Genomic DNA, 57,671 nt, shown 5'->3' with positions numbered 1-57,671 from the left:
TTGCGGGTATCTAACCATTTGCTATCATTGTAATTAAAGTGATAGCCACCTGATTTTGTCGCTAACCAAATTTCATGCAAAGGCTCTTGCTTATTGATGACGATTTGCGAACCATCTTCAAAAGACAGCTGTAAAACATTGCCACTAGCATTGATATCGACATCAGCATCTTGCTCGTCAATCGCTTTTTCTACCGCGTTCTCTATCTCGCCAAACATTTCATCGGCTAATCGATGAAACTCAGTATCTGTAATAGTCATGTATTTCTATCCTTTGCTTTCTGCGTTATGAATGCGATTATAAGACCATTATTCATTAGATGCACAGATGTTGAGAAAAATGAGACTGCTTTTATTTATTATGCTTGCTAGCCTAGTCGTAACCGCATGTGGTCAAAAAGGGGTTTTATATAAATCCCCAGAGCCTGTGGTCAATAAAGTCGCCCCCCAACCTGCCAGCACTGATGTGCCGAAGCAAACTGAGGCGTTCGACTCTCAACCGTCAATTTCACAACAAGAATAGCATTTATAAGGGACCGCATTTTGGATTACTTTTCATATCAAAATGATTCACTATTCGCAGAAGACTGCGATGTAGCAAAACTGGCCAACACTCACGGTACACCGCTGTACATTTATTCTCGTGCCACATTAGAGCGCCACTGGCATGCATTTAATAATGCAGTGGCCGAGCATCCGCATCTTATTTGTTATGCAGTGAAGGCGAATTCAAACCTTGCGGTATTAAATGTGTTAGCCCGTTTAGGCAGTGGTTTTGATATTGTCTCTGGCGGTGAACTTTCACGAGTACTAAAAGCTGGCGGCGATCCTAAAAAAGTGGTTTTTTCTGGTGTGGGCAAAACCGTTGCCGAAATGGAGCAGGCTCTAAATATTGGTATTTACTGTTTTAATGTTGAGTCGAGTGCTGAACTTGAGCAGCTTAATGATGTTGCAGGCCGTTTAGGTAAAGTTGCACCTGTTTCATTGCGGATTAATCCCGATGTTGATGCGGGTACTCATCCTTATATTTCGACAGGTCTTAAAGAAAATAAATTTGGTATTGCCATGGACGAGGCCGAAGTGGTTTTTGCTCGTGCAGCCGAATTAGCCCATTTACATATTAAAGGTGTGGATTGCCATATTGGTTCTCAGCTTACCGAAATAAAGCCATTCTTAGATGCGATGGACCGTATGCTTGCATTAATAGACCGTTTAGGCGAGCAAGGTATTGAGATTGAACATTTTGATGTGGGTGGTGGATTAGGTGTGACATACAACAATGAAACCCCGCCACATCCAGACGCATATGCCGCAGCATTACTCGATCGCTTAAATGGGCGTAAGTTGAAGTTAATTTTTGAACCGGGTCGAGCCATTGCTGCTAATGCAGGTATTTTTGTCACTCAAGTGCTTTACCTAAAAGAAAACAGTGATAAACGCTTTGCGATTGTTGATGGTGCAATGAATGATCTTATTCGTCCGTCGCTTTATAGCGCATGGCAAAATATTATTCCTGTACAACAAAATGATGCACCAACCTTTGCTTATGATATTGTAGGACCTGTATGTGAAACTGGTGACTTTTTGGGTAAAGACAGACAGTTAGCTGTAAAAACAGGCGACTTATTAGCGGTTCGTTCAAGTGGCGCTTATGGTTTTGCTATGTCATCTAATTATAATTCACGACCTCGTGTGGCTGAAGTGATGGTTGATGGAAATAAAGACTTGGTTGTGCGTCAGCGTGAAACGCTAGAACAACTTTGGCAAGGCGAACAGTTATTGCCATAGGCAATAAGCTATCGGCATAATGTTTTATAAGGAAACTTTTGTGATCCATTTCACTAAGATGCACGGACTGGGTAATGATTTTATGGTCGTTGATGGCGTAACACAAAATGTGTTTTTTTCGTCTGAGCAAATCCGCCGTCTTGCCGATCGTAATTTTGGCATTGGTTTTGATCAACTACTGTTGGTTGAGCCACCTTACGATCCAGATTTAGATTTCCATTATCGTATTTTTAACGCCGATGGCAGTGAAGTTGAACAGTGTGGTAATGGCGCCCGCTGTTTTGCACGTTTTGTTCGTAATAAAGGCTTAACTCAAAAGAATAAAATTCGCGTGAGTACAAACTCAGGCAAAATTACCTTACGGATTGAGCGTGATGGCAACGTGACCGTCAATATGGGCGTACCCATTATCGAACCAAGCCAAATTCCGTTTAAAGCTAAAAAAAGTGAAAAAACATATTTACTACAAACCCCAATGCAAACTTATTTGTGTGGTGCCATTTCTATGGGCAATCCACACTGTGTTATTGAGGTTGAAGATGTGCAAAACGTGGCCGTTGATGAAATAGGCAGTATATTAACTCGTCACGAACGCTTCCCTAAAGGCGTGAATGTCGGCTTTATGCAAGTGTTAACACCTGGGCATATTAAATTGCGGGTGTATGAACGTGGTGCAGCAGAAACCTTAGCTTGTGGCACTGGAGCGTGTGCTGCTGCTGCGGTCGGACAATTACAAGATAAGCTTAATAAACAGGTAAGAGTTGACTTACCTGGTGGCAGCCTATTGATTAATTGGGAAGGTGAGGGCAAACCTCTGTGGATGACTGGACCGGCAGAACACGTATACGACGGGCAAATACAATTATGAGTGAGATGACCTCAGGAGTCGGTTTGACAAACAAAGTAGCAGATGAAACAGCTGACGATACGGTGAGTAGCGCACAAGCAAAAGACATTAATTCAATAGGCCAAGATCTGGCAGTCGACATGATGGCCAATTTGCAGCAAGCGCCATTTGATGAAATGTTGATTCGTGAATACTTATTGGATAATCCCGACTTTTTTAATCGTTATCCCGAGCTATTAGTGGCTATGCGTATACCGCATGCAGAACGTGGCGCTGTATCATTAGTAGAACGCCGACAAGAACTGTTGCGTCAACGTGTTAGCCAGCTCGAAGAAGAAATCACCTCGCTAATGAATATTGCGACTCATAATGAGAGAATATTCAAATTTAATACTGAGTTATCGTTTAAAATGCTTGCTAGCCAAGATTTGGGTGAGCTGCGTTTAGTGTTGTCTGAGGGATTAAAAACTGAGTTTGGCTTTAGTCATGTTAGGTTGATTACAGTGCACGATATCGACAGCGAATTAGCTAATATTTGGCGTCATCGAGTCCAGAGTGGTTATTACTTTGGCCGATTGACCCAATCAGAATCCAAACGTTTGTTTGGTAGTGAAGTAGGGTCGGTGGCATTAACTAAATTATCTGATGAAAATGGCCAAGTCATATTTGCCATTGCCAGTAAAGATCCCACCCATTTTCATCCTGATATGGATTCGTTATTATTTAGCCAATTACGTCGTTTGTTAGACCATATGTTGCCGCAATTGTAATCGTTAAAGCTAAATATGTATTATCTAAGAAAACATGGCTTAGTTTAATCATTTGTAACCACTGTGCAGCCATTCTAATTTGAGATCTTGGTATCAAAATGTAATGCAAATGCTCGGGGAGGCTTTTTTGCTTAGCCCGAAGCGAAACATCGTAGTGTCGTGTTTTATACCAGTATTTTTCACCGATTAAATAGGCTTAAATGGCGACGGCCTGATTAATTACAATCCGGGAGTACCTTGATGAAGCCTAAAGACTGGCAAACGATCTTTAGCCAACATTTGACCTCAGAAAGACAACTCTCAGCTTATACTGTGCGTAACTACATGTTTGAGTTGCGTCGAGTTGAAGCTATTTTAACTGAATCAACCAATCTCATTGATGTTAGCCGAGATCAACTGCAGTCTGTACTGGCCACCTTACATCGTAAAGGGTTGAGTCCCCGATCATTATCTTTGTGTTTGTCTGCTCTAAAACAGTTTTTTGATTTTTTACTGCGCGAAGGTGCCGTAACGGTCAATCCTGCACATACGTTAAGTGCGCCAAAACAAAATAAACCATTACCGAAAAATATGGATGTGGATGCGATTAGCCATTTATTGTCTATAGAGGGGGATGATCCTTTGAGTTTGCGCGATAAAGCCATTATGGAGTTATTTTATTCAAGTGGCTTACGTTTAGCTGAATTAGCTAGTTTAGATTGCGTTGACATCAAGTTTGATCAAAGCGAAGTTAAGGTGATGGGTAAGGGCAGTAAACAGCGGGTTGTGCCAATTGGTAAGCTCGCGTTAAATGCGTTAGCAAGCTGGTTAAATTGCCGTAATCAATTATCGTGTACTCAAGCGGGTGATGCATTATTTGTCAGCAGCCAAGGCAAACGATTGTCCCATCGTAGTATTCAAGCGCGTATGGCTAAGTGGGGGCAAGAACAAGCCATGGCGGTAAAAGTTCATCCGCATAAGTTGCGTCATTCGTTTGCAACTCATATGCTTGAATCAAGCCAAGATTTACGTGCCGTACAAGAATTACTCGGTCATGCGAATTTATCGACCACACAAATATACACCAGTTTAGACTTTCAACACCTTGCCAAAGTGTACGATAACGCGCATCCAAGAGCGAAAAAAAACAGGGGGAAATAATGACATTGCCTAAAGCTTCGATGATCCAGTATCAACGCTTACAACCGTTTAGTGCGATTAGTTTTGATTTAGATGACACTCTTTACAATAACTTTCCTTATGTAATGCATGCCAGTGAGCAACTTTTTAGGTTAATCAATCAAACTTACCCCGCTACGGCTTTATGGGATGCAACACAATGGCAGCAATTCAAACATGCATTATTTGCGCAACACCCAGAGTTAGCGCATGACACCACTGCGGCACGTTATGCTATGTTGTATCAAGCTCTTTTACAATTTGGCTATAGTGAGATTGAAGCCAGCAAAGGGGCGCAAGAGGGGATGAAGTGTTTTCAGCATCATCGTAGTAATTTCACTGTGGATGAAAATATCATGGCGCTGCTGCGACGTTTAGGGCAAAAGTATCCGCTTATTGGCATCACAAATGGCAATGTCGACACTCAGCGTATTGGCTTAGATGACGTGATGCAATTTGTGTTACATCCTGGTCATGGGGTTAAAATGAAACCCTCAACCGATATGTTTACTCTTGCTTGTCGACAATTAGATATTCGGCCGTCGGCCTTATTACATGTGGGCGATCATCCATTGTCTGATATTGCTGGCGCGAAAATGGCGGGGTGTCAAAGTGTGTGGTTAAACCCATGTATGCAGCAACGGCATAAAAAGGCGCAATCGGTATTACCGCATATCGAGATTAACCAATTGGATTTACTGCTTCAGTTGCTTTAGCTTGAGATCGATACCGGCTTTTAAGCTCATTTGCTCTACTTGCTCACGGCTAGCATGCATATCGGCATCACCTACTCGAAAGTAGGTGCCGCTATAAGGATCTGAACCGACATAGATGGGTCTGAGCTTTACATCCACGCAAGGTACATGAATACGGATCAGTTTTTTACTCATTATTTCAATAATTTGTACGTCCGTTGGCGCTAAAATGTTGTGACTGATTTTTTGTGGATTTTGTAAAATCTGCCAAATTTCACTGAGCATCGGCATGGGATTTACAATCCCTTCAATGGTAAAATCCCCTTGTTGCTCTTTTATTCCTAGAATTATTTCGCCACCTAAGGTGTTAGCAAATGCGCTATAACTTTCCCACATGCCTTCGGGTAAGGTTCCATTACCGTCTCGTCCACCTGCTAATTTAAATTCTACTTGGGCAGATTCATGCAAATTAGCTATGTCGTCTAGGGCAAATGTTGGGTAGTAATCAGCTGACATTTAAGCTCCATATTGTCTTATAGGTATCAGTGTTACTGTATGAAATTTTGCTAAAAAAAGGAAGCAAATCCGTTGAGAGTCAATCGAAGATGCTTCTAAAATGGGGGCAAATAGGGAGGGTTATAGTGCTAAAGCTTTTGGGAACAATAAAGTATTTTCAACATCTATATGAGTTTGTAAGTCGGCATCAAATTCAGCTAACGTACGATAGCAAGCTTGCCATGTGTGGCAAACGCCTGCCGGAATAGTGTAGTCATTAGTTAAGCTACGAATGGTGTTAAGCATAAGGTCGGCATTATCATGCTCATGCAGCATCATGTTAATAGGGTTGCCAATATGACCAAAACAGCCGTTTACCGGCTGACCTAAGCTGAGTGATTTAATCGCAGGAAAGAGGATCTGTTCTTCTTTCATTAAATGCGGTATTAACTCATCAATTAACTCGCGTACACATAACGCCAGTGGTTTGATTTCGTCATGTTCATCACCATGAGCACGAACCATTTTTTCAGTGTATTCAATCAATAATGGCGCCGTTTCACGGATATACGCATGGTGGGTTGCTTCAATATGATCGATTAATTCAACCAGTGACATTTGTGATAACTGTTCAGTTGCTTGGGGGATTTGCATGGTTATTCCAAAGATGCACATAATTTACATGTATATTATGTGCATCTTTATTTCAGCTCAATTTACTCGTAGAGGTTATGTTAGCTGGCTCACAAATTATCCGTGAATTTATATCTTATTGGGTACATGACTGGTCTGCATTGAGTGGGGTTGTGAGCACTTGTTGGCTAACGTGTTGATGCTCAAGCATGCCGCCAACACGTAGTAAATGGTTTTGCCAACAAACTGCGCTACGGTGATCCATACTCGGTTGCGATAGTTCAAATGGTGTTAACCATTGCTTAGTGGCTAAATCAAAACGAAAACCATATGAATTAGGCTCGCTAGGGCGACCGTTATAACCCATGCCAGAATAGTTATAGGGATTATCGCTACCGCCTAAAAATATAATTTGCCCGCCAGTTGTTGTTTTAACCCCAATTGCTGCCATGCGGTAATGTGCCGTGGCAGTTGTTAACGTGTTTGATCCGGCTGTGTTTGTGCTTGATTGGTTGTCGATTGACTCAGTTGTTTGAAATTGGCTTGTTTTGGTGTCATTGGCGACAGAATAATGCGGTAGCAATTGCCAATCAATACGTAAATGATTATCTGGATTGATCTCACCATACAAACAAACCGGCGATGCTTGGTAACTGCGGCGAGCATTAATGTTTGCTTGCACTTTTACGCCGTCACACAGAACTAATTGATTGCCTACCATACCCACAGATTGGCCAAATACAGCTGGTGCTGGTATTGGGCTTGCTTGGGCCCAAGTATTGGTTTGGATGTCATACACTTGGACTAAATTAACATTGCCGTCATTATGCCAGCCACCAAACAGATAAATATAACGATGTTGATATGCCGCTGCGCTAGTGTCATCAACCGCGACAGGCATGTCGGCTATACGCTGATATTGGTTAGTTTTAACAGTATATTGATAATTGTCTACCGTGCTTATTTCATCATGATTTTCGGCGACAGTGTAGCCTCCGAAAATGTAGGCTTTATCATTAATACCAATCGCAATGGATGCCAGTCGACCAGCCAAAGGAGCGACATGAGGAACCGCTGCAATCGATTCCCATTGGGGTCTTTCTGAGCTAAGTAATAACGCCCAGGCACGGTTATGAACGTCTTTGTTGGTTTTACCTTGGCCAATACCCATAAAACTGAGTAAATAGCTTTGGTCATCGCTGTGTACCAATGCAACAGCATTATTACTGACAGCTTGAGGTAAAGAAGCAATAGTCTCTGGATTAACTGAATTGGTAAGGGTAGCGTTAGTGATAACAGGGACAGTAGTTACAGCGTTAACATTAATTGGATTGGCCATTGCAGAACTGCTTAATACTGCACCCACGAATAATAAAGGTCCTAAACATAATCGATTCAGTAATGAGTTGGCTGACTGACATTGAGTTTGACCCAATGTTGACGCCATGAAATCGAATGATAGTGGACGAAGCATGCATATTTCCTTGGTTTAATGTCGAGGGTGAATATTGTAAATAACGGCTAAATGAGCGAATGATGCTTTATTGCATAAAAGTAAAATGAATATAGGTTACTTTATTTTTTTAATTAGGTTAATTCGTTTTTAGTGTTACAGATGCAAGCATTAAAAGCCAAGATGATGACAAACAATACTTAGGTTTGTGTGTGAAAGATATGTAGAGGGGTGATATTTTCTAATGTAAGTAAAATGCTTACCGTAGGATCTTGAGTGGATTATTGAGTCGGATCATCACTGGGTTTGAAAGTAAAACGGGCTTACCGTTGCTGGTAAGCCCGTTTTATAACAATCACTTAGACGCTAGGTCTAGTTCATGCCATATTTTTTCAATTTTTTACGTAAAGTACCACGGTTGATACCTAACATATTAGCAGCGCGCGTTTGGTTGCCACGAGTGTGTTGCATGATGATGTCTAGTAAAGGCGCTTCAACTTCGCTCAATACCATTTCATATACTTCAGAAGCTTCCTGACCGTCTAACTGAGAGAAGAAGTTAGTTACTGCACGTTTTACTGCGTCTCGTAATAACTGCGGCTTGATAGTGCCGTTTGCTGTTTCAATTTTGCCTACGGTAAGCTGGTGAACTTCTGTGTTAGTTGTCTGATCAAACATTCTATTCTGCTCTTTATTAAATTCTAAACTAATTCATCAAAATAACATTCTACGAGGGAATGTTGCTGGGCAGCGGTTTCAAGCCGATTGAAGTCAGCACGAAATTGGCGCTGTTCCTCAAGGTTTAGGTACCACCCGACATGCTTTCTAGCAAATCGGACACCTTTGTACTCGCCATATAAGTTGTAAAGTTTCTTAAGGTGTTCAAGCATCACTGTGCATTGCTCTTCTGCCTTAATTGGCGCTAACTTTTTACCTGTTTCCAGATAATGTAGGATTTCTTTAAAAATCCATGGCCTTCCTTGTGCACCTCTTCCTATCATCAGGGCATCTGCGCCGGTGTAGTCAAGTACAAACTTGGCCTTCTCCGGTGTGTCGATGTCCCCGTTGGCGACAACAGGAATTGAGACAGTCTGTTTAATCGCTTTAATGGTGTCGTACTCGGCAAAGCCTTTGTACATGCATTGTCTGGTTCGGCCATGAACGGCGAGTGAGGCAATGCCACAATCTTCAGCAATTTGGGCTATTTCAACACCATTACGATGTTCAGGCTCCCAACCTGTACGGATCTTTAACGTTACTGGCACATCGACTGCGGTTACCACTGCTTGTAAAATCTCTTTTACTAAGTCGGGGCTTTGCATTAACGCTGAACCAGCAAACTTTTTGTTCACTTTCTTTGCTGGGCAACCCATATTGATATCAATGATGTGTGCGCCTTGTTCAACGTTGAACTTGGCAGCGTTAGCCATTAAATCAGGATCAGCACCTGCTATTTGTACAGAGCGTATACCTTCCTCACCAGAATGCGTCATGCGCTGGCGGCTTTTGTCGCTATCCCAAACATCGGGATTCGATGAAAGCATTTCTGATACGGCTAAAGCTGCGCCATAGCGTAAACAGAGATTCCGGAAGGCCTGATCGGTGACACCTGCCATTGGTGCGACAATCAGCTGATTAGACAGTTGATACGGGCCAATTTGCATTGCGAACTTCACCTTGCTCTTCAAAGGGGCGCTATAGTAGCCCTTTTTTGCCGCTGTGAAAAGGTCAATAAATGACCTAAATGCAACTTTTTTGCTTGACTTTTATTAGCCGTCACATCTTTGACTAATAAATAACATTTTTTTGACTATTTTTGAGTACTGGTGCGAGTTGTAGGGAGGCTTTTTTATATATACCTGTTCTAACACCCTATGTTAATGGCTTGTAAATGCGAAATTACGCACTCAATTGGAGGTTGAATTGAGTGCGTTTGAGGGCGAGCAGGCTATTTACGTATTCCTGTTAAGCGACTCCAATCTTCTTTGTTACATACGGGATCCATAATGAACCACTGGCTGTAAAAATCGGATACTTCTTGAGCTTGTTCACGTAATAAACCCGATAGTGCTAGTTTGCCGCCTATTTTCACTTTTTCTGCAATCAATGGTGCCAACTCTTTTAATGGACCGGCAAGAATATTGGCGACTAAGACATCTGCTTGTAGATTAGCGGGTTGATCTTCTGGTAAATACAATGACAGTTTATCGACCACATCATTACGTTCTGCATTGGCTTTTGAAGCATCAATGGCTTGATAGTCAATATCAACACCAGTGACTTTCTTAGCACCTAGCTTGATAGCTGCGACGGCCAAGATGCCTGAACCACAACCAAAATCGATAACTTCTTGGTTTGATAGTTCAAGGCTGTCTAACCATTCTAAACATAAGGCAGTGGTAGGATGGGTGCCAGTACCAAACGCTAATCCTGGATCGAGGATAACGTTAACTGCGGTCGGATCTGGAATCTCGCGCCAGCTAGGGCATATCCATAAACGTTGCCCAAACTTGATTGGATGGAAGCTGTCCATCCATTCGCGTATCCAGTCTTTATCTTCGACTTGCTCGATTTTATGGCTAAAATCTTTACCTAAGAATGGCATAGATTCTAAAAATTCGATTGTTGGTGCTAAGTCTGTACCAGCATCGAATAATGCGATCATTACGGTGTCTTGCCACAGAGGGGTTTCACCTAGCTTTGGTTCGAAAATCGGTTCATCTTGGCCATCTTCGTAAGTGATGGAAAGAGAACCTTGATCCATTAATAAGTCGCCAAGCATATCTGCATTATCGCGATGAGTGTGAATTCGTAATTGGATCCAAGCCATGGAATTTTCCTAACTGTGGTAAAAGTAATATCAAATTGACGCTTATTATACCCAAGTTATTTTAAGATGCTCGTCTCGGTGAGTGTTTATTGGTTTTAATATGGTCTTTATCCTCAAATTGAATTATCTACCGATTTGCCATCGTTGTATTTCCTTAAGTACTAATCTTGTTTGAATTTTTATGTTGTTCTTTGTGTGATCAGCTTCTAACAACAGCTTAATAGTGGGTGAGGACTATCACGGTTTGATTATTGTTCAATGCCGCTGTTTAAAAACTCTTGTTATGGTTACACCTTACTATTGTGCCTACAGGATATGATTATTTATGGCTACGAATTCAATGCAAGAAAAAGCCGACAGCATTGTCAATACAGATAAAGGGTTTTCTAATCCTATTTGGGCTTCTCGAGCGGATAAGTTACAAAGTCTGTCGGGTGTAATACTGGGTCTCTTTTTGCTGATGCATTTGCATTTTGAGTCGAGTATTTTAATTGGTAAAGAGGCCTTTTATCAGGTGGGTCAGATTCTTGAAGGTGGAATATTTAGTGAGACGGGACATGGTTATCCGCTAATAACACAAATTTTTTCCAGCATAATATTATTAGTCGTGATTATTCACGCGGTATTTGCATTACGTCGTTTCCCTACTCAAATAGGCCAATGGCGCGCATTACGCAAGCAAATGCGTTTTTTACCTCATGAAGACACCAAAATTTGGTTTTGGCAAATGATCACTGGTTTTTTGTTGTTCTTTTTGGTGCCACCGCATTTATTCACCATGATAACTAATCCTGAAATTGGTCCACATCTTTCCGCTGAGCGGGTATATCACTTTAATGCATGGATTTTATATGTGTTGCTATTACCTGTAGTTGCGTTACATGCCGTATTTGGTTTATATCGGGTCGTGGTGAAATGGGGCTTAGTGGAACAACGTTTTGCCTTACTCAAATTTGCTAAAGTGTTGTTGGCATATTTAATGGTATTGGGGGTGGGGAGCTTACTGACTTATATTGCTATTGGCCATTCTTTATCATTACCTGTAGTGCCATACGTGTCGACGTTATAAGGAATTGAAATGAAAATTATTTATACAGATACCTTGGTTGTCGGCGCTGGATTAGCAGGATTACGTGTCGCGATAGCGTCAAAAGAGCGTGGCCTTGATACCTTGGTATTATCGCTTATCCCTGCGAAACGATCTCATTCAGTAGCAGCCCAAGGCGGAATGCAAGCCAGTTTAGCCAATACCATAAAAGGTGCTGGTGATGATGAAGATATCCATTTTCAAGATACGGTAAAAGGTTCCGATTGGGGCTGCGATCAAGATGTTGCTCGAATGTTTGCTCACTGTGCACCCAAAGCGGTAAGAGAGTTAGCTCAATGGGGCGTTCCTTGGACAAGAGTAACCAAAGGCGATCGACAAGTTATTGTTAATGCAGAAAAAGTAACTATCACTGAAGCTGAAGCTGCTCATGGACTCATCAATGCGCGTGATTTTGGTGGTACCAAAAAGTGGCGTACTTGCTATACAGCAGACGGTGCCGGTCATTCATTATTGTATGCAGTCGATAATAAAGCTATTTCGTTAGGTATTCCGGTACATGAACGTATGGAAGCATTATCACTTATTCATGATGGTGAGCGTTGCCATGGTGTCATAGCTCGCTGCCTAATCACGGGTGAATTGCGCGCTTACATCGCCAAATCTACCACTATTGCAACAGGCGGATACGGACGTATCTATTCTGTTTCAACCAATGCCGTTATTTGTGAGGGTATTGGTCAAGCGTTGGCATTAGATACCGGCGTCGCGACACTGGGTAATATGGAAGCGGTACAGTTTCACCCTACGGCTATTGTTCCGGTTGGTATTTTAACGACCGAAGGTTGCCGTGGTGATGGGGGTGTGCTGCGTGATAAAGACGGTTACCGCTTTATGCCCGACTATGAACCAGAGAAAAAAGAACTGGCTTCGCGAGATGTTGTATCACGTAGAATGACCGAACATATGCGTAAAGGAAAAGGCGTAAATAGCCCTTATGGGCCACATTTATGGCTGGATATTACCTTATTAGGTCAAAAGCATATTGATACCAATTTGCGTGAAGTTAAAGAGATTTGTGAGAACTTTCTTGGTATTGATCCGGTTAAAAATTGGATTCCTGTTCGACCTACACAACATTATTCTATGGGCGGTATTCGTACTAAAGCCAATGGCGAAAGCCCGCAATTATCAGGGCTGTTTAGTGTTGGAGAGGCTGCTTGTTGGGATATGCACGGCTTTAATCGACTCGGTGGCAACTCCCTAGCAGAGACGGTTGTTGGCGGAATGATTATCGGTAAGTATGTTGCTGACTTTGGTGAGCAAAATAATTTGGTCGTTGATACCGATTTAATCGCCCAGTTTGGTAAGCAGTTACAAACAGAAGTTGATCAGCTTATTGAGGGTGAAGGAACAGAAGATCCATTTAAACTTAAAGCTGCAATGCAAAAAATTATGATGGATTACGTTGGAATTTTCCGTAATGGTCCTGAACTTGAACTGGCTGTTAACCAATTAACTGAACTGCTTGAACGTTCGAAAAACCTCGGATTAAAGTGTAAAAAACGCCATGCAAATCCTGAATTAGTTGAAGCGTTACGCGTCAAACGGATGTTGAAAGTAGCTGTGACCGTTGCATGCGGGGCGCTTGCTCGTACCGAAAGTAGGGGCGCGCATTCTCGTGAAGATTTTCCACAGCGTAATGACCAAGACTGGTTGAACCGTACATTAACCAGTTGGCCAGATGCTAATAGTTTACGACCTGAAATGAGCTATGAAGCCCTTGATGTGATGCGAATGGAATTGCCGCCTGGTTATAGAGGCTATGGTGTTGATAATGCGATTGCTCATCCTGATACCCAAAAACGTCAGCAACAGGTTGAAGCTATTTTAGCTGAATTAGGTGACGATGCTGATAGGTATGCCAAGCAAGCAGCATTAATGCCTTTTGAGCTACCTGAAGAATATCAACCACGTAATCAACGATTCACTGATACTTTAGCTAAAACCGACGCTGAGTCTGGAGAAAAGTAATATGAGCCAAGCACGCACGTTAACTTTTTCAATTTTTCGTTATGATCCGCAAGAGCCTGGCGACAAACCTAAAATGGTGAGTTACAGCTTAACAGAAGCACCCGGTATGACGGTGTTTATCGCGTTGAATCAACTACGTGAAACACAAGACCCATCGCTACAATTTGATTTTGTTTGTCGTGCGGGTATTTGCGGCAGTTGTGCGATGGTGATCAATGGTTTTCCTACGTTAGCTTGTCGAACCTTAACCGCTAATTATCCAGATGGACACATTAAATTGATGCCATTACCTGGCTTTGAGTTAATTGGCGATCTTTCAGTGAATACCGGTAAATTTATGCGGGAATTATCTGAGCGTTTAGCGCTGTGGTTACATCCTAATAGTGCCGACAATGACATTCATAGCATTGAAACACCTATGTCACCAGAAGAAGCAACCAAGCTTTATGAGTTAGAACGATGCGTAGAGTGTGGTGTATGTGTTTCTGCTTGTGCAACTAAGCAAATGCGTGACACGTTTGTCGGTGCAGTTGGCTTGATGAAAATTGCCCGCTTTGAACTAGACAGTCGTGATACTCGCACCGCTGATGATTTTTACCATGTGATAGGTAATCAAGATGGTGTGTTTGGTTGTATGACGTTACTTGGTTGCCAAGATACTTGTCCGAAAGATTTACCGCATATGAAACAGATAGCGTATCTACGCCGGAAAATGGCTGCAGTATAGCGGAAAAGCTCGAGACTACGAGATGCTAGAGCGCTTCGCTGCTAGATGCCATACAAGCTAAAGCTTTTATAGCAGCGAAGCGTACTATCAGGACGAAGTCCGCTTTAGATTCTAGGCATGGCTTTGGTTAGTAACCGTGATATACATATAAAAACGCCGCTAAATTAGCGGCATTTTTGTAATGTTTTTGCGGTTAAGTTAAAAATTACTTAGCGCGTTTCATAGCCGTGAAGAATTCTTCGTTAGTTTTGGTCATTGCCAATTTATCGATTAAGAATTCCATTGCAGAAACCTCATCCATTGGATGTAGGATTTTGCGTAAAATCCACATTTTCTGAAGCTCATCTGTTGTCGTTAGTTTTTCTTCACGACGAGTACCAGAGCGGTTGAAATCAATCGCAGGGAATACACGTTTTTCTGCCGCTTTACGAGAAAGGTGTAACTCTTGGTTACCAGTACCTTTAAATTCTTCGTAAATAACTTCGTCCATTTTTGAGCCGGTATCTACCAAGGCTGTAGCAATAATAGTTAAGCTACCACCATGTTCAATATTACGTGCAGCACCAAAGAAACGCTTAGGACGATGTAATGCGTTCGCATCAACACCACCGGTTAACACTTTACCCGATGAAGGGATTACGGTGTTGTAGGCACGGGCTAAACGAGTAATTGAATCGAGTAAAATGACAACATCTTTTTTGTGCTCAACTAAACGTTTTGCTTTTTCGATAACCATTTCGGCCACTTGAACATGACGGCTGGCTGGTTCATCGAATGTAGACGCAATCACTTCACCTTTTACAAGGCGTTGCATTTCAGTTACTTCTTCAGGACGTTCATCGATAAGCAATACCATTAACACCACATCTGGGTTGTTATGGGAAATACTTTGAGCAATGTTTTGCAGTAATAGTGTTTTACCCGCTTTTGGCGGCGCTACAATCAAACCACGCTGACCTTTACCGATAGGTGAGCATAAATCAAGAATACGAGCGGTAATGTCTTCTGTTGAACCGTTACCACGTTCCATACGAAGACGTTCTTCAGCGTGTAGTGGAGTTAAGTTTTCAAACAGGATTTTGTTGCGAGAGCTTTCTGGTTTATCAAAGTTAACTTCACTGACTTTCAGTAGTGCAAAGTATCTTTCACCTTCTTTTGGCGGCCTGATTTTACCAAAAATGCTGTCACCCGTTCGCATATTAAAGCGGCGGATTTGACTTGGTGAAACATATATATCGTCAGGACCCGCAAGATATGAGCCATCTGAACTTCTTAAAAATCCAAAACCGTCTTGGAGGATTTCTAATACACCGCCACCGAAGATGTCTTCTCCGCTTTTAGCGTGAGCTTTCAAAATAGAGAAGATGATATCTTGTTTACGGGCACGAGCCATATTTTCCAGGTTCATACTTTCAGCAAGCGAAACTAGATCCGAAATTGGCGTGTCTTTTAATTCTGTTAAATTCATGTGTATGGGAGTCTTGTATTGCGCGACGAAGCTTACCGCAATCAATCAGCGAGGTAGAAAGAAATTTTATGATTGATAAGCGAGAAGGAGTTAAATGAAAAAATCTGATGAATAAATTAGCACTTTATGGCGGAGGCGTCCAGAAATTTAGGTGAAATAAAATTTAAAAATGGCACAAATTGTTTAAAACTTGTGCCATTTAACATTTCTAGACAATTTATGTCTAGATTTAAGTGTGTATTTAGATTTGAGCGTCAATGAATTCTTTAAGTTGGGTTTTAGATAGTGCACCCACTTTAGTTGCCACTAGCTCGCCACCTTTGAACATTAGCAATGTTGGAATACCACGTACGCCATATTTTGCTGGTGAAACATTATTTTGGTCAACGTTGAGTTTTGCAACGATTAATTTATCTGCATACTCGTCAGCAACGTCGTTTAAGATTGGGGCAATCATTTTACAAGGACCACACCATTCAGCCCAAAAGTCGACTAATACTGGTGTTTCAGACTTTAATACGTCGTTTTCAAAGCTGTCATCGCTTAGGTATACAATTTTATCGCTCATGTTGTTCTCCAGATTTGGTTCCATTGCTAGTTTATTAATGGCTTACCATGTATATTGGGTCAGTTAAATAGCTTTTCAAGAGACCGTTTTAGTAATGTAGCTATTTCAAACGATCGAATCTTTTTTTGCAACCCTTATAGGTATGCTTTTGCTATGAGCCAAACACATTTGTCGACCCAGAAATTCGCCGATTTTCCTTTAAAGCCCGAAATACTCGCGGCATTAAACGAAAATGGGTTTGAGTTTTGCACGCCAATTCAGGCGTTATCGTTACCCATTTTACTTAATGCAAAAGATATTGCCGGACAAGCCCAAACCGGTACAGGTAAAACCATGGCCTTTTTAGTGGCCACGTTTAACCACTTACTTAATGTTGCTGCACCTGAGGGGCGTAAAGCAACTGAACCTCGCGCTATTATTATGGCGCCAACACGCGAGTTAGCAATACAAATTGCTAAAGATGCCAAACTATTAGCAGCACACACTGGATTAAAAGTCGGTATTGTTTACGGCGGCGAAAGCTATGAAACTCAACGTGCTGTTTTAGATAAAGGTGTTGATATTCTGATTGGTACTACCGGACGTATTATCGATTACGTACGTCAGGGTGTGATCAGTTTAAGCCACATTCAAGCCGTCGTGCTTGATGAAGCAGACCGTATGTTCGACCTCGGATTTATTAAAGACATTCGCTTTTTATTCCGCAGAATGCCTGATGCTAAGTCTCGATTAAATATGCTTTTTTCTGCCACGCTTTCAATGAAAGTGCAGGAATTAGCTTATGACCATATGAACGACCCTGAAAAAGTTGAAATCGAACCATTGGAAAAAACCTCTAAAAATATTAAAGAAGAGATTTTTTATCCATCGATGGAAGACAAGATGCGTTTATTGCTGAGCCTAATTGAAGAAGATTGGCCAGAAAAAGCGATTGTGTTTTCGAACACAAAACACAGCTGCGAAAAACTGTGGTCTTATTTGGAAGGTGACGGTCATCGAGTCGGTTTATTAACTGGTGATGTACCTCAGAAGAAACGTATTCGCATTCTTGAGCAATTTACATCAGGTGAAATAGATATTTTAGTGGCAACAGATGTCGCTGCTCGTGGATTACATATTTCTGATGTGTCACACGTATATAACTATGATTTACCAGATGATTGTGAAGATTATGTCCACCGTATTGGCCGAACAGGTCGTGTGGGACAGAAAGGCGTTTCAGTGAGTTTTGCTTGTGAAGAATACGCACTGAATTTGCCTGAAATTGAAACTTATATTAACCATTCAATTCCAGTGTCTAATTATGATCGTGATGCACTTTTAGATGATATTCCGCCTCCAGTGCGTATTCATCGTAAGCCTCCAACTTCTCGTAGCCGAGACGGTGGAAGCAAAGGCGTGCATCGTAGTGGTGGTAGCAATTCACGCCCTCCACGTCATAGGACTCGTAGACCATAGTCAATGCCATTGTTAACTGTATCTCAACCCTATGTGGCGATAACATTAGGATCTAACAGTTTTAATATGTTAGTGGCTAACACGGTAGGCAATAAGCCTACCGTTATCGCTAAATATAAGCGTAAAGTTCGCCTTGCCGAAGGTATAGGCGACGATGGTATCTTGTCTGAACATGTCATGCAGCGTGGTTTAGACTGTTTAGCTATGTTTGCTGACATGCTAACTCAACATCATATTGATACTGATAATGTCGCTGTATTTGCTACTGCGACGTTACGGCTTATTCGTAATGCAGATGAATTTCATCAACGTGCGATGCCTATTTTACGGTATCAAATTGAGGTCATTTCGGGGTTACGTGAAGCTGAACTTATTTATCAAGGTATGGTTGCGACAACACAAGGTGAGGGACGCCGTTTAGTTATTGATATTGGCGGCGCGAGTACCGAGTTTATTGTTGGTGATGGTAATCAAGTATTGTTTAAAGCCAGTTTGCCAATGGGCTGTGTGTTGTTTAATCAACGCTTCTTTAATAAAATTCCACTGCAGTTAGTCGATTTTGAACAGGCTGTTGGTTATGTAAATACTGTTTTAGCCGAACATCGTACCCAATTATTGGATTTAGGTTGGCAAAGTGTTGTTGGGGCTTCTGGTGCGGTTCAATCAGTAGTCTCAGTATTACAGCATAGACATTGTCCGGAAGTTATTACTCTAGAGATTTTGTATGCATTTCGCAATGAGATTTTATCGCAAGTGGATGGTCAACTTACGAGTATTAAAGGTCTAAATGCAGAACAAGCACCGACTTTTGCTGCCGGCGTAGTGATATTAATGGCATTGTTTGAAAGCTTGTCCATTAGTCATTTACATCTTGCTGGTGGCGCACTTCGTGAAGGTGTATTACAACTATTAGCTGACCGTGTTGCTGCAGGAAAAATATCAATATAATGGCTGTGGCCGAAATAACATAAAAAATAGGTCGCTCTGGCGACCTATTTTTTATGTTCGTATTAATAGCATTAAACTAAATTTAGATAATCATTATTTTAAGATTTCAACTAAATCATTTTCTAATGTTGTTGTAGGGCGCTCAACTATACGACCAAGTTCATTACCTTGTTGTTTAACAATAAAGGTCGGAATTCGATTAAATGCATATTTTGCAGCAAGTCCATCAGGATCTTGTTTGTTACGATCTACACCAATATACTCAATTTGAATATTTGGGTTAGCTGCGGCTTCGATAATGCGCATAAAACGTGGCGTTTCACGATGGCAATCTGGGCACCAAGTACCAATAATAACAACAATATTTGTTGGTACGGTAATGGCTTTTAGTGCATCTATTGCTTTTGTATCTACTTTATAATCAGCAAAGCCTTCGGCATAGCCAGGTAATTCGGTAGTCAGAGTTTGCGGTTGGATTACGCCGGTTAAAATCACTTCTTGTTCCTCTTTGCCACATGTTGCAATAAAGCCTTCTTGATCTTTTTCAAAGGCGCAACCTGAGTTTGCCGATACCGTCATGGGTAACATTTGAGCCGTAAAAAAGAGTGCGGTAGTGGCTAATAAAATTCTAACGTTATTGTGCATTATTATGTCTCGCTTAAGTAGTGAATACTGCAATAAAACATTCAAACACGCTTAATCAATACTGTTAAGTGGTGAAAGTCTACTATGTTGGATTGATCACTATTTTAGTTAGGTATAATTCAACTAAGTTATAACAATTCAATAATTATTTTGTCATTCAACGGGAGTTCTTTGCCATCTAGGTAAGTAATGTAGGTTTAGTCGTTCTCGGTAACAGCTCCTGCGATGCTCTATTTTTGCAACTGATCGTCATGGATGGCATAAACTTCTTATTTTTTATGGAATAAAATAGACCATGCAGTTGTATGTCAAAATCATATTAAGCAGCATAAAGGAACAGAAATCCGCCCTTGGGGCCACTCAGGTTACTTATATAATTAATGGAAGTGATATTACATTATAAAATAAAAAGCCAATCAGAAATTGATTGGCTTAATAATGACTTAATGAGTGATGCTTATTAATTTTGCTCTTTTAACCATTGAGCAGCACGTTTAGCAAAATAAGTTAAAATACCATCAGCCCCAGCGCGCTTAAAGCAAAGTAATGACTCCATTACAATGGCTTTTTCTGCTAACCAACCGTTTTGAATTGCAGCCATGTGCATGGCGTATTCTCCACTTACCTGATAAGCAAAAGTCGGTACGGCTAATTCTGTTTTAACACGATAAACTATGTCTAAATAAGGCATGCCAGGCTTAACCATTACCATGTCTGCACCTTCTTGAATGTCTAATGCCACTTCATGTAAAGCTTCATCGCTATTGGCTGGATCCATCTGGTAGCTGTGCTTATTGCCACCTTTTAAATTACTTGCTGATCCGACTGCATCACGAAACGGCCCATAATAGCTTGATGAATATTTCGCTGAATAAGCCATTATTTGGGTATTAACAAAGCCCTTACTTTCAAGGGTTTGACGAATAGCGCCAATGCGACCGTCCATCATATCAGATGGTGCAACAATATCCGCACCCGCTTCAGCATGTGATAGAGCTTGTTTGACTAATATCTCTGAAGTGATGTCATTGATAATATAGCCCGTGTCATCGATGATGCCATCTTGGCCGTGAGTCGTGTACGGATCTAAAGCTACATCAGTCATAATACCGAGCTGTGGGAAAGCTTGCTTTAACTCACGTACTGCACGCTGTACTAACCCATCTGGATTGTAAGACTCTTCGGCAAGTAAGCTCTTTTTATCTGCTGGTGTGACGGGGAATAACGCGATAAGCGGAATGCCAAGTTCAACAAGTTCAGCGGCTTCTTTTAATAATAGATCAATTGAAAAGCGCTCAATTCCAGGCATTGAGGCAATTTTTTCAGAGCGTTGAAAACCTTCTAATACAAACATAGGATAAATGAGATCATTAACCGTTAACGTATTTTCAGACATCAATCGACGGCTAAATTCATGTTTACGCATGCGGCGCATTCTGCGCTGTGGGAAAGCACTAGTAATAATATTCAATTTCGACTCCTGGTTTAGGTCTGGTCTGTTTCTAGCTGGTAGTAGCAAACTTTGTTTCGGCCGCTGCGTTTAGCTTGATACAGGGATTTATCTGCTTGTTCAAGTAATAATATTGGATGCTCATCACTGTCGATAATCGCTGTGCTTACACCGATACTGATTGTTATAGGCATCGAGTGGTTATTATGGACAATGTTGAGTTCGCTGATTGCCTGACGAATTTGTTCAGCAACGAGTAAAGCACCGTCTTTATCAGTGCAAGGCAAAATAATAGCAAACTCTTCGCCACCAAAACGTGATACGAGATCTGTTGGGCGCTTTAAATATTCGCTTAATGTTTTGGCAATCGTTTGTATGGTGTAGTCACCGCTGAGGTGGCCAAATTGGTCATTGATACTTTTAAATTTATCAATATCAATCATTAATAATGAGATAGGCGTTTGTTGGCGACGGCTGATCCGCCCTTCAGCAATTAAGCGGCGATCGAATGCGCTGCGGTTTTTAACCCCAGTAAGACTATCAATGGTATTTTGTTCTGTCAGTTTTTGGTTAACATCATTAAGCTCACGCAAAGTAACTTCTAACTCTAAAGTGCGTTCTTGCACCATTGTCTCAAGCTTTTCGCTATTTTCTGCTTCATTGCGCAGCGCTTCTTCACGAGTTTCGCGTAACCGCTGGGCTTGTTCTAATGCTTGTTGTTGGATCTTTAACTTTGCTTTTCGTTCGTCGTTGTAGCGTAATGCCAGTACCGCAGCCATGGTAATCACTTCAAAAGTGAGCCCTATCATAACGGGTATTAGTGGAGAAAAACCGGGGCTAATTATACCAATATAAATTAACCCCGTAACGATACAACCAAGCATAAATCCAAATCGACCGATGGCATATAAAGGTGCATTGCGTTGACCACCAAAGGCTTGGATCAACGAGAAAGCCATTAATATTATACTGATGGTCAATACTACAAACACTAGGGTATAAAGCGCCGTACTGTAGTTAATAAACGGCATAATAATGGTCAAACCAAAACACAGTCCTGCCATTACTCTGCAAATTCGTAACATTTTTAAATTATGATATTTGAGCTGTAATACTTTTTCAGTAAACAATAATGAGAATGCTAATGTCAATGGGATAAGAATGAGGAAAATATATTGTTGAATAATTGGCCATTGAGGCCATAAATAACGAAATGAGACGCCATATATCGTAGCGGTCAATAATGTTAGCCCTAATACATAACCACTGTAATAACTGTAGCTAAATGATCCAGAAGCGAGCGCGATGAATAAACTGAATAAACAAATGGCAAGCAATAAACCAATTTGCATACCATTAAATAAATTTTTAGTTTCAGTGAGTTGGGTGAGATCGTTTGAAGACCATAATACCAATGGCAGGCTAACACTGCCTTTAGTGTCTATTTTAAAATAAAAAGTATGGGTGTCACCAGGCTCGAAGTTGACAGGGTATAAAAATATATTACTTTGTAATGGACGTTGTTTAAATGGCAGGCTATCACCCATGACTTCAGTTCCAATTAGCCTACCATTAATTAGGTGATATATTTTAACGCTATCTAGCAATGGATTATCTAACGCAATGATGCGTGACAAGTTGTCGTTGGGGGTAAATATACTAAAACTTACCCAATAGTTTTTAATGCCTATTTGATATGGTTGAGTGGCATTGACTTTTTTCCAAGTATTTTCTGGCTGTTGTAATAGTTGGGTTAAAGTTCCAATATCATTGCTCTGGTTGGCATATACCCATTCTTGTAATTCAATTTTGGTGATGGAATCTGATGTCAGTCTAAGTGGCATAGGGGAGAAGGTACTCGCCCAACTGTGTTGACCAATGAACAGCAAACATAACCCAATTATCACGCTTGCATGATAAAGATAACAGCAGGATAAACGATAAGTTGCATTATTTTTCATGAATGACAACTTATGTTTTCAGATGCAGGTAATTGGAAAAAATCACAACTATTTTTGTAGCATGCCTGTGCTAATGTTTGTGGTAATTGTTGACGGAGATTTGCCATCTGTTCAACGATATAAGGTAAATACTGAGGTAAGTTTTTGCTCGACTTAGGTTTCGGTCGCATATTGCGTGGTAATAAGTAAGGACTATCAGTTTCTGCCATAATGCGGTTATCAGGAATTAACGGCACTAATTGAGCGAGCTCTTGCCCTCGGCGTTCATCGCAAATCCAACCAGTGATACCAATATATAAATCTGCTGCTAAGCATTCTATTAGCTCATTTTTACTGCCTGTAAAACAGTGTAGTAACGCATTAGGGAGATTTGCCCGATACTCATTTACAATGGCGATAAAATCATTATGTGCTTCACGACAATGCATTAATACCGGCATGTTGAGTTCACAAGCCAACTCTAATTGTGCAGCAAATGCTTTTCGTTGTGCTGAGCGTGGTGAAAAATCACGATTGTAATCAAGCCCACATTCACCAATAGCAACGACAGTTTGTTGCTGAGCAAGTAGTGCTAAACGTATTTTGCTGTGTTGGTCCCAAGAAGAGGCATTATGTGGATGAACACCTGTCGTGCAGTAGAGTTTATATGGGTATTGTTGGCAGAGGGTTATTGCTTTAACACTTTCATCTAGATCGCTGCCAATAACAATTAACGGCGAAACATATTGTGTCGCCGCATCATTGATTATATTGTCAATATCGTGCTTGAGCCTGTCGCTAAGCAAATTGACGGCAATGTCGATGTATTGAGTCATGTAATAATAGTAACTAATGTTACTTTAATCGTCTAACTCGAGTCGTCGCGTTGCGATCGTCACTACCAAGTAAAAATGAACTGAGTGCGCCGGCTTGAATAAAGACACGTTGGCCTTTTTTGATTTTATACCGTTCTGGACTGCTTTGCTTCCAAACTTGACCATTTGTTAGCGTAACAATAAATTCACCATGAGGTGCTTCTTTAATTGAGGCAATTTCGGCATAAATTTTATTGATTTTCTGTTCAATTTTCTTTGTTAAGCCAAAAGTATCTACACTCTCTACAGGAGTTCGAACAACAGGGGCTACTACTGATGGCTTAGCTATAACAACTTTAGGTGATGCTGGAGCCATTATATGTGCGCTAGGTTTAGCGTTAGCGGCTAATTCGTCATAACAGATTAAACGCTCGAGCTTATCAGTTTTGGCTGCACATATAGACAACTGCTGACCAAGATTCGAATTGGCATAGACATTAGTCGACATCAATATGATGCCGGCTGCAATTAAACTTAAACGCATTGATTCTTCCTTATTATATTGTCTGGCTAAACTAAATGGTCCGAGTAAGACCATTGAAGTTTAGTTATCAGCGTGCTCGCTCTCTGGCTCGCTCTCTGATTCATCGTCTTTTTTACTGTAAAAGCGTGCGGCGATTAGACCACCCTCAAACAATAACAGCATTGGAACCGCTAGCATAGTCTGAGAAATAATATCTGGAGGAGTTAAAAACATACCGATAACAAATGCACCTACCACAATATAAGGACGTTTTTTGCGTAATTCATCAGGTGTAGTGACACCCGCCCAACACAGTAAAACCACGGCCACAGGAATTTCAAAGGCTAAACCAAAGGCAAAAAACAGTTTAAGAATAAAACTCAAATAACTGCTGATATCGGTCGCAACTTGAACACCATCTGGGACTACGCTGGTAAAAAAACCAAATACAACGGGAAAAACAATATAGTAAGCAAAAGCTATTCCCAGATAAAATAGCAGGGTACTGCTGGTTAATAGGGGAACGACTAAGCGCTTTTCATGCTTGTATAAACCTGGCGCAACAAAAGACCAAACCTGATAAAGAACATAGGGGATGGCAATAAAGAATGCTAACACCAGTGTTAATTTGAATGGTGCAAAAAAGGGCGCCGCAACGTCGGTTGCAATCATGCTGCCAGTTTCTGGAAGCGAACGCATTAAAGGCAAGGCTATGTAATGATAAATATCATTAGCCCAATACACAATAGCAATGAATACCAGTAATACACTGCCAATGGCTTTAAGCAATTTATTACGTAATTCAAGCAAATGGCTAATAAGCGGTAGCTGTTGCGACATGAATTATCCGTTAGATTTAGGGGTTGAGCTGCTTTCGCTGGCCACTTCAGGTGACTTAACTTCAGCGACAGGGGCCGAGGTGTCAGGTGACTTTGTTGGCGTAACTGGTGGCGTGTCTTCAACCTTATAAGGTCGATTCACTGACGCAGCAGCTTGCTTCAACTGATCAATTGACTCTTGTAGCTCTGGTGACAAATTAGCTAAACCTTTACTTTCTGCTTTCTTTAAATCGGCATGTAGCTGATCAATTTTAAGCTCTTGTTCAAGTTCATCTTTGACAGAGTTTGCCATGCGCTTGAGCGCGCGGATCCAACCTGTAATTGAACGTACTGCAACCGGAAGTCTTTCAGGGCCAAGTACCACTAGCCCCAAAATACCGATCAGCAACAGCTCCATAAAGCCGATACCGTCAAACATAATAAATTACGCCTGTTTATCTTTAGATTCAGGTTGCTTTTCTGCAGCCTGTTGCGAAGTCGCAGCTGTTTTTTCTTGGTCTTCTATAGACTTGCTTTCTTCTACAGGTTTGGTTTCATCTTCTGGAGTCATGGCATTTTTAAAGCCTTTTACTGCTCCACCTAAATCACCGCCCAAAGAACGCAATTTTTTTGTCCCAAATAATAGAATGACAATTAACGCTACGATTAGAAGCTGCCAAATACTGATGCCGCCCATGAAGATTATCCTCTTTAAATAAAAAATGGTTTTGTAAAATAATTATTTCAAAATCCATAATACCACCCAATTCTTTAAGTATTATGAACGTCTAATAAATTAGTGCTAGCTAAAATTTGCGATTCTTTGGCCTAGATCTCCATCCTATCGCCCAAATCAATATTCCAGCACCAATACAGCTATACGTTAGCCATAGTGTAGCTATTTGAGTAAATAAAATTGTGCCGCAGATCAACAATACAGCAGAAGTGATCAGTAGATAATTGCTCTTGTGTGATTTTTGTTGATAACGCAAATACTTATCTAACATTTGCTGTTGAGTGCCGAGTAATTTACGCCCTAGCTTTAAATTATCGTAAATTAATTCAGGAAACTCAGGGAGTTTGTCTGCCCAAAAAGGTACATTTGATTTTACTTTGTTATACATGGCCTTAGGGCCAACTTGTTCTGACATCCAATCTTCTAAAAAAGGTTTCGCTGTTTGCCACAAGTCTAATTGTGGATATAACTGGCGACCTAAACCTTCGATGTACAGTAACGTTTTTTCCAGTAGCACAAGTTGTGGTTGCACCACGATATCAAACTGACGTGCTGTTTTAAAAAGTTCCAGCAGTACATGTCCAAATGAAATTTCATCGAGTGGCTTATTAAACATTGGTTCGCATACCACTTTAACCGCTTGCTCGAAAGCAATAACGTCAGTGTGTTCTGAAACCCAACCCGATTCAATATACAACTGTGCAATGCGGCGATAATCACGATTAAAAAAGGCCAAAAAGTTTTCGGCAAGATAACGCTTATCAACATCGGTTAAGGTGCCCATAATCCCGCAGTCTAGACCGATATAAAATGGGTCATCGGGATGTTCACGGCTGATAAAGATATTTCCTGGATGCATATCTGCGTGGAAAAAATTGTCTCGAAACACTTGAGTAAAAAATAACTCAACGCCACGTTCCGCAAGCAGTTTAAAATTGGTGCCTTGGGCCCGCAGCGCTGCTGTATCAGACACTGGGATACCGTAAATACGTTCCATCACCATTAGGCGTTTGTAGCTGTGTTCCTCGTAAACAAAAGGCACGTACAATGATTTTGAGTCAATAAAGTTATTACGCAGTTTTATGGCATTGAGTGCTTCGAGTTTGAGGTTCAGTTCACCTAAAATAGTGGTTTGATAATCTTCAATCACTTCGGCGGGACGTAAACGATTACCTTCACCCAATAAAGCTTCTAATATATTGGCAGTTTGAGTCATTAACTGTAAGTCAGCTAATATTTGCTGTTCGACATTTGGGCGCAATACTTTCAGTACTACGTCTTTACCATTCGACTTTAATGTGGCGGTATGCACTTGAGAGATAGAGGCGGAGGCTAATGGCGTGTCATTAAAGTCATCAAAATAAGTTTCTATCGGTGCCTTTAGTTCTGCTTCAATTGCTTGGCGTGCCAAGGCTGAGTCAAATGGTGGCACTTGGTCTTGTAACATGGCTAATTGGTAAGCCCACTCGTCATCAAGTAGATCGCGACGAGTTGATAACATTTGCCCCAGCTTTATGTACACAGGACCTAAATCTTCCATGGCTAACTTTAAACGTTCGGCATGGGACTTCTGCTTATGTTTATTGCGGATCCAAAATAAGCTGTTACGTAGGATTGAAAAATACCAGGGCTTTTTATGTCGAAGAATTAAGTCATCTAAGCCAAAATGGAGAATGGTTTTAATGACATGGTAACCACGCCTGATACTTGCAAATGTCATGGAGTTATTTGATCTCTTAATTGGGCTATCTTGGTTTCAACTGCGTCGGTTTGGCTGACGAGTTCATCTAGATTATCACGAAAATGCAGCCATTCAATTTTATGTGGTGCCAAACGATATTCTTCAGTTGTCAGTTGGCTGATATGCGAGCGTGTTTTTTGTATCACTTGCTTAACATCATCGCTAAATTGTCTCGCAGTGGTAACCAGTTTATGTGTCGGAGCATCACCGATATAGTGTGATAATGGTTCGGCAAAATCAAAATGAATATTCTGTAAATAGTGACTCAAAGTTTGCAGTAATTGAATATCACCTTGAAGACTGAGCTTATCTTGTTTGATTAACTCTGTTAAGTTGGCGCCTTCAGTGAGTTGATATAAGGTCGATAAATCGGCCTTAACCGTCACTGCAACGTTAGCATCATAATAACTGAGCACTTGAATTTGCTTGGCAAATACCAAATAGATTGGCCAGCTTAGCTGGCTCAACTGGATACAAAATACTTTGCCGTGTAATGATTTCTGCCGAGCATAGTCATCTTTAGCCTGTTTGGGCAATTGGTTAAAAGCGGTTTCAATCGCAGCACAGGTTAATAAAGCAAAGTGATTGGGTAGCATTAGAACTTATAACCTCTATGCAATGCGACAACGCCATCGGTCATATTGGTGTAGTCAACTTGTTCAAACCCTGCATCTATCATCATCTGCTTAAGAGTCTCTTGATCAGGATGCATCCGAATAGATTCGGCAAGGTATTCGTAACTGTCGGCATCTTTAGTGATTAATGCGCCCATTTTTGGCAATACCTTAAAGCTATACATGTCGTATACTTTACGCATTAATTCATGCTTAGGTGTTGAAAATTCAAGTACTAGTAGTTTTCCGCCAGGTTTTAAAACGCGGTGCATTGAACGCAGTGCTGCATCTTTGTCGGTTACATTACGTAAACCGAATGCGATGGTGATAATGTCAAAATGGTTATCAGGAAACGGCAGTGCTTCAGCATTAGCTTGAACATAACTGACGTTATTGACAATGCCTTTGTCACGTAATTTTGTTCGGCCGACTTTGAGCATCGAATCATTAATATCAGCAAGAACAACTTGACCACGGTCGCCGACTAAGTTTGAAAATTTAGCGGTTAAGTCGCCCGTTCCACCGGCTAAATCAAGCACTTTCATGCCCGGTCGAGCAGCGGCTACTTCAATGGTGTGACGCTTCCAAAAGCGGTGAACTCCAAAAGACATTACGTCATTCATTATGTCGTATTTTGCTGCAACGGAATGAAACACATCAGCGACTAAGTCTGCCTTCTTATCAGCTTCGACAGTTTTATATCCAAAATGAGTGTTTTTTGGTTCGCCTTCAGACATCGGTATATTCCTATAATGTGCGATAATTAATAGCAAGTGTATGCCATTGCGAATGATTGCTGAAATGCCGTGGTGCTAGAGTGTGACAACAATCAATTAGTTGTCTTACCTTACGCTGGATACAGATTTCACATCAACTTGAACATGGCAATGCTCTTCACGTCGACTAACCCCAATAAGCATAAGCTATTAAGGCTAAAATTTTCCCTGCATTAGAGCACAAAATGAGTCTTTAATGAATAGCTGCTATCGATTCTACTTTAGGCAAGTTAATGGCCATTGAATATAAGCATGCATCAACTCACTAAGTCATTGGCCTACATCACTATAACCCGCTTGTTCATCTACGTAGCATCATGCAGGGGATTACTCAGATAAATGAGCGTAACGCCATGAACAATGCTTGCCAATATAATCTGCATAATAGTTCTCTATATTACAGCCATAAAAAAACCAGCATAGCTGGTTTTTTTATGGCGAGTGTGCCGGCATTTATAAGCTGACACAGGCTTGGTTATGGTTAATCAATATCTAATGGTTCTGGAGATAAAATAACACCGGTATTATCGGCATAAATGTGATCGCCAGGTAGGAAGGTTACGCCGCCAAAATTCACTGGAATTTCAACTTCTCCAATACCATTACCTTCAGCACCAACAGGAATTGAAGCCAGCGCTTGAATACCGATATCAAGTTCTTCAAGGGCGTCTACATCACGCACAGATCCGTAAATAATAATGCCTTCCCAATTGTTGGCAACGGCAAGTTCCACGATTCTAGCATCCAGTAGAGCGCGTCTAAGTGAACCACCACCATCGACTAATAACACTTTACCTTCACCGTCTTCTTCTAAGGCATCAGCAATCAGGCCGTTGTCTTCAAAACACTTAATGGTACTGATTGAGCCACCGAAGGAGCTGCAACCACCGTAGTTACTGAACATCGGCTCGACGACATCGACTACATCTATATACATGTCGCACAGTTCTGAGGTGTTATATTCCATAATTCACTCCTGTTGGACAGCAACGGTAAATTGCTGGGTAAAGCAAAGTTAAATGAATTATATGAGCTTTTTGTGAAAATAAAAGCCTTATCAATCACCGGATTGTTATAAATCAACTTACGCTGCGTTTTATCCCTAAATGGCCATTGACCTAAATACAGAACAGAGATCAGATTTGGAAGTAATTTTCTTTCAAATTGAACTAATTAGTTGATATATGTTGATTTAAGTCATCCTAATACGTTTTTTAATTACATTTTTGTTCAACAGTTTGTTAGCATATTGGTAGATTTATTAATGTTAGTTTACAAAAAAATACTAACTTTAGGGGCACGGAACCCTCATTACGCACACGGAAGGCAGAGGGTCTGAATAGAGGTTCTTATGGAAAATATCAATATTATTGAAATCTTAGGTTATGCCGCATCAGTTATGGTCGCCATTTCACTGATGATGAAAGACATCATTTTACTAAGATGGTTAAATTTTATCGGCTGTTCTTTTTTTGTTGCATATGGATATGCAATCGAAGCTTGGCCAGTAGCGGGCATGAATGCCTTTGTCGCATGCATTAACATTTTTCACTTAATTAAGATTTATCGTAATAAAGGCGTACAGCCTGAAACGGCATAACGTTTGTGGAATCAGTTTGATTAATTTACGAAAATCAACATTTAAAAAATCCCTTCATACCTGTATGAGGGGATTTTTTATGGGGCATTCATTGGTATCTACTGATCGCTCAATATATATTAACTAGGGAAGATTAACCGTCTTAGCCATTTCGATTCTATAGCTCATTTCTGATGTGTAATCATTAATTCATTTCGGCTGTCATAAAACTTTAGGCTAACTGTCACCTCGCGTTCATTCCAGTTCACTATTATTTAATCTGTTAACAAATACATAACTTTGATCGGGTTAATGATTTTCCCGGCGTTTGGCATGGAGTCAAGCATGAAGATAAGTATCAGCCAGTTAGATAAATATGTGTTTTATTGGATCGTACAATTTAGCCGAGAGAATACTCTGAACCAAGCTGCTAAGCGCGTGTCTGCAACCGGTGATGGTCACTATTATGTTTATTTATCGGTCGCATTATTGTTTTTTCATCCCAATGGGCAGCATTTTTTTAATTTAGTTCTTGGCAGTTTCTTGGTTGAGTTTCCTTTATATTTACTGCTGAAAAACAGCATTCGACGTCATCGTCCTTGTCACGCTTTAGCAGGGTTTGAATCTAGTTTTGAACCTTCAGATAAATTTAGCTTACCGTCAGGACACACCGCTGGGGCCTTTGTGTTTGCCAGCGTGGTGAATGTGGTATTTCCGACTTTAGCACCAATAGCATTTGCTTGGGCTTGTTTTGTCGGTTCATCGCGGATTGCTCTTGGAGTGCATTATCCATTGGATATTATTGCAGGAGCAGGCTTAGGAATGGGATCGGTATTACTTGTTGAGCAACTCATGTCGTGATAACTCATCTTTTGACAACTCATGAAGCAATAAATCTAGTGTGTTTAATTGTGTTAATTCAGCTGTAAAGGGATGAAAGCAATATGAAAATTTTGTATGGAGTCCAAGGTACAGGTAATGGCCATATCAGCCGCGCGCGGGTAATGTCTAAGGCGCTTAAACATCAAAATGTCGATGTCGATTTTTTATTTTCAGGCCGTACACCGCAACATTATTTTGATATGCAATGTTTTGGAGATTATCAGACACGTAACGGTATGACTTTTGTGACTGAAAATGGTCGGGTGAATACCGTTAAAACGGCCCAATGTAATTTAAAAACACCCATTTTATCAGAGATTAAACAATTAGATTTAACGGGTTATGACTTAGTGTTAAATGACTTTGAACCCGTTAGCGCCTGGGCTGCTAAACAACAAAATGTGCCATCGATAGCCATTAGTCATCAAGCAGCATTACAGCATCCTGTTCCTAAACAAGGCAATAGCTGGTTTAACGAGTTCTTGCTTAATCATTTTGCGCCTGTCGACATTGGTTTAGGTTGTCATTGGCATCACTTTGGTTTTCCTATTTTGCCGCCTTTTGTCGAGGTGTCGTCCAATAAGGGGGATCATAGCCATCAGATTTTAGTCTATTTGCCCTTTGAAGATGCCGACCGTATAGCGGCGTTTTTAGCGCCTTTTGATCAATACCATTTCTTTGTTTATCACAGCGCCAAGCCTTTGAAAAAATTAGCGGACCATATTCATTGGCATGGCTTTAATCGTGAAGGTTTTAAACAGCGCATGGCGCAATGTGGCGGGGTGATCGGCAATGCCGGTTTCGAGTTAGCTAGTGAGGCGATGACGCTAGGTAAGAAATTATTGGTTAAACCTTTACAGGGGCAGTTTGAGCAATCTGCTAATGTGGCAGCGTTGCAATTATTGGCCGCAGCAGAAAGCATGCAGACTTTAGATACTATGGTACTTAAACGTTGGTTGAAAAGTCCATCACCTAAACCCATTGCTTATCCACAAGTAGGTGATGCATTGGTGGAGTGGCTAACAATGGGTGATTGGCATCAACCGCAAGATTTATGTAAACGTTTATGGTCACAAGTAGAACTGCCTGAAAATTGGCATAAACGGCAATAGGATTTGAAATAAGTATTTTATTGCTTTGAATAAAAAGTGTGCAACAACATCACACTCTTTAATCGGGTATTGTCATTTAAGCATTACGCTTGTAAAGAATCTCAAGAAGTTGATCTTCTAATTCGAATCGTGATTCCATCGCTTGTGCCAAATGAGATAAATCATTATCAAGTTGATACAACACTTGTTCATCTGCTGTATCGGTATATTTATCGTGGAAATCTAATGCTATGTCGGTGCTTTCACTGATGAGCGGCAACAACGCGTTGCTAGTTTCGATGCTCGATTCACCAAACTTTTCACAAGCTTTGAGTACATTGTTGTACACCTCAAAATGGCCTTCAGAGACATAGTCGACTAATTGATCGCAAAATTGTTTTACTTGATCCATGCTTGGCAGTGATTTTTCGCTACGTGAATAAGGTGCTAATCCAGCAACAATAAAATATTGAACCAGTAATTTTCGGCGGTTATCAAGCCATTGATCGATTAAATTATTAGCACCGCCCCAACGTTTTTCTGCTTTTTCGAGTTTTGTTAGCATGTATTATCCTAATTGGCAGTCTGTATGTATCAACTAATGTATTGGACAAAGTGTATTGTGATCAACTGTTTTATTTTTATTTGCTTATATAGCCATCAGCTTTAGAGGCAAAAGAACAACTGGTAGGAAATAGAACAATAAAAAACCCCGTGATGGCTGAACCATCACGGGGTAACTAAGTTTTCAAAGGCTCGATATGTCGGGCTTCTTGATTGTTCTTGCTAGCGCACACTTTTTATACCAAACCACTTACCTTGACGCAACGTTTAATCTAATAATTTGCGATTTATACGCCAGTCCTGTGTATTTTGTGAGCAAGATAGTCAAGATGTTAGAAAAATAACTGCAAGATTTAGGAATAGCTCACATAAATATCCCATGAGAGGTTACATTAATCGCGTAAGTGCTAAACTACCCGCCAGCAGAAATCATAACAGTCTAGGAAGAAAGCCCACATGGCAGAATTAAAAAACGATCGTTATTTACGTGCGTTGTTAAAGCAACCAGTTGATGTCACACCAGTATGGATGATGCGTCAAGCTGGACGTTATTTACCTGAATATAAAGAAGTTCGCGCTCAAGCGGGTGACTTTATGTCGTTGTGTCGTAATGCTGAGCTCGCTTGCGAAGTGACATTACAGCCATTACGTCGTTATGATTTAGATGCCGCAATTTTATTCTCAGATATCCTGACTGTGCCTGATGCAATGGGCCTTGGTTTGTATTTTGAAGCTGGCGAAGGTCCTCGTTTTGAACGTCCGACTGACACCATCGATGCAATTAAAAAGTTATCAATTCCTGATCCAGAAGATGAATTAGGTTATGTAATGCGTGCTGTGAGCACCATTCGCCGCGAACTAAATGGCGAAGTTCCATTAATCGGTTTTTCTGGTTCACCTTGGACTTTAGCCACTTACATGGTTGAAGGCGGTTCAAGCAAAACATTCGAAAAAATTAAGCGTATGGCTTATGCCGAACCAGCTGCATTGCACATGCTATTAGACAAGTTAGCTGACTCAGTAGTTTTATATCTTAATGCTCAAGTGGCTAACGGTGCGCAATCGTTAATGATATTCGATTCATGGGGCGGTGCGTTATCGCATCACGCTTATCGTGAATTCTCATTACGTTATATGCAAAAAATTGTTGATGGTTTAACCCGTTTTGCAGACGGCCGTAAAGTACCTGTTACCTTATTTACTAAAGGTGGCGGATTATGGTTAGAGTCTATGGCTGAAACAGGTTGTGATGCGTTAGGTTTAGACTGGACTGTTGATATTGGTGATGCTCGTCGTCGTGTAGGCCATAAAGTGGCGCTGCAAGGTAACATGGACCCATCAATGTTATATGCTACGCCAGAGCGTATCCATCAAGAAGTGGATCAAATTCTAGCAAGTTATGGTGAAGGTACTGGCCATGTATTTAACTTAGGCCATGGTATTCATCAACATGTTGATCCTGAACATGCCGGTGCATTTATCAATTCTGTGCATGAGTTATCGGGTAAATACCACAAGTAACCAACAGTATTTGCTGAAAAAAAGCGAGCCTTCGGGTTCGCTTTTTTGTTTCTGTTTTTTCTGTTTTCGTCATTTGACCAATGCTTGTAAACAGGAATCTTTTTTATGATCTTCCACCATAGCAGATTAAGATCGTAAGGCTCCTCCCACATTAGCTAAAAGGGGATAAACAGTCATCCACGCCTTGCTGTTTATAACCTCATTGGACTCAGTCGGTCCGGCAACATTTTTCTAAGTCATCGTTATATTCACAAACACATTCACAGTTACAGTCATAATCAAAATGAAATAATCTCCATGGCGATTGAGCTTGTTTTTTTAACTAGCCATTTCATCTTTTACTTAATTGATGGAAGCCTTTCTACTGTATTGAATAAGCCTAATGCTTACGACTAAATATCGAACAAAAATTAATTGTTTAAAGCAATATTTTTGCTGTTTTTTTAGTCATAAAGGCATATTGTTAACTTAATAGGAAGACACTATGTCAATTAGCCAAAGGATGGATGGCATAGGTGAAGCATTTGCTAAATGTAGCCCTGATGGCTGCCTAGTAATAAGTTTAAATCGACCGCGAGAACCAGCTAATTTCCCTGCACGATAAATCATTAATGTGATTGAAATAAATATTCAGAATGGGGTAAAAACATGAATAACCAAAACTGGCAAAATCAAAAAAATTCTAAAGTGTACATTATTGGTAGCGGCATTTCGGGGCTCGCGAGTGCGGCGTATTTAGAAAAAGATGCTGGCATTGCTGGCGAGAATATTCATATTTTAGAAAAAGACTCCATTGCTGGTGGCGCTACAGATGGTGCTGGCGATCCTAAACACGGATATGTCGTTCGTGGTGGCAGAATGCACGAAATGCATTATGAGTGCTATTGGGAACTGCTTTCGCATATCCCTTCGCTGGAAGACCCAAATGTTTCAGTAAGAGATGAGTCGTATGAGTTTAATCAACGGTTTGTGTCAAATGGACAAGCCCGTTTATTAAAACAAGGCAAAAAATTGGATGTGTCATCATATGGATTGTCCTTTGAGCAACAAATGGATTTTATCAAGTTGACCTATGTTTCAGAAAACTCCTTAGGAGATAAACGAATAGAAGATTGGTTTGATCAAAGCTTCTTCGATACTACATTTTGGTTTATCTGGTCTTCCATGTTTGCATTCCAAAAATGGAGCAGTCTTGCTGAAATGAGGCGTTATATGAAACGCTTCATGCACCTTGTGGATGGCTTGCCCCGTTTGGGTGGGGTCATGCGGACTAAATATAACCAATATGACTCAGTGGTTAGGCCGATGAAAACATACCTCGAAGCAAAAGGGGTGAAATTTGAAATGGGCAAAGAGGTCGTAGATATTGATTTCGACTTATCTGCAGATAAAAAAACGGCTACGATGCTTCATTTTAAAGACAATACTGAAATTGTTCTTGGAGAAAATGATTTTGTGTTTTTCACCAATGGGTCAATAACAGAAAGTACCGATAATGGCAGCTGGGATGCTCCCGCAAAATTGAAGGGCGTGCAAGAGTCTGGTTCTTGGATGTTGTGGAAAAAAATAGCCAAAAAAGATCCATCTTTTGGTAATCCAAGCCCATTTTGCGACAACATTGATTTGCAAAAATGGTACTCATTTACGGCAACAATGAAAGACAGCACCTTTCTCGATTACATGGAGAACTTCTCGGGTAATGTAGATGGAACTGGCGGGCTTGTCACCATGACCGATTCTAACTGGCTGATGTCAATTGTAATAGCACGCCAACCTCACTTTCCTAATCAACCTGATGATGTGAAGATTTTTTGGGGCTATGGGCTCTATCCTGATAGAAAAGGTAATTATATTAATAAAACAATGGCGGAGTGTACTGGTGCCGAAATGTTAGAAGAGCTTTATTATCATTTGAATATTCAAGAGTTGATGAAGCCAGTAACAAAAGCCGGAAAGGTAAATTGTATCCCTGTTGCTATGCCGTTTGTTGATAGCTTGTTTATGCCGAGAAATGTGGGTGACAGACCAGATGTGATACCCAAAGGGGCTACAAACTTTGCCTTTTTAGGCCAATTTGCAGAAGCCCCTAAAGATTGTGTTTTTACCGTTGAATATTCTGTCAGAACTGCTCAAATGGCAGTTTATGGCTTGTTTGATACCGTTAAGGAGGTGCATCCTATGTACGAATCGACTCATAATCCAAAATATCTACTTGAGGCACTTAAAGCCATTAGTAGATGATCAAATACGATAGCGAGAAAAGTGAGCCGCATCGTTGAAATACCATACTGAAGCAAGGTAGCTCATTGCGGCGCTAGTTTTTAGTCATAACCATAAACCACAAAATGGAGGTTTATATGAAATGTAATATAGGTAAAACAGATCGGATAATCAGGGTCATACTCGGAGTATGTGTTATTGCAGTTGGCGTTTACTATCAGTCATGGTGGGGAGCTGTTGGGATTATTCCTATTCTTACGGCTGCAATTGGATGGTGCCCTGCTTATGTACCTTTTGGTATATCAAGTTGTAAAACCGAGAAATAATCCTGTTTAGTTAGATGCTCGAGTGGGACGTTTAGCCACAATATTGTGGCTACGCCCCCACATAACATTCGATGTATGGCGTTATATTGTAAATTTTATCAGTAAGTTATGTTGTACATAATAAGTTTGCAGAGTGATACCTATCAATTATTCACATACTGATGACCATCTTCTAAACCAAGCATTAGACTAAGTGTTCATTTTTAGCCATTCTACAATCTTGTGAACCATTTCAAGTATAGGAGCCCAGATGTGGGATCAAAGGTATAACGAAGACGGGTTTGTGTATGGAACCGAGCCTAATGATTTCTTAAAATCTGAGTATTGCCGAATACCAAAGGGTGGTCGAGTACTTTGTTTGGCGGAAGGAGAAGGTAGAAATGCAGTTTTTTTGGCTAAACAAGGATACATAGTTACCGCTGTCGATCAATCTGCTGTGGGTCTTAAAAAGGCAGAAAGCCTAGCCGCTAAATGTGACGTAGAAATTTCAACAGTTGTAGCGGACTTGAGTCACTATGACTTAGGTTTGAATGTTTGGGATGGCATAGTGTCAATATCTGCACATGTTCCTCCTTTATTACGTAAATCTCTCCATCGACAAGCGGTTAGTGCGCTTAAAAATAACGGCGTATTTATTTTAGAAGCATTTACTGAGCGTCATATTCATATGGCCGGAGTCGGTGGGCCACCAGCGTCTAATAAAGAATTATTTATGTCTTTGGAAGAATTGGAAACTGAGCTGAAAGGGTTAGAGTTTGTTATTGGTAATGAAGTAGAAAGACATATTTCTGAAGGAAAATATCATCAAGGAGACAGTGCCGTTGTGCAAATAGTTGGATACAAAACAGTTTAAGGTTTTTCGATGTTGCGGAAGTTGTAAACGGCTGAATGGATTGATATGTGAAGTATGGTGCTTAGACTGTCATTTTATAGATATGGCCTGCGGCCATACTTTCAACTCACAGTAGCTCAATTTTTTTGTTAGAACTTAGTTCTAATTCTTCTGTTTAGATATCATTGATTTTGTTTATCATGAAGTTTAATGATAAACAAAACTGAGTCAGTACTACTGAGGTCATGAATCAAATCGCTGATCATTTGCGATTCAAAAATGAGATTAACTCTGCGTTACAAGCTCTATCTTAAATTCACTGCCTACGCCCGGTTGGCTGTCTATTTCAATTCTGCATTTCAATAAGCCTAATAACTGCCTGACGATGGCGAGTCCGACGCCGAGTTGTGGCAGACTTTGATTAGTCTCAAACGACAGTGTCGTCATCGATAATTGTTTCAGGGCGTCAACTTCATGCTTGTGCATGCCTGCGCCGGTGTCGCGCACGGTTAACCATTGTTGACCATTGTGTTGTGCGTTGATGATTTGAATCTTGCCACCGGCGGGGGTGTAGCGCAGGGCGTTATCGACCAAGTTGTTCAGTATGCGGCGCATTAGTGCGGGGTCGGTATAGATTTGGCTGGCATGATTGATGTCGAAATCTAATTGAACCCCGAGCTTTTTTGCTCGAGGAGTAAAGGTTTGTTCGATATCGCTAAGCAGTTCGCTTAGGTTGACTTGTTGCAGTTGTGCATCGATTTGACCATTTTCTAGGGCGGCCAATTCTAATAACTGTGCCAGTAGCTGTTGTAAGGTTTGGCCTGAGTTTGCAGCATATTGGATTAGCGCCTCGTCCCGTTCGTGCTCGGGTAATATCAACCAAGTATCGATATAACCTAACAATGCGGTAAGTGGGGTTTTTAAGTCATGTGATAAATGCAGTAAAAAGTCGTGTTTGGCCTGTTGTTGGCGTTTCACTTGCTGTTGCTGCAATTGGATTTCTTGCAATAAATGATTGATATGATGGCTGAGCTGGCTTATTTCTAAGCTGCCACGATAGCGCTGGGGGAGCATCAGTTTGTCTGACATCGGGGTGTTTTTAAGTTCGGTTAAGTCTTGAGCGAGCTTTTGGATTGGGCGGGTAAAATAGCGCAATAAAATCACAAATAGCACTAAAGCAAAAATGATCCAAAAACCGATTGTAGCGCCCCAGATTTTAGGTTGGTTTTCGGCATTAATAAGTGCCTGCCAGCTGTCGTAATCTTCACCGCCAATAATCACATATAAATAACCGCTATGAAGCCCGTCTTCGGTGATGAGTTTACTGGCGGAAAAAATCTTGTGGGTATCTTCGCTGCGCGGATCTGTGCCAAGCACTGGCAGGCTGTCGCCATTTAAAAACTGTTGAATAATTGTAGTATCGACTCGGTGAGTTTTAATTTTTTCTTCTTTGGCGTCATAGGCAATCACTTTACCATCTGGGTCTAAGGTATAAATTTCAAAGCTTGGCCCTAACAACATAAAGTCGTGAAAGGCTTCTTTAAGCGCGGCGTCTGACGTGATCCCTTGCGATAATAAAGGGTTGATGTGTGCCATATGTTCAGCAAGTTGTAGGTGCAGTGATTGCTGAATTTGATTACGGCTGAATTCATGGTTAAGTTGCAACCATTGCCATAACGCTACAAACAGTAATAACACGATTATTGTTGATGCTAAAAACAACCGATTAAATAAGCGATTCATTAGTGGGCTTGCACCTCTGGTGGTGAAAATTTGTAGCCTACGCCCCACACGGTTTTGACAAGATCATGTTCAGGTGAGCACAAAGAAAGCTTGTTACGCAAACGGTTGATGTGACTGTTTACTGTGTGCTCATAGCCGTCGTAGTGATAACCCCATACTGCTTCTAACAGTTGCATGCGGCTAAAGACTTGTTGCGGGTGCTTGGCTAAAAATAGCAGCAAATCAAACTCGCGGGCGGTGAGGGTTAACGCTTTATTAAACGCGGTAACTTCACGGGTACTGGAGTTAATGGTTACGCTGTTAAATTCAATTTGTTGGGTTTGTTCATGTTGGGCTTTTCCGCGTCTTAATAGTGCTTTTACTCGTGCGCGCAGTTCTAATACGCTAAAGGGTTTGACGAGATAATCATCTGCCCCAGCTTCAAGACCTAGTACCACATCTGCTTCTGAATCTTTGGCGGTTAATAGCATCAGCGGGACTTCCTTACCGTCTTGGCGTAGTTGCTCACACAGCATAATGCCATCACCATCGGGGAGCATGCGGTCCATTAATATGAGGTCGAGCCTTTTATGCTCGATTATGTGCATGGCTTGCTTCAAGGTGGTGGCGTGGTCGACGCTGTAGTTGAGTGCTTTGAGGTTAAGTATGATTAACTTAGCCAAGTCTTGTTCGTCTTCGACTAGCAAAATATGTTGCGGACAAACATGGCCATTATGTTTCGCGGTTCCATTCATGGTGACTTCCTCAAAGCAGATCCAGTAATTGCATTAATACTTAGACCCGCTTTGAGGAGAATAAATTTCAATCGGGTTGAAATTCATTCAATCGACACGACCGATTAAGATTATTCAGTACGCATAATAGTGACAGCTAACACCGGGTTATCAAAACGGTGCGACGCACCCAGTACTGAATCGGCTAAGCCGTCGTACATTGAAATAACACCAGGATGAATATGCACAAAGTCGACATCATCACGGCTGGCGTTAAAACCTTCGCCGCCATCAGCAGGTCCTGGCATAGTGCCTTTGGCTTCGCTGTTGGCTTCGGTGCCAGCATCATAAGCCATAAACTTCATCGCGGTTGTTGCATCCACTTCCATTCCGGCAATGGTGTAACTGTTAATACCGGTAAAGGCATCGTTAGTGTTAACCAACATGGTGGCTAAACTGATGCTAGCTACGTCGGCTTCATCTAAGCTCAGAGTCAGCGTTTCTGACATACCAGGCATTAATAAACCTGTGCCGTTAATGCTACTTTCGATCACGCTTAGTGCAGCTATGTCGGCAGTATCACCACCTTCAGCCAGTTTCTCGAGTGCTTCGCTAGCCATTTCACCGGCGTTCCATAACATGGCATCACTAGCATGAGAGGCTAAGATAACCGGCGACATTGGCTGGTTAGCCGTCAGGTTAGTTACGGTCACCGTGAAGGTTTGCATCACTGGCGCAGGCGGGGTGACAACAACAGCAGTATCATCATCGTTGTCATCGCCACAGGCAGTAAGCAGGGTTGCAGCTGCCAGCATGGCGATTAAGCTGGGCTTAAGTGTAAAGTCAGTGCGTTTCATGGGCTACCTCCTTATTTTACTGTCACCACAACTTTGGCTACAGGGTTCAACCAGCGATGAACGCGACTGTCTAAATCACTCATTCCACCAGCAGGGTCCATGTCACCTAAAACGCCAGGGTGCGTATGTACATTGCTATTGTCAGAGTTATCCATCACGCCAGTGCCATTAGCTCCACCGTCACCACTAGGGGCTGCCGGGATACCCGGTACGCCTGACATACCGCCGCCATTAATGATTTCATCATTGGCTTCTGTGCCAGCATCATATGCATTGACATACATAGTATAAGTGCCCGCTTCGGTAGGGATTTCCCAACCATCTAGCCCCATAAAGGCATCATTTGTTGGTAACACCATGGCTACAATAGATAAATGGGTGTTGTCGCCAGTATCAAGTATTACGTCGCTAATATTTGCACCTGCGGCAAGTAATCCCATTGCTGGATTTGCTGATGTGACGCCTGCATTGCCGGTTACCGCAGCATCTAAGTCGGCAATGTCGCCGCCTTCAGCCATTTTTTGTAAGGCTGCGGATGCTTCAGTTCCGACTTGAAATAGGTGGCTGTCAGCGTCGTGGGCTGCGATCAAAATAGGGGTAAAGTGATTTCCGTGAGTTAAATTGGTCACACTGACTTCAATATCAGCGGCTAAGGTTGGTAGGCTGAATAATCCAGCAGCCATAAGACTTGCAGTCACTAGTGTACGTTTCATAACCGAGCTCCTTTGTTTAATTGCAGCCAGTATGCACAAGTGATCTCACCTACTTATCGCCAAATTATCACAAAAGGTTAACATCGTTAACTTGACTATAATAACGTGTGATAAAGTGAGTTCAAACCAACAAAAATAACAATGATTATGATTAGACAACTGACTCCCGCTGACTTTGATGCGGTAATCACACTCGGTGAAATTGTCCATGGTAGTGGTTATATGGACACCGCGGAACTCACCGCGATTTATCACAAAGGCATTAAAAATGGCATTAATGCCAATTTTGTTGCGCTTGAAAATGATCAACTTATTGGTTTTCGCTTAACGTATGCCGCAGGTCAATGGCCACAAGATCAATGGTGTACTGTTGATAAGTGGTACGTGAAATTTGAAGATGTGTGTTATTTCAAATCAAACACCATTGCAGAATCTACCCGTGGTCAAGGGCTTGGTGGGGAGCTATTAGCCGCCTCTAAAGCTGCGGTTATTGCTCAAGGGGCTAAAGCGGGGGTCAGCCATTTATGGCAGCAAAGTCCTAATAATGCTGCGGTGCGTTACTTTACTAAGGCGGGAGGGAAATTGATTGCTCAACACCCACAACGCTGGCATCAACGTTATATGGGTGATGATTACATTTGCGTCATATGCGATGAAGACTGCCATTGCGTTGCCAGTGAAATGCTACTGTTATTTTAATGTCTGCTCTCTAAATCAATAATAAAAAAGAAGACCAATATGTACGATCCACTGATTAACTCGCATCCTAATAATCAAACGTTTGCCCCTAGCTATTGGGCAAGCACTCAAGCCTTACCCGCACCAACTGCTGCATTGTCTGGCCGCCAACAAACCGATGTTGCCATAGTAGGTGGTGGCTATACAGGCTTATTAACAGCGTATTATTTGGCAACCGAATTCAATATAGATTGCCATGTGTTAGAGGCCAATCAAGTTGGTTTTGGTGCCAGTGCGCGCAATGCTGGGTTTGTATTAAAAGGTTCGGGGCGTTTAGGGTACGCCGCAATGACTCAGCGTTGGGACTTAGCAACGACCAAGGGCATATACGATGAATTCACCCAAGCAGTGGCTAGAGTCGATGGGCTGATAAAACAACACCATATTGATTGTGAACCACAAGAAGCGGGTTACTTGAAGGTGGCGCATAATCCTAAAGCATTAGTTACGCTGCAAAATGCCGCTAAGTATATTCAACAACACTTAGCCAGTAGCCAAGACTCAGGGGCCGAGTTTATCTCAAGCCAAGATTTTAGGGCTCAGTATTTAGATCATCATCAAGCTTTTGGCGCGCTTCGTTTAAAAGACGGTTTTGGCCTTAATCCGCTTAAATTGTTACTGGGTTATAAGTCGATGGTACAAGCCCAAGGCGTGACTATTTCTGAGCAATCTTGCGTATTAGATTGGATTGAAGAGGGCGGTAAACACCGCTTAATTACCGATGAAGGTGAGCTGATTGCCAATAAAGTGGTCATGGCGGGTAATGCTTATACCCCTAAACGGTTTAACCAGCGTATAGACGGTAAGTTTTTGCCTATATTAAGCAATGTGATTGTCACCGAACCGCTTACTGCTCAAGAGCTTGCAGAGGCAGGTTTACATACTCATCAAGTAACCATGGATACTCGTATTTTAAAATACTACTACCGTTTATTACCCGACAATCGTTTATTGTTTGGTGGCCGTGGTGCGGTGTGGGGCAAAGATACTGCTAATCCCGTTTATGGCGAGCGCTTAAAAATGGCATTAAATAAGTGCTTTCCAAGCTTAACCAATAAAGCGATTGCTTATAACTGGACCGGGTGGATTGCTGCTGTCATGGATGACATGCCCCATGTGTATAGTAAAGGTGACGTGGGTTACAGCTTAGGATATTGCGGTGCTGGAGTGTCTTTTAGTAGCCAGGCTGCATATCGATTAGCGCAAAGTATTGCGGGGGAAACATTACCGAACTTACCTTTGTATCAACAACCTTTGCCTAAGTTCCCCTTCACCCAAGCAAGACGGCTTGGGCAATGGGGTTATTATCATTATGGTTGGTTGAAAGATCGTTTTGGTTAACCGCCCATTTCTAGGTTAATAGGCGGCTTCTTAGTTAACCGACTACTTCGCCAGTGCTTATTTTAGTTTCGTCTAATGGCTCAATTTTGAAATTGAAATAAGCATAAGATGCACTAATAAACGGACACACTAAGTTAAAGAAGGCGTAGGGCAGGTAAGCTACAGTCGCTACCCCAAGTGTACTGGCCATAAAGGCACCACAGGTATTCCATGGCACTAGCGGACTGGTTACGGTTGCTGAGTCTTCTAGTGAACGGCTTAAATTAACCGCGGCCAACTTACGGCGAGTGTATTCCACCTTTAACATTCTGCCTGGCAGTACAATGGCAATATATTGATCGGCAGTAATGATGTTAGCGCCAATACACACACCAAGAGTAGTAATAATTAAGCTAGCGGAACCCGTTACTACGGTGAGAATACTTTCTAAAATACGATTCAATAATCCAGTGACTTCCATTACGCCACCAAATGCCATAGCACACAGAATTAACCACACTGTAGTGACCATGCTGCTCATGCCACCACGGCTTAATAAATTATCTAATACCTCATCGCCTGTGTTAGCGACATAGCCGTCAAACATGGCTATCCATAAACCTTTTACTAACGCCACAATCGGCACTAGCGTGTCGTCGTGTACAAAGGCAATCACGTTATCAAACTGAAACAATGCCGCGCACACCGCGCCAGCTAAGGTACCTAATATGACCGTTGGAAACGCTGGCATTTTGCGGTTAGCTAAATACAACACCACTAATAACGGGATCAATAAATGTATTCCTGGGCTATAGGTCTTATCCAATAAAGCCAAGGTATCTGCGAGTTGGTTTTCTATCGGGGCAGCCTCTGCTGTAAGGCCTAAAAAAGTAAAACCAATCAGGGCAATGATAATGCTGGGTACTGTGGTCCATGTCATGTGGCGGATATGGCTAAAAATGTCTGTACCCGCGACAGCAGGGGCAAGGTTTGTGGTGTCTGACATGGGTGACATTTTATCACCAAAATACGCGCCACTGATGATGGCACCAGCAGTAATATTGACATCTAATCCCATTGCAGACGAAATACCCACTAAGGCAATACCTAAGGTACCTGCAACGGTCCACGAGCTACCAATACTCAGTGCAACCACCGCACACAATAAACAGCAGGCAGTATAAAAGTAGTCTGGGTTAAGGATTTGCATACCATAATAAATCATCGTCGGAACTGTACCGGCTAAAATCCACGTACCAATGAGCGAACCTACGCTGAATAGAATCAATAAAGCACCGGTCGCAACACCAATACTTTTGACGATACCCCGTTCCATTTGATTCCAGCTATAACCATTTTTATAACCGATGATCATGGCAATACATGCCGCTAACACTAATGCTATTTGATTGGCGCCTGATGAGCTGTCTGAAGAAAACAGATAAACCGCTGCCGCGAGCATAAGAATAAGTGCAAAAACGGGGATTAGTGCATCAAGCAAGCTGGGTTGCTTGTGCTCGGAGGGTGTCGTTTGAGACATGAAAGGTCCTTTATTATCATTATTATTGACCAATATCGATAAAGCGATTTGGTGTTAGTTGTTATTAATTAATTGTTGTTGATATCAAATCAGGTCTAGAGATGAAGTAAATATTTGAAAGTGAGAATGGTTCACCGTCGAATATCTCTACCTGAGATTTTTTGTTTATAAGTTGATAACTTATTTGTAACAGACACACATCCTGACATAAAAAGATGTGATAAGTCGAACATTGTTAGCTTTGAGGGGAGAACTTTTGAAAGGATATGGTGACTATTATGGAACTGTGTGATTAGTTAGTTATTTCTATTGGTTATATATGCGTAAGAAGCTAGATCGTATGAATAAGTTTGAATAAGTTTGAAAAAACACGGTTGAGGATATCCGCTGTAACCAGAGATATCCTCATTAAAAGGGGCGACTTTTTTAGCATTTATAGGTCAATATTACTTAATACGCCGTAACAATTATTTATTTAAATGTTTCAAGATGGCTTTTTCTGCATCAGCTTTAGTGGCTTTACCTTTAGGGATATCAACTTTTTCTAAGGCTTTATGGCCTGTCATATCTTCTGCAATATTTAACCAATCAGTATGCCAATAGAAAGAGTTGCCATTGGCGGTGTGCCAATTATGAAGCCCTGATTTTTCGCCTTGATAAATCAGGTCGCTGTTATTAAATCTCATTAAATCCTCCAATAATCATTTCGATTATGTTATCTAAAGTACAGGAGTTCGAAGCATTAAACTAACCAAACTCCTTTCTAATTATTAGATTGCTCTTTGAAGTGTGTTATTTTTGTGATCTAAATCATAGAAGTTGTTAATTATAGCTAAGGTAAACTGTAATTAATCTTTGATACATATGCAGATTATAAAAAACCTGTGATGTTGCCATCACAGGTTTTTAGCGAACTAAATTAACTATTCAGTTATTAGCTTTTAGCTTGCTCGCGCGCAATGGCGCGATAGGCAATATCAGTACGAAAATACACATCATCCCAATGAATGGCATCTACTAATGCGTAAGCTGACTTTTGCGCTTCGGTCACCGTGTTACCTAATGCAGTAGCACATAATACTCGGCCGCCATTAGTGACAACATGGCCGTCTTTAATACTAGTACCAGCATGGAACACTTTACCGTTGGTATCGCCAAGAGTTAAGCCGTCAATGACATCACCTTTGTGATAAGCATCTGGATAACCGCCAGCGGCTAACACAACGCCTACCGCTGCACGCGAGTCAAACTCTGCAGTTACTTTGTCTAATTCACCACGAGTTGCGGCTAAACAAAGTTCTACAATATCTGACTGCAAACGCATCATAATCGGTTGAGTTTCTGGGTCGCCAAAGCGGCAGTTGTATTCAAGCACTTTCGCGCTACCGTCTGGTGAAATCATTAAACCTGCGTATAAGAAGCCGGTATAAACGTTACCTTCAGCGGCCATGCCATCTACCGTTGGACGGATAACATTAGCGATAGTCCAGTCGTGTACCGCTTGAGTCACAACGGGTGCAGGAGAATAGGCTCCCATGCCGCCAGTGTTAGGGCCATAGTCGCCATTATCGCGGGCTTTATGGTCTTGGCTGGTGGCCATAGCAAGAATATTCTTACCGTCTACCATGACAATAAAGCTGGCTTCTTCACCCTTCAAGAATTCTTCAATTACCACACGTGAACCGGCATCACCAAACTTATTGCCTGCTAGCATATCGTCAATGGCTGCATCGGCTTCTGCTTGGTCCGCAGCGATGATGACACCTTTACCCGCAGCTAAACCGTCGGCTTTAATTACAACCGGAAAGCCTGTTTTGTTTGTGAGTTCGGTAACGTACGCTTTAGCTGGAACGATGTCGGTAAAGTTTGAATATTCAGCCGTTGGAATATGATGACGAGCCAAAAAGTCTTTAGTAAAAGCTTTTGAAGACTCAAGCTGTGCCGCGCCTTTGGTTGGGCCAAAAATGGCTAAACCAGCTGCATTAAAAGCATCAACTACGCCTAGCGATAATGGTACTTCTGGGCCGACAATAGTAATCGCGATGGCATTATCTTTGGCAAAGGCGACAAGTGCGTCAATTTGCTCGACATCAATGGCAACGTTTTCTAATTTAGGTTCTAAAGACGTACCAGCATTACCGGGTGCAACAAACACTTTTTCAACTTGAGCAGACTGAGCCGCTTTCCAAGCTAGAGCATGTTCACGACCGCCACCACCAATTATAAGTACCTGCATCTTTAATCCTTTTATAGCTATGCTCTAATTCGTTAAACAAAATTTAAAAAGTATCGCTTGTTATCTATGTTTGCAAAAGCATTTAGCAAAAACATGATTGATAAGCGATACCTATATTTGATATTAGCGTTTATTAGTGGCGGAAGTGACGCATGCCAGTAAACACCATTGCCATACCGTGCTCGTCTGCTGCGGCGATGATTTCTTCATCGCGGATTGAACCACCCGGTTGGATGATACAACTAATACCCGCAGCTGCGGCTGCGTCGATACCATCACGGAATGGGAAAAACGCATCAGATGCCATTACTGAGTTTTCAACCACTAAACCTTCATCGGCAGCTTTAATGCCCGCGATTTTAGCAGAATAAACGCGGCTCATTTGGCCTGCGCCGACACCAATGGTCATACCATCTTTGGCGTAAACAATGGCGTTAGATTTAACAAACTTAGCCACTTTCCAGCAGAACATTAAGTCTTTTAATTGTTCAGCGGTTGGTTGACGCTTCGATACCACTTTAACGTCGGTTAAACTCACCATACCTTGATCGCGATCTTGTACTAACAAACCACCGTTAACGCGTTTGTAGTCAAGTGAAGTTGTTTTAGTGTTCCATTCACCACATTCTAATAAACGCACGTTAGCTTTTGCTGCAATGATATCGCGTGCGGCTTGGCTGACTTTAGGGGCAATGATGACTTCAACAAACTGACGGTCAACAATCGCTTGTGCCGTTTGAGCATCTAACTCTTGGTTAAAGGCGATGATGCCACCAAATGCTGATGTTGGGTCAGTTTTAAATGCGCGGTCATAAGCTTCTAACAAGTTAGCGCCTAATGCCACACCACAAGGGTTGGCATGCTTAACAATAACGCAGGCTGGGCCTTCGAATTCTTTTACACATTCAAGAGCTGAATCGGTATCGGCGATATTGTTGTAAGACAAAGCCTTACCTTGTAGCTGAATAGCACTGGCAACAGAGGCTTCATCAATTTGCGTGTCGACGTAAAATGCCGCTTTTTGATGACTGTTTTCACCGTAACGCAAGTCTTGTTTTTTTACAAACTGACTATTGAAAGTACGTGGAAATGTTGAATCATCATGACATTCGTCAGTGCTGTGTGCAGGAACCATGGTGCCAAAATAATTAGCAATCATACCGTCATATGCAGCGGTGTGTTCAAAGGCTGCAATGGCTAAGTCAAAACGTGTTGCGAGTGTAGTGCTGCCGTTGTTGGCTTGCATCTCTGTGATGACGCGGCTGTAGTCTTTAGCATTAACCACAATTGTGGTGTCTTTGTGGTTTTTAGCTGTAGAACGAACCATGGTAGGGCCGCCAATGTCGATGTTCTCGACTGCATCCGCTAAAGTGCAACCTGGTTTTGCTACAGTTTCAGCAAATGGGTATAGGTTAACCGCAACCAAATCGATTGGGTTAATGGCATTTTGTTCCATGACGATTTCGTCAATACCGCGACGGGCTAAAATGCCGCCGTGGATTTTTGGATGTAGGGTTTTAACACGACCATCCATAATTTCTGGATGACCAGTGTAGTCAGAAACCTCAATTACCGGGATGTTATTGTCTGCAAGTAATTTTGCAGTACCGCCCGTAGATAGGAGTTCAACACCTTGTGCATGCAGCGCTTGTGCAAATTCAAGGATTCCAGTTTTATCTGATACGCTTAATAGCGCGCGACGAATTGGTCTGACATTATTCATGTAGGTACAGGGTCCACTAGTTAGATTTTAAGGATCTTTCGTAAAACAGAGTTATCAAAAATCCGCTTTACCAAAGTCCCTCATGGTGTATTTTGATTGTTTAACACCTTCTAGGCTGATTGCATTGTGATTCCGGCGGGCGTATTTTATCGTAAACCGCTTCTATTGGGTGTTTTTTCTGCGTGATTTCACAATATTGAAATAAGAACAAAGATACATAAAGATAATCGTTGAACAACCCTTGACCTTGGATGTAACTCTAAGGTTTATACTTATGTATAATTTGGAGTACCTAATGCTAAAATTTATCTCTATCTGAGGTTGAAATATGTACCGAATAGGTGAACTGTCTGCCTTGTACGACATTAAGGCTGACACATTACGGTTTTACGAAAAGCACGGTTTGCTGTCGCCATCAAGTCGATCTGATGCCGGATATCGATTGTATAACCACAGCGATTCTGAACGACTTAAATTTATTTTACGCGCCAAGGCTGTTGGTTTTTCACTTAATGATATTGCCGAGTTATTGTCTATTGAAGTTGATAGGTCTAACCGTGCATGCGCTGAAGTAAAAGGTGTAGTCGATACCAAGCTTAAGCAAGTCGAAGCCAAATTAGCTGAGTTACAACATTTTGCGACATCGCTGAAAAGTTTATCGAATACCTGTTGTGGCGGCCCTGATAGTGCTGAGCATTGCTCAATACTCGAAGCGTTAGAGTCGTCAGATAAACATATTATTGCCAAAAAAGAACATCATCATTTTGCCTCATCAGGTCATAAGGACTAATTATGTTATTGACCAATTTTATGCACTTATTTTTAGAATCCGCACCATGGTTATTACTGGGTTTGGTGCTAGCTGGGTTGCTTAAAGTGTTTGTGCCTATGGCATGGATGCAAAAGCAACTTGGTGGGCATGGAATGAAAACCGTAGTGAAAGCTGCATTATTAGGCGCACCTTTACCTTTATGCTCGTGTGGCGTTATTCCAGCCGCAGTAGGTTTGCGTCGCGCTGGAGCTTCAAAAGCGGCAACGACTTCGTTTTTAGTGTCGACACCAGAAACGGGAGTTGATTCAATTACTGTGTCGTATGTATTACTTGGACCTTTTATGGCCATAGTGCGACCTATTGCAGCTATTACCAGTGCCATAGTAGCGGGTTTATTGGTGGGGCGTGATGACGATGATGGTATTCCTGCGTCAACATCTGTTAAAGCACAAACGGCAAATGATTCAACAACGAGTGCCAAACCGGTTTCATCATGCTGTGGGTCCAAATCAACTACTAGCTCTGATAGCGGCTCTGAAATAAAATCAACATGTAAAACAGCCACTAGCAACATGCAAAATGCTAGCGTAAAAATGACTGCGATTAAACCAGAAGCAGTTAAGCATGAATCGGTGTTGAGCCCAATGGCGCCAGCGAGTTCGCTAACTGGCAATGTTTTAGAAGCGAAACAGAGTAGCTGTTGTAGCAGCAAAGCAACTGATAAACCTATTGAATCTACACCCTCAGCGTGTTGCAGTAGTAAAGTAAAAGTCGAAACGGTTACATCAAGCTGTTGCAGTAGCAAAACCGACCCACAAGCTGAAGTTGCACCCACAAGTAGCTGTTGTGCCGCTAAAGTGGTAAGCCATGTGCCGAGCGAAAGTAATGACGAAGCCAGTTGCTGCGCTTCAACTCAAGATCTGGCAACAGAACTGAAGCATAACAGCGTGTTTAGTCGAGTATTATCTGGCTTACATTATGCAGCCACCGATTTGGTTAGAGACACAACGTTGTGGTTATTAGTGGGACTATTTTTTGCTGCACTAGTACAAACGTATGTGCCAACTGACTTTTTGGTTAAATGGGGCGATGGTATTTGGGCGATGTTAGTGATGGTATTAGTGTCGATTCCTATGTATATCTGCGCTACTGCCTCAACGCCTATTGCTGCTGGTTTGCTATTAGCCGGTGTGTCGCCTGGTGCGGTATTAGTCTTTATGATGGCAGGTCCCGCGACCAATATTGCCACCTTAGGCGTGGTAACTAAAGAATTAGGTAAACGCGCATTGTATGGCTATTTAGGGGGCGTGATTGGGGTGTCACTGGTGTTTGGTATGTTGGTCAATTACTTAGTCGACACGTTTGGTTTTGAAGTCATGCCGCAAATAGGTGAAGAACATGCTTTATTGCCAGCTGGTGTAGTGGCCGTTTCTGGCATCGTGCTTGCTGTGTTAATGGCCAAAGTCTTGTGGGACATGATCCCAAAAGGTAATAAAGAAAAAAGTTGTTGCTCATAATGAATGAGTCAAAATAGATTAACCAATATGTGCTCACCAACAAAATGTATGGTCCGCCTCGTTATTGCAAATGATATTTTCGATAACGAGGTTGGTTTGCGCTAATGTATTCGGAGTCTTCATTAGGTGCTTTACCACCCGCTCCACGATGAGTTCCGCGCTAGATTGTCCTCAAAAAGCCCAAAGCATACTTTCGGTGCTGTTTTTTGTGTCAGGTCTTCAATCTAGTGGTCTGACCGTTCTGTCATCTTCTCTATCATCTGCAAACTCGGGTTAAACTCTTATTTCAAATGCTTGCTTGGTCGATAATACCGACCACGCTATTCGTACCAACTTATTCGCTAATGCAACGACGGCTACATTAAATGGCTTCCTCGCTCTGAGCTCAAGTATCCATTCTCCAAATACGGCCACCGCTTTTTCTGGCCTTGATAACATCGCTCGAGCACCATGAATAAACAACGTTCTTAACGCCTTATTTCCACGCTTACTTATCCCGAGCAAGGTTGACTTCCCTCCCGTTGAATATTGATGAGGAACTAATCCTATCCATGCGGCCATTTGACGGCCATTTTTAAAATGCGTGACATCTGAGATATCGGCCAAACACTGAGCTGCGGTTAAATCTCCCACCCCAGGGATCGTCTTTAATAGCTGCGCTCGCACATCTTGCTCGACAAGCTGTTTAAGCTTTTTATCTTGCCCTGCTATACGCTCATTAAGCAGTAAGTAATACTCGTGGTGTTCAATTAATTCTTGCATCAACATGGTTGGAAGCGGTTCGCCGTTATCGGCAAGCCATTGGAATAACACTTTCATTTTGGCATGCCCTCTAGGAAAGCTCATGCCAAACTCGAGTAAAATTGCTCCAATGCGTGACATACACGCTGTCCGCTCTTTGATATAACTAGACCTAACTCGCTGAATAACGCTGATGACTTGTGAGGTCTCTGTTTTGACACCAACAAAACGCATCGATGGTCTTGTGCATGCTTCTGCTATTGCATCGGCATCAATATAATCATTTTTATTCGTTTTAACGTAAGGCTTAACATATTGGGGAGGAATGAGCTTAACCTCATGACCTAGTGCTTGGCATTTTCTTGCCAACCACTGGGAACCGCCACATGATTCCATTGCAATCATTGTTTTAGGTGTTTGTGACAGAAATTGAATGAGCTTTAAACGAGTTAAATGTTTACGAAATTGTTCACGACCAGTGTGATCATGCCCAACAAGATGAAAAGAAGATTTGCCTAAATCGATCCCAATTACTTTAATAATAGACATGATGGTTCGCCTCTTTGATTAGCCTACCCTAAGTATAGCTTAGGGGTGAGGCGGACCATCTAATTAAGCCAGTGATAAACCTCACTGGCTTTTTTGTTGAGTTCTTATTCTCTAACGAGAATATAGCCTTACCAAACCTTGTCTAGCCAAAAATCGCGTTAAGTTTTTCTGCTAATCTGATGCCTGCCTGCTGTAAACGTTGTTCGATAATCGGCGTATTAATAAATACATAGTGAAAACGTAAGTCATCTTCGCCTTGATAATTTTGTTCTAATTGGTAAGTGCTTTTTCTTAGTTGTTTAGACTCATCAGCCCATTGGAAATAGCTTTTTCCTTTCCACTGCGTGCGTTGCTTATCTGTAATGCGGTTTAAAAAGTGGCTGTATTCTGTATAACTTAATTGCTGTTGTTCAATAAGTTTGCTATCCCACACAGTATGTAGATTAGTGTCATCACCAAACCATTTGAGTTTTATTGTATTTCCACCTTTATCATGGCTGTGACCAACATGAAGAGGTTGGTGAATATCACCAACAAAGTGTACGTAAAATGCTAATGCTTGCCATTTATCTTGCTGACTTGCTTTGGGATTTGTTAATACTTTTTCAAAACGTTGCAAACTTTCGATGATATCGCCATCAGGATTGCGTTTGACGCTTTGCCAAGTCTCGTCGTCTTCAATTGAAATGTAATGCCATGGCGCCGCACGATCCCAAGTTTTATCGGAGCGAATTTCATCTGCCCAAGTCGATATCTGCGCTAAGCTTTTGCCATCCGTTAGTTGGTTTATTTTCTGTTGGGCTTTTGGGTTTAAATTGTCTTGAGCGATTTGGCCCACAATTCTATGGCCTAATTGACCAAATGCTTCAACTGGAGTGCTGAGTGCTAGGCTGATAAATACACTGCCTGCAAGCAGTAACATGTTATTCAGTAAAACAGACGATTTCATAAAACTTCCCAATTCATTGTTGTTTCTAAGGCAAGAGCGGCGTCTTTAATGTGCCAGCTTACAAAATGATTTTTGTTCCGTGACACAGACTTAAGGCGCGACTATATACCAACAATATGACATTTATGTGTTATTCAAAGGTTGTTTTACTGTTACTTACTTCGTTTAAAAATGACATTAAAATGCAACATATTCTCTCTAAGCTTCGCCCTGAAGTTTTTGCTCTATTGATTTACTAAGCCCGATAAAAGGGTAACTAAACACTAAAAATATTCAGGGGTCTGAAATGTTGTTTAATCATAAGATGAGTCGTCTCGCGCTAGCGACATGTTTTGCTATGGGAATTGCTTTACCAGCAATGGCGGCCGATACCGCATCTGATATCCGAGGTCATATTGTCGGGCCTGCGGGCAATGCTGTTACCGATGCAAAAATTACTATTATCCACCAACCAACTGGCACAGTTACTGAAGTACCAGTAAGTGCTTCGGGTCAATTTACCGCTCGAGGATTACGTGTCGGCGGTCCTTACATTATTAAAGTCGACTCCGATGCATTTGCAGATACCGAGGAAGATAATGTATACCTTGGATTGGGCGAAACATTCCGTTTTAACCGGACGCTAGAAAATGTGACCAATATGGAACGTGTTGGCGTCGTTGGCAGTGCAATTTCTCACCGCAGCGCTGGCGGTAACAGTGATTTTGGTGAGCAAGATATTGCTAACGCGCCTGGTATTAACCGCGATTTAAAAGATGTGTTGCGCCAAAATCCAATGGCGGTTGTGGGTACAGATGGTATTTCAATGAGTGTGGCGGGCATGAACCCCCGTTTTAACACGTTTGTGGTAGATGGTATTTCACAAAACGATGATTTTGGTCTTAATTCAAATGGCTATCCAACTCAACGTTCACCTATTTCTATTGATGCAGTAGAGAGTGTTGCACTTAATGTATCGCCTTATTCTGCTCGCAGTGGTGGTTTTACCGGTGCACAAATTAATGCAGTAACTAAATCTGGCACCAATGATTTATCCGGTACGGTTTTTTGGGAAACGACCAATGACAGCATGGCGGGTGATGGTAAAGATCAAGACACTGGCGAATCATTAACCCAAGATTTTGAAGAAACCACATTTGGCGGAACAGTTGGCTTTCCTTTAATTAAAGATACGTTATTTTTCTTTGGTTCATATGAGAATTTTGATGCGCCAAAGTCGGCAGAATGGGGACCACAAGGCGGCGGTTTTGCCAATGAGTCAGATATAACCTCAGAAGAACTTACTCAGGTTCAACAAATCGCTCAGTCTGTTTATGGTCTTGAAAGCATTGGCGGTTATACCACCTCACCACAAGAAAAAGATGAAAAGATCTTAGCTAAAATAGATTGGAACATTAATGACCAACATCGTGCCAGTTTTACTTACCAATCGACCATAGGTAATTTAACTAACAACATGTCATCGAGTGATTCGTCATTAAAATTATCAAGCACTTGGTATGACAAAGAAGAAACCTTAGAGACTTACGCGGCAAATTTATACAGCGATTGGACTGACGATTTTAGTACAGAAATCAAAATTGCTTACAAAGATACGACTACTAAATCGAAAACAATTGATGATTTAGGCATTGGTATGGTGACAGTGCAAACCTACGAAGATTCAGGTGACAACATAATTTTTGGCACTGATCGTTCTCGCCAAGCAAATGAATTAAATAATCAAAATCTTGAGCTACGTTTTGTCGGTGACTACTATTTAGGTGACCATGATATTGGCTTTGGTGTGCAATATAATAGCGTTGAAGTATTTAACTTGTTTGCTCAAGATGTACTGGGTACTTGGGAGTTTGATTCTATTGACGACTTTGAAAATGGCGCGGTAGGTGATTTTAATTATCAAAATGCCATTTCTGCTAATGTTAATGATTTAAGTGCTAGTTATAACATGGACACTTTAGCGTTGTTTGTTGAAGATTCATGGGATATTACTGAAGATTTAGAACTTACGTTCGGCATGCGTTATGAAACAATTAGTATGTCTGACGCACCTACGTTAAATGATAATTTTGTTAGTCGATATGGATTTGCTAACAACGAAACCCTAGATGGACAAGATATTTGGTTACCGCGTGTAGGACTTAAATATTTATTAAGTGATGATGTGACCTTATACGGTGGTGTGGGTCGATACAGTGGTGGTTCTCCGTCAGTATGGATTTCAAATAGTTTTTCAAATGATGGCAATAGCTTATTAAGTTATAACGAAGGTTGGAATGACACTTGGGGAACGCCTGATTTTGCTAATGTTCCAACTGAGGCTCAAACGGGTTTAGTGGGTGGTGATGGTAACGTCAATGCTATTGATCCTAACTTTGAATTACCTTCTGACTGGCGTGCAAGTATTGGTTTTGACAGTACGTGGGATTTAGGTGCCTTAGGTGATGATTGGTTTGTAGGCGGTGAATTTTTATATATCCAAAAAGAAAATGACTTGGCGTGGGTTGATTTAGCCCGTCGCGAAATCAATGTTGATGGTACTGGGCGTGTTGTGTATGAAACATGGGACCCATTAGCTAATAATGGTGCTGGCGGTAATACTGAACGTTATGACCTAATGTTAACTAATGCTGAAGATGATGGTTCAAGTAAAACATTGAGCTTCTCTATTGCTAAAGAGTGGGATATGGGCCTTAGCATGCGTGCTGGTTATGCTTATAACTCAGTTAAAGAAGGCAACCAAGGTTCATCTTCTACAGCAACATCTAACTACCAATATACTCCAGTGCAATTCGACCGTAATGGCACAACCATGGGTACTGGGTATTATGAAACACCACATCGTTTCACATTCAGCTTAGGTTATGATGTGGAGTTTGTCGCAGGTTACAACTCAAGCTTTAATTTATTCTATGAGGCGAGAGAAGGCAGTCCAGTAACATGGGCACTAGGTTCATATCGTGATGGTAATTTAGGTGACCAAAGCTATTTTTCTGGTTCATCATATTACTTACCGTATATTCCAACAGGGGCTGATGATGCCAACGTTGAGTATGCTGATGGATTAACTTATGAAGAGTTTAAAGCGGCCATTGATGAGATAGGCTTAAGTCAATATGCTGGAAGTATTGCTCCCAAAGGTACTGACAACCAGCCATGGATCCACCAGTTGGACTTCCGTTTTACTCAAGAATTACCAGGGTTTACTGATGAGCATAAAGGTATTTTATACTTTGATATCAAAAATGTGCTTAATTTAGTGAATGATGATTGGGGCGTGGTTGAATACCAAAGCTACAATACGGCCAAATTGGTTGATCATGATTATAACGCTGATACTGGTGTTTACACCTATAAAGTACCCTATGGTCAAGATGGTATCGAAACCAGTAATCACAACACTTATGATATCAATCAGTCTGCTTGGCAACTTAAAGTAGGTGTGAAGTACAAGTTTTAATATTGGTTAATTAATCACTGTTGAATGGTGTACGAACAAAAATACCGAGCAAATGCTCGGTATTTTTATGTTGCTATAATGTGTAAATGAAGCTTTTTATAAATAAATATC

The 57,671-nt window shown here is 41.4% G+C and carries 55 protein-coding genes (1 of these 55 cut by a window edge); 23 read left to right on the top strand and 32 right to left on the bottom strand.

What is annotated here, in order from left to right; translation table 11 throughout:
- Positions 1-260: the 5' portion of an iron donor protein CyaY gene (gene cyaY / locus FCN25_RS07355; protein WP_137223381.1), read on the bottom strand. 76 nt of this gene lie to the left of the window's left edge; 260 of the gene's 336 nt are visible here — the first part of the coding sequence; the start codon lies at positions 258-260; the stop codon falls past the left edge of the window.
- A 79-nt stretch (positions 261-339) separates the two neighbouring features.
- Here cyaY and FCN25_RS07350 point away from each other — a divergent pair, with 79 nt between their 5' ends.
- From FCN25_RS07350 to FCN25_RS07325, 6 genes are all read left to right on the top strand, one after another.
- The gene (locus FCN25_RS07350) at positions 340-522 is read left to right on the top strand and encodes a lipoprotein (protein ID WP_254693735.1); all 183 of its coding nucleotides are present in this window, start codon (positions 340-342) and stop codon (positions 520-522) included.
- A 20-nt stretch (positions 523-542) separates the two neighbouring features.
- A complete protein-coding gene (lysA, locus tag FCN25_RS07345; RefSeq protein ID WP_137223377.1) occupies positions 543-1,787 on the top strand; it encodes a diaminopimelate decarboxylase in 1,245 nt (414 codons plus the stop codon).
- A gap of 40 nt (positions 1,788-1,827) precedes the next feature.
- Positions 1,828-2,655 (top strand): diaminopimelate epimerase, encoded by an 828-nt coding sequence (dapF, locus tag FCN25_RS07340; RefSeq protein WP_137223375.1) that lies wholly within the window; start codon positions 1,828-1,830, stop codon positions 2,653-2,655.
- Positions 2,656-2,777: 122 nt separating this feature from the next.
- On the top strand, positions 2,778-3,404 hold the full coding sequence (locus FCN25_RS07335; protein WP_175405932.1) for a DUF484 family protein: 627 nt from the start codon (positions 2,778-2,780) through the stop codon (positions 3,402-3,404).
- Positions 3,405-3,644: 240 nt separating this feature from the next.
- Positions 3,645-4,544 (top strand): tyrosine recombinase XerC, encoded by a 900-nt coding sequence (xerC, locus tag FCN25_RS07330; protein WP_137223373.1) that lies wholly within the window; start codon positions 3,645-3,647, stop codon positions 4,542-4,544.
- Entirely contained in the window at positions 4,544-5,278 is a 735-nt protein-coding gene (locus FCN25_RS07325) for an HAD-IA family hydrolase (protein ID WP_254693734.1), read from the top strand. Before xerC ends, FCN25_RS07325 begins: the two co-directional genes overlap by 1 nt.
- Here the strand turns inward: FCN25_RS07325 and FCN25_RS07320 are convergent.
- The 6 genes from FCN25_RS07320 to prmA all read right to left on the bottom strand — a co-directional run bounded on the left by FCN25_RS07320 (position 5,258) and on the right by prmA (position 10,668).
- Entirely contained in the window at positions 5,258-5,773 is a 516-nt protein-coding gene (locus tag FCN25_RS07320) for a helix-turn-helix domain-containing protein (RefSeq protein ID WP_137223371.1), read from the bottom strand. The two genes, FCN25_RS07325 and FCN25_RS07320, sit on opposite strands and share 21 nt — an antisense overlap.
- Positions 5,774-5,893: 120 nt before the next feature.
- Complete coding sequence (locus tag FCN25_RS07315; protein WP_338055586.1) at positions 5,894-6,406, bottom strand: hemerythrin domain-containing protein; 513 nt, start codon at positions 6,404-6,406, stop codon at positions 5,894-5,896.
- Positions 6,407-6,521: 115 nt separating this feature from the next.
- Positions 6,522-7,859 (bottom strand): kelch repeat-containing protein, encoded by a 1,338-nt coding sequence (locus FCN25_RS07310; RefSeq protein WP_254693733.1) that lies wholly within the window; start codon positions 7,857-7,859, stop codon positions 6,522-6,524.
- Between the two features lie 351 nt (positions 7,860-8,210).
- The gene (gene fis, locus FCN25_RS07305; RefSeq protein WP_011494902.1) at positions 8,211-8,516 is read right to left on the bottom strand and encodes a DNA-binding transcriptional regulator Fis; all 306 of its coding nucleotides are present in this window, start codon (positions 8,514-8,516) and stop codon (positions 8,211-8,213) included.
- 23 nt (positions 8,517-8,539) lie between these two features.
- Entirely contained in the window at positions 8,540-9,502 is a 963-nt protein-coding gene (gene dusB, locus FCN25_RS07300; RefSeq protein WP_137223367.1) for a tRNA dihydrouridine synthase DusB, read from the bottom strand.
- Between the two features lie 284 nt (positions 9,503-9,786).
- Positions 9,787-10,668 (bottom strand): 50S ribosomal protein L11 methyltransferase, encoded by an 882-nt coding sequence (prmA, locus tag FCN25_RS07295; protein ID WP_137223365.1) that lies wholly within the window; start codon positions 10,666-10,668, stop codon positions 9,787-9,789.
- 340 nt (positions 10,669-11,008) lie between these two features.
- On the opposite strand from prmA, the gene FCN25_RS07290 reads away from it, so the two are divergent.
- From FCN25_RS07290 to FCN25_RS07280, 3 genes are read left to right on the top strand one after another with little or no spacing between them, the layout of a single operon-like run.
- The gene (locus tag FCN25_RS07290) at positions 11,009-11,737 is read left to right on the top strand and encodes a fumarate reductase cytochrome b subunit (protein ID WP_167496068.1); all 729 of its coding nucleotides are present in this window, start codon (positions 11,009-11,011) and stop codon (positions 11,735-11,737) included.
- A 9-nt stretch (positions 11,738-11,746) separates the two neighbouring features.
- Positions 11,747-13,747, top strand: coding sequence for a fumarate reductase flavoprotein subunit (locus tag FCN25_RS07285; RefSeq protein WP_137223361.1), 2,001 nt, complete (start codon positions 11,747-11,749; stop codon positions 13,745-13,747).
- Between the two features lies 1 nt (position 13,748).
- Positions 13,749-14,474: a fumarate reductase iron-sulfur subunit gene (locus tag FCN25_RS07280; protein WP_137223359.1), complete on the top strand. Its 726-nt coding sequence runs from the start codon at positions 13,749-13,751 to the stop codon at positions 14,472-14,474.
- A 205-nt stretch (positions 14,475-14,679) separates the two neighbouring features.
- Here FCN25_RS07280 and rho read toward each other — a convergent pair whose 3' ends face one another.
- Together rho and trxA are read right to left on the bottom strand one after the other, a co-directional pair.
- The gene (rho, locus tag FCN25_RS07275; RefSeq protein ID WP_137223357.1) at positions 14,680-15,942 is read right to left on the bottom strand and encodes a transcription termination factor Rho; all 1,263 of its coding nucleotides are present in this window, start codon (positions 15,940-15,942) and stop codon (positions 14,680-14,682) included.
- A gap of 241 nt (positions 15,943-16,183) precedes the next feature.
- Positions 16,184-16,510, bottom strand: coding sequence for a thioredoxin TrxA (gene trxA / locus FCN25_RS07270; protein WP_137223355.1), 327 nt, complete (start codon positions 16,508-16,510; stop codon positions 16,184-16,186).
- Positions 16,511-16,663: 153 nt separating this feature from the next.
- Between trxA and rhlB the strand changes: the two genes are divergently transcribed.
- Together rhlB and FCN25_RS07260 are read left to right on the top strand one after the other, a co-directional pair.
- Positions 16,664-17,968, top strand: coding sequence for an ATP-dependent RNA helicase RhlB (gene rhlB / locus FCN25_RS07265; RefSeq protein ID WP_137223353.1), 1,305 nt, complete (start codon positions 16,664-16,666; stop codon positions 17,966-17,968).
- A 3-nt stretch (positions 17,969-17,971) separates the two neighbouring features.
- Positions 17,972-18,916 carry an exopolyphosphatase gene (locus tag FCN25_RS07260; protein WP_137223351.1) on the top strand — a complete coding sequence of 315 codons (945 nt, stop codon included), beginning with the start codon at positions 17,972-17,974 and terminating at the stop codon, positions 18,914-18,916.
- A 93-nt stretch (positions 18,917-19,009) separates the two neighbouring features.
- Here FCN25_RS07260 and FCN25_RS07255 read toward each other — a convergent pair whose 3' ends face one another.
- The 12 genes from FCN25_RS07255 to rraA all read right to left on the bottom strand — a co-directional run bounded on the left by FCN25_RS07255 (position 19,010) and on the right by rraA (position 29,941).
- On the bottom strand, positions 19,010-19,561 hold the full coding sequence (locus FCN25_RS07255; RefSeq protein WP_137223349.1) for a thioredoxin family protein: 552 nt from the start codon (positions 19,559-19,561) through the stop codon (positions 19,010-19,012).
- Between the two features lie 460 nt (positions 19,562-20,021).
- Positions 20,022-21,032, bottom strand: a complete 1,011-nt coding sequence (hemB, locus tag FCN25_RS07250) for a porphobilinogen synthase (protein WP_137223347.1) — start codon at positions 21,030-21,032, stop codon at positions 20,022-20,024.
- 14 nt (positions 21,033-21,046) lie between these two features.
- Positions 21,047-22,972, bottom strand: coding sequence for a diguanylate cyclase (locus FCN25_RS07245; protein ID WP_137223345.1), 1,926 nt, complete (start codon positions 22,970-22,972; stop codon positions 21,047-21,049).
- Positions 22,969-23,787: a TatD family hydrolase gene (locus FCN25_RS07240; RefSeq protein ID WP_137223343.1), complete on the bottom strand. Its 819-nt coding sequence runs from the start codon at positions 23,785-23,787 to the stop codon at positions 22,969-22,971. The genes FCN25_RS07245 and FCN25_RS07240 overlap by 4 nt, the downstream gene beginning before the upstream one ends.
- Before the next feature lie 19 nt (positions 23,788-23,806).
- Positions 23,807-24,310 carry a hypothetical protein gene (locus FCN25_RS07235; protein WP_137223341.1) on the bottom strand — a complete coding sequence of 168 codons (504 nt, stop codon included), beginning with the start codon at positions 24,308-24,310 and terminating at the stop codon, positions 23,807-23,809.
- Positions 24,311-24,370: 60 nt separating this feature from the next.
- Positions 24,371-25,129: a twin-arginine translocase subunit TatC gene (gene tatC / locus FCN25_RS07230; protein ID WP_137223339.1), complete on the bottom strand. Its 759-nt coding sequence runs from the start codon at positions 25,127-25,129 to the stop codon at positions 24,371-24,373.
- Positions 25,130-25,132: 3 nt separating this feature from the next.
- Entirely contained in the window at positions 25,133-25,546 is a 414-nt protein-coding gene (tatB, locus tag FCN25_RS07225; protein WP_137223337.1) for a Sec-independent protein translocase protein TatB, read from the bottom strand.
- A gap of 6 nt (positions 25,547-25,552) precedes the next feature.
- The gene (tatA, locus tag FCN25_RS07220) at positions 25,553-25,804 is read right to left on the bottom strand and encodes a Sec-independent protein translocase subunit TatA (RefSeq protein WP_137223335.1); all 252 of its coding nucleotides are present in this window, start codon (positions 25,802-25,804) and stop codon (positions 25,553-25,555) included.
- 109 nt (positions 25,805-25,913) lie between these two features.
- Positions 25,914-27,563, bottom strand: a complete 1,650-nt coding sequence (gene ubiB, locus FCN25_RS07215) for a ubiquinone biosynthesis regulatory protein kinase UbiB (RefSeq protein ID WP_137223333.1) — start codon at positions 27,561-27,563, stop codon at positions 25,914-25,916.
- Positions 27,560-28,180: an SCP2 domain-containing protein gene (locus tag FCN25_RS07210; protein WP_137223331.1), complete on the bottom strand. Its 621-nt coding sequence runs from the start codon at positions 28,178-28,180 to the stop codon at positions 27,560-27,562. The genes ubiB and FCN25_RS07210 overlap by 4 nt, the downstream gene beginning before the upstream one ends.
- The gene (gene ubiE, locus FCN25_RS07205; protein WP_137223329.1) at positions 28,180-28,935 is read right to left on the bottom strand and encodes a bifunctional demethylmenaquinone methyltransferase/2-methoxy-6-polyprenyl-1,4-benzoquinol methylase UbiE; all 756 of its coding nucleotides are present in this window, start codon (positions 28,933-28,935) and stop codon (positions 28,180-28,182) included. Before ubiE ends, FCN25_RS07210 begins: the two co-directional genes overlap by 1 nt.
- 520 nt (positions 28,936-29,455) lie before the next feature.
- Complete coding sequence (gene rraA, locus FCN25_RS07200) at positions 29,456-29,941, bottom strand: ribonuclease E activity regulator RraA (RefSeq protein WP_137223327.1); 486 nt, start codon at positions 29,939-29,941, stop codon at positions 29,456-29,458.
- Positions 29,942-30,325: 384 nt separating this feature from the next.
- On the opposite strand from rraA, the gene FCN25_RS07195 reads away from it, so the two are divergent.
- The 3 genes from FCN25_RS07195 to FCN25_RS07185 all read left to right on the top strand — a co-directional run bounded on the left by FCN25_RS07195 (position 30,326) and on the right by FCN25_RS07185 (position 32,547).
- Positions 30,326-30,574, top strand: a complete 249-nt coding sequence (locus FCN25_RS07195) for a YgjV family protein (protein ID WP_137223325.1) — start codon at positions 30,326-30,328, stop codon at positions 30,572-30,574.
- Between the two features lie 324 nt (positions 30,575-30,898).
- Positions 30,899-31,414, top strand: coding sequence for a phosphatase PAP2 family protein (locus tag FCN25_RS07190; RefSeq protein ID WP_137223323.1), 516 nt, complete (start codon positions 30,899-30,901; stop codon positions 31,412-31,414).
- A gap of 83 nt (positions 31,415-31,497) precedes the next feature.
- Positions 31,498-32,547: an MJ1255/VC2487 family glycosyltransferase gene (locus tag FCN25_RS07185; protein ID WP_137223321.1), complete on the top strand. Its 1,050-nt coding sequence runs from the start codon at positions 31,498-31,500 to the stop codon at positions 32,545-32,547.
- A gap of 76 nt (positions 32,548-32,623) precedes the next feature.
- Here FCN25_RS07185 and rsd read toward each other — a convergent pair whose 3' ends face one another.
- Positions 32,624-33,091, bottom strand: a complete 468-nt coding sequence (rsd, locus tag FCN25_RS07180; RefSeq protein WP_137223319.1) for a sigma D regulator — start codon at positions 33,089-33,091, stop codon at positions 32,624-32,626.
- A gap of 455 nt (positions 33,092-33,546) precedes the next feature.
- Here rsd and hemE point away from each other — a divergent pair, with 455 nt between their 5' ends.
- From hemE to FCN25_RS07160, 4 genes are all read left to right on the top strand, one after another.
- Positions 33,547-34,611 carry a uroporphyrinogen decarboxylase gene (gene hemE / locus FCN25_RS07175; RefSeq protein ID WP_137223317.1) on the top strand — a complete coding sequence of 355 codons (1,065 nt, stop codon included), beginning with the start codon at positions 33,547-33,549 and terminating at the stop codon, positions 34,609-34,611.
- 648 nt (positions 34,612-35,259) lie between these two features.
- A complete protein-coding gene (locus tag FCN25_RS07170) occupies positions 35,260-36,852 on the top strand; it encodes an oleate hydratase (RefSeq protein ID WP_137223315.1) in 1,593 nt (530 codons plus the stop codon).
- Positions 36,853-36,968: 116 nt separating this feature from the next.
- On the top strand, positions 36,969-37,157 hold the full coding sequence (locus tag FCN25_RS07165) for a DUF2892 domain-containing protein (protein ID WP_137223313.1): 189 nt from the start codon (positions 36,969-36,971) through the stop codon (positions 37,155-37,157).
- A 250-nt stretch (positions 37,158-37,407) separates the two neighbouring features.
- Positions 37,408-38,010: a class I SAM-dependent methyltransferase gene (locus tag FCN25_RS07160; RefSeq protein ID WP_137223311.1), complete on the top strand. Its 603-nt coding sequence runs from the start codon at positions 37,408-37,410 to the stop codon at positions 38,008-38,010.
- A 264-nt stretch (positions 38,011-38,274) separates the two neighbouring features.
- Here the strand turns inward: FCN25_RS07160 and FCN25_RS07155 are convergent, their stop codons facing one another.
- The 4 genes from FCN25_RS07155 to FCN25_RS07140 all read right to left on the bottom strand — a co-directional run bounded on the left by FCN25_RS07155 (position 38,275) and on the right by FCN25_RS07140 (position 42,015).
- On the bottom strand, positions 38,275-39,732 hold the full coding sequence (locus FCN25_RS07155; protein WP_137223309.1) for a HAMP domain-containing sensor histidine kinase: 1,458 nt from the start codon (positions 39,730-39,732) through the stop codon (positions 38,275-38,277).
- Positions 39,732-40,466, bottom strand: coding sequence for a response regulator transcription factor (locus tag FCN25_RS07150; RefSeq protein WP_137223307.1), 735 nt, complete (start codon positions 40,464-40,466; stop codon positions 39,732-39,734). Before FCN25_RS07150 ends, FCN25_RS07155 begins: the two co-directional genes overlap by 1 nt.
- A 110-nt stretch (positions 40,467-40,576) precedes the next feature.
- Positions 40,577-41,302 carry a spondin domain-containing protein gene (locus FCN25_RS07145; RefSeq protein WP_137223305.1) on the bottom strand — a complete coding sequence of 242 codons (726 nt, stop codon included), beginning with the start codon at positions 41,300-41,302 and terminating at the stop codon, positions 40,577-40,579.
- 11 nt (positions 41,303-41,313) lie between these two features.
- Positions 41,314-42,015: a spondin domain-containing protein gene (locus FCN25_RS07140; RefSeq protein ID WP_137223303.1), complete on the bottom strand. Its 702-nt coding sequence runs from the start codon at positions 42,013-42,015 to the stop codon at positions 41,314-41,316.
- A 141-nt stretch (positions 42,016-42,156) separates the two neighbouring features.
- Between FCN25_RS07140 and FCN25_RS07135 the strand changes: the two genes are divergently transcribed.
- Together FCN25_RS07135 and FCN25_RS07130 are read left to right on the top strand one after the other, a co-directional pair.
- Positions 42,157-42,714, top strand: a complete 558-nt coding sequence (locus FCN25_RS07135) for a GNAT family N-acetyltransferase (RefSeq protein WP_137223301.1) — start codon at positions 42,157-42,159, stop codon at positions 42,712-42,714.
- 39 nt (positions 42,715-42,753) lie between these two features.
- Positions 42,754-44,094 carry an FAD-binding oxidoreductase gene (locus FCN25_RS07130; RefSeq protein ID WP_137223299.1) on the top strand — a complete coding sequence of 447 codons (1,341 nt, stop codon included), beginning with the start codon at positions 42,754-42,756 and terminating at the stop codon, positions 44,092-44,094.
- 34 nt (positions 44,095-44,128) lie between these two features.
- Here FCN25_RS07130 and nhaC read toward each other — a convergent pair whose 3' ends face one another.
- From nhaC to purH, 4 genes are all read right to left on the bottom strand, one after another.
- Positions 44,129-45,613, bottom strand: coding sequence for a Na+/H+ antiporter NhaC (nhaC, locus tag FCN25_RS07125; protein ID WP_137223297.1), 1,485 nt, complete (start codon positions 45,611-45,613; stop codon positions 44,129-44,131).
- A 467-nt stretch (positions 45,614-46,080) separates the two neighbouring features.
- The gene (locus FCN25_RS07120; RefSeq protein WP_137223295.1) at positions 46,081-46,299 is read right to left on the bottom strand and encodes a hypothetical protein; all 219 of its coding nucleotides are present in this window, start codon (positions 46,297-46,299) and stop codon (positions 46,081-46,083) included.
- 248 nt (positions 46,300-46,547) lie between these two features.
- Entirely contained in the window at positions 46,548-47,849 is a 1,302-nt protein-coding gene (gene purD / locus FCN25_RS07115) for a phosphoribosylamine--glycine ligase (protein ID WP_137223293.1), read from the bottom strand.
- 133 nt (positions 47,850-47,982) lie between these two features.
- Positions 47,983-49,572, bottom strand: a complete 1,590-nt coding sequence (gene purH, locus FCN25_RS07110) for a bifunctional phosphoribosylaminoimidazolecarboxamide formyltransferase/IMP cyclohydrolase (RefSeq protein WP_137223291.1) — start codon at positions 49,570-49,572, stop codon at positions 47,983-47,985.
- 328 nt (positions 49,573-49,900) lie between these two features.
- Here purH and zntR point away from each other — a divergent pair, with 328 nt between their 5' ends.
- Complete coding sequence (gene zntR, locus FCN25_RS07105) at positions 49,901-50,362, top strand: Zn(2+)-responsive transcriptional regulator (protein ID WP_137223289.1); 462 nt, start codon at positions 49,901-49,903, stop codon at positions 50,360-50,362.
- A 2-nt stretch (positions 50,363-50,364) separates the two neighbouring features.
- Positions 50,365-51,861, top strand: coding sequence for an SO_0444 family Cu/Zn efflux transporter (locus tag FCN25_RS07100; protein WP_137223287.1), 1,497 nt, complete (start codon positions 50,365-50,367; stop codon positions 51,859-51,861).
- 273 nt (positions 51,862-52,134) lie between these two features.
- Here the strand turns inward: FCN25_RS07100 and FCN25_RS07095 are convergent, their stop codons facing one another.
- Together FCN25_RS07095 and FCN25_RS07090 are read right to left on the bottom strand one after the other, a co-directional pair.
- Positions 52,135-53,151 carry an IS110 family transposase gene (locus FCN25_RS07095; protein WP_137223285.1) on the bottom strand — a complete coding sequence of 339 codons (1,017 nt, stop codon included), beginning with the start codon at positions 53,149-53,151 and terminating at the stop codon, positions 52,135-52,137.
- A 142-nt stretch (positions 53,152-53,293) separates the two neighbouring features.
- A complete protein-coding gene (locus FCN25_RS07090; protein WP_137223283.1) occupies positions 53,294-54,100 on the bottom strand; it encodes a S1/P1 nuclease in 807 nt (268 codons plus the stop codon).
- Between the two features lie 286 nt (positions 54,101-54,386).
- On the opposite strand from FCN25_RS07090, the gene FCN25_RS07085 reads away from it, so the two are divergent.
- The gene (locus FCN25_RS07085) at positions 54,387-57,560 is read left to right on the top strand and encodes a TonB-dependent receptor (RefSeq protein WP_137223281.1); all 3,174 of its coding nucleotides are present in this window, start codon (positions 54,387-54,389) and stop codon (positions 57,558-57,560) included.
- Positions 57,561-57,671 lie beyond the last annotated feature (111 nt).

Source organism: Shewanella sp. MEBiC00475, assembly GCF_005234075.1.
In the GTDB taxonomy this organism is placed as follows: Bacteria; Pseudomonadota; Gammaproteobacteria; order Enterobacterales; family Shewanellaceae; genus Shewanella; species Shewanella polaris.
This window is presented reverse-complemented; position numbering and strand designations above follow the sequence as displayed.

Coding starts and splice junctions, on each gene's coding strand:
- FCN25_RS07155 (WP_137223309.1), bottom strand. CDS start 39,732: ATGAATCGCTTATTTAATCGGTTGTTTTTAGCATCAACAATAATCGTG.
- FCN25_RS07240 (WP_137223343.1), bottom strand. CDS start 23,787: ATGACTCAATACATCGACATTGCCGTCAATTTGCTTAGCGACAGGCTC.
- tatA (WP_137223335.1), bottom strand. CDS start 25,804: ATGGGCGGCATCAGTATTTGGCAGCTTCTAATCGTAGCGTTAATTGTC.
- FCN25_RS07160 (WP_137223311.1), top strand. CDS start 37,408: ATGTGGGATCAAAGGTATAACGAAGACGGGTTTGTGTATGGAACCGAG.
- FCN25_RS07185 (WP_137223321.1), top strand. CDS start 31,498: ATGAAAATTTTGTATGGAGTCCAAGGTACAGGTAATGGCCATATCAGC.
- FCN25_RS07090 (WP_137223283.1), bottom strand. CDS start 54,100: ATGAAATCGTCTGTTTTACTGAATAACATGTTACTGCTTGCAGGCAGT.
- zntR (WP_137223289.1), top strand. CDS start 49,901: ATGTACCGAATAGGTGAACTGTCTGCCTTGTACGACATTAAGGCTGAC.
- FCN25_RS07120 (WP_137223295.1), bottom strand. CDS start 46,299: ATGAGATTTAATAACAGCGACCTGATTTATCAAGGCGAAAAATCAGGG.
- nhaC (WP_137223297.1), bottom strand. CDS start 45,613: ATGTCTCAAACGACACCCTCCGAGCACAAGCAACCCAGCTTGCTTGAT.
- FCN25_RS07310 (WP_254693733.1), bottom strand. CDS start 7,859: ATGCTTCGTCCACTATCATTCGATTTCATGGCGTCAACATTGGGTCAA.
- ubiE (WP_137223329.1), bottom strand. CDS start 28,935: ATGTCTGAAGGCGAACCAAAAAACACTCATTTTGGATATAAAACTGTC.
- FCN25_RS07245 (WP_137223345.1), bottom strand. CDS start 22,972: ATGAAAAATAATGCAACTTATCGTTTATCCTGCTGTTATCTTTATCAT.
- FCN25_RS07285 (WP_137223361.1), top strand. CDS start 11,747: ATGAAAATTATTTATACAGATACCTTGGTTGTCGGCGCTGGATTAGCA.
- FCN25_RS07165 (WP_137223313.1), top strand. CDS start 36,969: ATGAAATGTAATATAGGTAAAACAGATCGGATAATCAGGGTCATACTC.
- rhlB (WP_137223353.1), top strand. CDS start 16,664: ATGAGCCAAACACATTTGTCGACCCAGAAATTCGCCGATTTTCCTTTA.
- FCN25_RS07140 (WP_137223303.1), bottom strand. CDS start 42,015: ATGAAACGTACACTAGTGACTGCAAGTCTTATGGCTGCTGGATTATTC.
- purD (WP_137223293.1), bottom strand. CDS start 47,849: ATGCAGGTACTTATAATTGGTGGTGGCGGTCGTGAACATGCTCTAGCT.
- FCN25_RS07315 (WP_338055586.1), bottom strand. CDS start 6,406: ATGCAAATCCCCCAAGCAACTGAACAGTTATCACAAATGTCACTGGTT.
- xerC (WP_137223373.1), top strand. CDS start 3,645: ATGAAGCCTAAAGACTGGCAAACGATCTTTAGCCAACATTTGACCTCA.
- prmA (WP_137223365.1), bottom strand. CDS start 10,668: ATGGCTTGGATCCAATTACGAATTCACACTCATCGCGATAATGCAGAT.
- ubiB (WP_137223333.1), bottom strand. CDS start 27,563: ATGACATTTGCAAGTATCAGGCGTGGTTACCATGTCATTAAAACCATT.
- tatC (WP_137223339.1), bottom strand. CDS start 25,129: ATGTCGCAACAGCTACCGCTTATTAGCCATTTGCTTGAATTACGTAAT.
- rsd (WP_137223319.1), bottom strand. CDS start 33,091: ATGCTAACAAAACTCGAAAAAGCAGAAAAACGTTGGGGCGGTGCTAAT.
- FCN25_RS07210 (WP_137223331.1), bottom strand. CDS start 28,180: ATGCTACCCAATCACTTTGCTTTATTAACCTGTGCTGCGATTGAAACC.
- FCN25_RS07320 (WP_137223371.1), bottom strand. CDS start 5,773: ATGTCAGCTGATTACTACCCAACATTTGCCCTAGACGACATAGCTAAT.
- FCN25_RS07085 (WP_137223281.1), top strand. CDS start 54,387: ATGTTGTTTAATCATAAGATGAGTCGTCTCGCGCTAGCGACATGTTTT.
- FCN25_RS07255 (WP_137223349.1), bottom strand. CDS start 19,561: ATGCACAATAACGTTAGAATTTTATTAGCCACTACCGCACTCTTTTTT.
- purH (WP_137223291.1), bottom strand. CDS start 49,572: ATGAATAATGTCAGACCAATTCGTCGCGCGCTATTAAGCGTATCAGAT.
- dusB (WP_137223367.1), bottom strand. CDS start 9,502: ATGCAAATTGGCCCGTATCAACTGTCTAATCAGCTGATTGTCGCACCA.
- tatB (WP_137223337.1), bottom strand. CDS start 25,546: ATGTTTGACGGTATCGGCTTTATGGAGCTGTTGCTGATCGGTATTTTG.
- FCN25_RS07260 (WP_137223351.1), top strand. CDS start 17,972: ATGCCATTGTTAACTGTATCTCAACCCTATGTGGCGATAACATTAGGA.
- FCN25_RS07095 (WP_137223285.1), bottom strand. CDS start 53,151: ATGTCTATTATTAAAGTAATTGGGATCGATTTAGGCAAATCTTCTTTT.
- rraA (WP_137223327.1), bottom strand. CDS start 29,941: ATGGAATATAACACCTCAGAACTGTGCGACATGTATATAGATGTAGTC.
- FCN25_RS07235 (WP_137223341.1), bottom strand. CDS start 24,310: ATGCGTTTAAGTTTAATTGCAGCCGGCATCATATTGATGTCGACTAAT.
- FCN25_RS07350 (WP_254693735.1), top strand. CDS start 340: ATGAGACTGCTTTTATTTATTATGCTTGCTAGCCTAGTCGTAACCGCA.
- FCN25_RS07100 (WP_137223287.1), top strand. CDS start 50,365: ATGTTATTGACCAATTTTATGCACTTATTTTTAGAATCCGCACCATGG.
- rho (WP_137223357.1), bottom strand. CDS start 15,942: ATGAATTTAACAGAATTAAAAGACACGCCAATTTCGGATCTAGTTTCG.
- hemE (WP_137223317.1), top strand. CDS start 33,547: ATGGCAGAATTAAAAAACGATCGTTATTTACGTGCGTTGTTAAAGCAA.
- FCN25_RS07170 (WP_137223315.1), top strand. CDS start 35,260: ATGAATAACCAAAACTGGCAAAATCAAAAAAATTCTAAAGTGTACATT.
- FCN25_RS07335 (WP_175405932.1), top strand. CDS start 2,778: ATGGCCAATTTGCAGCAAGCGCCATTTGATGAAATGTTGATTCGTGAA.
- FCN25_RS07190 (WP_137223323.1), top strand. CDS start 30,899: ATGAAGATAAGTATCAGCCAGTTAGATAAATATGTGTTTTATTGGATC.
- FCN25_RS07325 (WP_254693734.1), top strand. CDS start 4,544: ATGACATTGCCTAAAGCTTCGATGATCCAGTATCAACGCTTACAACCG.
- fis (WP_011494902.1), bottom strand. CDS start 8,516: ATGTTTGATCAGACAACTAACACAGAAGTTCACCAGCTTACCGTAGGC.
- FCN25_RS07150 (WP_137223307.1), bottom strand. CDS start 40,466: ATGAATGGAACCGCGAAACATAATGGCCATGTTTGTCCGCAACATATT.
- FCN25_RS07130 (WP_137223299.1), top strand. CDS start 42,754: ATGTACGATCCACTGATTAACTCGCATCCTAATAATCAAACGTTTGCC.
- FCN25_RS07195 (WP_137223325.1), top strand. CDS start 30,326: ATGGAAAATATCAATATTATTGAAATCTTAGGTTATGCCGCATCAGTT.
- FCN25_RS07145 (WP_137223305.1), bottom strand. CDS start 41,302: ATGAAACGCACTGACTTTACACTTAAGCCCAGCTTAATCGCCATGCTG.
- FCN25_RS07280 (WP_137223359.1), top strand. CDS start 13,749: ATGAGCCAAGCACGCACGTTAACTTTTTCAATTTTTCGTTATGATCCG.
- FCN25_RS07290 (WP_167496068.1), top strand. CDS start 11,009: ATGCAAGAAAAAGCCGACAGCATTGTCAATACAGATAAAGGGTTTTCT.
- trxA (WP_137223355.1), bottom strand. CDS start 16,510: ATGAGCGATAAAATTGTATACCTAAGCGATGACAGCTTTGAAAACGAC.
- FCN25_RS07135 (WP_137223301.1), top strand. CDS start 42,157: ATGATTATGATTAGACAACTGACTCCCGCTGACTTTGATGCGGTAATC.